Raw genomic sequence first — 55,843 nt, forward strand, 5'->3', positions numbered from 1 at the left:
TACGCGACGACCGAGCCGTCCTTGTTCGTGCGCCGTGTCTGCCGCAAGTACATACCTACACCACAGCACGAACTGCCCACGCATGTCGAGCGACACGCCCATAGTCGTGTGCCTACACGATTTCGAGATCCAGACCGACTCCCACGCCGCTGAGCAGCATAAACGCGACCCACGACTCCCGAGAATGCCTACGAACTGCGGAAGTCCGGCAGGACTGCAAGCTGGCCGAAGCCCGATGGCTCTCCCGGTTACGCAGGGTCATTCGGGTTCCACCGTCCGCTGTATCGGACCAGGTGCAGGTCGTCTCCATCGGGAACGCGCCTTCAGCGGTGCTCATCACTCGGCGCCCATGACGCCCCGGCCGACCCGGCTCATCAGCGCCACGGCGAGCTGCAGCGACCTGGTCATCCACCCCGTCAAGCAGTGAGCACCATCGCTCATGCGGCTCGTTCGAACCAGTCGAGAGCGAGGTCGGTGACCGCGGCGGGTGCGTCGTCGGTAATGAAATGCGCCGCGTCGTCGACGTAGGCGAACTCGACGCGATCGGCGTACCGCCCGGGACTGCGGCAGATGCGGGCCATGAGCTCCTCAGTCGTGGGAAAGTCGCGGCGGCCGACACCACAAGAGTCGGCACCGTGAGTCGCCGCCGACGGTAGACGCCGCGCATCATGCGCATGGCCTCGGGCAGGACCATGCGGCGGACGAGGGGACGCACCGCGGCGTCGATGTCGGGTCGTCGCAGCGGAGCGAGGTGCGCTGCGACGGTGGCCTCGGAGCTGGGGCGTGCGACAAGCCGCTCCGAGAAGGTGCCACGCAGCGAGGTGCCTCGTCCGACTTTGCCGCTCGGACGGACTTGCACGCAGTGCGGCGTGCAGTGTCGTCAAGCCGCCGCAGCCACGCCGTGAAAGCATGCCGCGATGACAAGAGCCCCTGCAGTTCTACGAGCCGACGACCCGCTTCGCCGCCATCTCGAAGCCAATGGATGGACAGTTTGCGCGCGCTCGTGGGCTGCGCAGCTCCACGCCGACCGCGTCGACCTGGAGCGCCTACGGGGCCTGGCCCCTCGAGTTCAGATGGCCGGCGCTGCCCGTGAACTGACCGGGGAGGACGCTGCCGCCATCCTCGAACTGGACGCCGCCATGGCCCAGGACTACCCCGGTGGGGTCGCCACATCGCATATGCCGCTCACCGTAGCGTCGGCCGTGCTGACCGGACGCCGACGGGCCTTTGGCGTGTTCGGCTACAGAGACGAGCTCCTGGCGATGACCTTTGCCGACCTGGATGGTGCCACGGCCGAGATCGACTTCACGGTTGTGGCCGCTCCTTGGCGCGGCCTGGGCGTGGGCACAGGACTCAAGGCTGCATCCCTGTTGGCACTCATCGAAGACGGGATCGAATCTGTTCGAACTGGCGGATCTGCGGACAACCACGCCATTATTCGCGCCAACACCACCATCGGCTTCGTCATAGACCAGGAGTGGGTCACCCTTACCGCGCCCGCGCACGGGTGACAACCCCGGCCCGCGGCCCCAAGGGTGCAGCACCGACCGCGAGATGCCGCTCTTTCGAGACTGAGTCAGGCCGGACACCGGGCCGTGCGCAGGTCGTCCTTCCGCTGCGCTGAAGGCGCCTATTGGACCTCGTGCACGCGCGGCCCGCCGGCATCCGCTGGACCCGTCGGCAAGACGGCGGCGGGACCGGCCTCTCAAGGCGTCCGAGCTCCGCGAGTCGCGCGGACCCGGGGGGAACGACGCCTTGAGGTCGCCGCAGGGAGGTCAGTTCGGCGCCAGGGGGATGGCCTGCAGGTGCACTCGCCAGACCTGGTGCACTCGCCCGAGCTGCGGCGCCCCCGCCTTTGGCCGCCGGGAGCGTCAGGCGGTCTGGCGCACGCCGAGGTTGGCGAAGACCTCGAGCGTGGCCGACGACCGGTTCATCGTGATGAAGTGGATGCCCGGCGCGCCCTCGTCGAGCAGGCGCTGGCTCGACTCCGTCGCGATGGCCAGGCCCTCGGCCCGCACCCCGGCCGCGTCATCGCCGTGCCGGGCCAGCCGATCGGTCACGGCCGACGGCATCGGCTGGCCAGCCAGCTCGGCCATCCGCAGCACCTGCCTGGCGTTCGTGATCGGCATGATCGCCGGCACGATGGGCAGCCGGGACCCGCGGCGCGCCACCTCGTCGCGCAGCCGCAAGTAGTTGTCGACGTCGAAGACCATCTGCGTGATGGCGAACTGCGCCCCGGCCCGTTCCTTGCGGATGAGCGTCGCGGCGTCCTCGCCGAGGTCGGTGGACTCCGGGTGGCCGTCCGGGAACGCGGCCACCCCGACCGTGAAGTCGCCGAGCCGCTTGATGAGCGCGACGAGGGCGTCGGCGTGGTCCAGCCCCTCCGGATGCGCGCTCCACGGCTGGTCCAGCCCGCCCTGCGGGTCGCCACGCAGGGCGAGGATGTTGCGGATGCCGACGGCCGCGTAGTGCCCGACGACGGAGCGCAGCTCGGCCACCGAGGACCCGACGCAAGTCAGGTGCGCCATCGGGGTGAGCGTCGTGCCCTCGAGGATGCGCTGGGTCATCCGCACCGTCCGGTCCCGGGTGCCGCCGCCTGCACCGTAGGTCACGGACACGAAGCTCGGAGACAGCTTCTCGAGCCGCCGGATCGCCTCCCACAGCTGGGTCTCGGCGGCGTCGTCCTTGGGCGGGAAGAACTCGAAGCTGAAGCTCGGCCGGGCAGCCTCGACCATCGCCGGGATCGAGCGGGTGAACCGCTCCACGCGGGTCATCGAGGAGGCGGTGCCGCGGGACATGGGGGCCAGCCTACGGCGACCGGCCGGGCGGCCGCCCTCGCCGTCCACCGGCAGGACACGCGCCCATTAGGCTTGGGGTCCGCCCGTGCCCACGCCCGCTGACGCCACCCCCGAGCCTGCAACCACCCCGAGCCCACCCCGATGGAGGACCCGTGTCGAACCCGACCGGCCTGGGTGACCTCCGCGGCCGGGTCCAGGACGCGGTCGACGGCCACATCTTCGCCGCCGCCAGGACCCTGGCCGAGCTCGGCGACGAGGTCGCCCCGCTGCTGGACGCGGTGACCCGTCTGCTCGCCGGCGGCAAGGGCTTTCGCGCCGGCTTCCTCTACTGGGGCTACCGCGCGACCGGCAGCCCGGACTCGGACGCCCTCGTCCGGCTCGCGGCGAGCATGGAGTTCTTCCAGGCCGGGGCGCTCCTCCACGACGACGTGATGGACCGCAGCGACACCAGACGCGGTATGCCGTCCGCCCACCGTGCGATCGCCACGCTCCACGGGGTGCGCGGCTGGGTCGGCGACGGGAACCGCTTCGGTGAGGGGGCCGCCATCCTCGCCGGAGATCTCTGCCTCACGTGGTGCGACGAGCTGTTCGCGACGTGTGGGTTGCCGGCTACCGACCTCGCCCGCGGCCGCGGCATGTTCGACCGGATGCGCACCCAGCTCATGGGCGGGCAGTTCCTCGACCTGCTCGAGTCCGCCCGCGGCTGGGCCGGTCTCGACCTCGAGGCCCGGCTCGCCTCGGCCCGCAAGGTGATCCGCTACAAGAGCGCCAAGTACACCATCGAGCACCCGTTGCTCATCGGTGCCCTCGTGGGCGGGCTCACCGGCCCGGCGCTGGGCCCGCTCTCCGACTTCGGCCTCGCGCTGGGCGAGGCCTTCCAGCTGCGCGACGACCTCCTCGGGGTCTTCGGCGACCCGGGGACGACGGGCAAGCCGGCCGGCGACGACCTGCGGGAGGGCAAGCGCACGGCGCTGATCGCCTACGCCCTCGACGGCGTCGACCCTGCGCAGCGCTGCACCTTCGAGTCGATGCTCGGGCGCGGGGACCTCGACGCCGACGACGTGACGACGCTGCGCGGCATACTGCACCGGTCTGGAGCGGTCGAGCGCGTGGAGGCGCTCATCAGCGACCGCGCGGAGGAGGCCGTCGCCGCGCTGGAGCGCGCCTCCCGGACGGGCTCCCTCGACGAGGCCGCGACGGCGGTCCTGCGCGATCTCGTGGACCGCTCGACCGCCCGTCACGCCTGACCGGGCGGGTCAGAAGGCCAGGGCCTGCGCCCGGCGCCGCACCTCGGTCTTGTGCCCGGCGCGGAGGGCGTCGATCGGGGCGCCCGGGACCGGCAGGGTCTCGTCGGGCGTGAACAGCCAGGTGAGGATCTCGGCGTCGTTCATCCCGCCGTCGGCGAGCACGGTGAAGGTGCCCTTGAGGTCACTGCGGGGGCCCTCGTCGTCGAAGAACTTCTCCGGGATGGCGACGACGTTGCGCTCCCCGATGCGGGCGCCGAGCAGCTCCCGGTCGGCCAGGAGCTGGCGGACCCGGGAGAGCGGCACTCCCAGCCGCTCGGCGGCGTCGGGCACGGTGAGCCAGGCGCCGACGAGCGCCTCCAGCTGGTTGCCCGGACGGTCCTGCGCGGGGGCCTCCCCGGTCGTCGCCGAGGCGCCGCGGACGGCTGCGGCGTCACGGGACGCGGGGCGGGGGTCGGCATTCGCGGTCACGCCACCCAGTCTGCCATTCCCGGGGCACACGTCCCGGCCCTCACATGCGCCCCAATTGTGCGCTATCCTCACAGGCGCCCCATTACCACCAGAAACCACCCCCGTCCCGCAAGACACGCCGAGTCCCGCTAGTCTCACCACACACATCCCGCCGCCCCCGCACCATGGGCTCCCCGGAAGGACCCTCATGCCACTCGTCGCCGACCTGGCCGCCGCCGCTCCCCCGCCGCACGTCCTGGCCCCACCTTCGAGTGCCGTCACCTGGCGTCCCGTCGTCGTGCGGCCGGGCGACACGGTGTGGCAGCTGGCCATCACCCACCGGACCACCCCGGGCGAGATCGTCGCCCGCAACGCGCTGCCCGCCGGCGGATCGCTCCTGCAGGTGGGCCAGCACCTCCTGGTGCCGGCTCCCGCGCCGGCCGGTGCTCCCGCGCCCGCGCCGGCGCCCGCGCCCGGGTCCGCCGCGACCGGCAGCTACACGGTCCGCGGCGGCGACACGCTGTCCGACATCGCCTCGCGGCACGGCCTCGGCGTCGCCGCCCTCGCCAGCGCCAACGCGATCAGCAACCCCCGCATGATCTTCCCCGGCCAGCGCCTGACCATCCCGGGCGCGGGCGCCCCGTCCGCCCCAGCCCCAGCCCCGGCGAGCCCGGCCGCCCCCGCCGGCCTGGTGCACGTCGTGCGCGGCGGCGACACCATGGTCGGCATCGCCGACCGCTACGGCGTCACCCTGACCAAGCTCCTCGCGGCGAACCGGCTGCCCAACCCGCGGATGATCTATGCCGGCCAGCGGATCACCATCCCGACCGCCGCCGCCAAGCCCACTGCCGCCGGCACGTCATCGGCACCGACGCCGACGAGCGCGAACACCTTCGCCGGCTACACCTTCTCGGACGCCACGGTGCGGGCCGCCAACGCCTCGCGCGCGGCGCTCGCCGCGCGGCCCGTCCCGAGCCGGGCCGAGACCGCGGCGATGATCCGGCGCACGGCGCTGCGACACGGGGTCGACCCCCGGCTCGCCCTCGCCGTGAGCTGGCAGGAGTCCGGCTGGAACCAGCGCGCCGTGTCGGTCGCCAACGCCATCGGCACGATGCAGGTCATGCCCACCTCCGGGACCTGGGCCTCGGAGCTCGCCGGCCGCCCCCTCGACCTGCTCGACACGCAGGACAACATCACGGCCGGGGTGGTCATCCTGCGCGCCCTGCAGGCCTCAGCCGCGGACCGCGACGAGGCGATCGCCGGCTACTACCAGGGCCTCGCCTCCGTGCAGAGCCGCGGCATGTTCGAGGACACGAAGGGCTACGTCAAGGCGGTCCAGGCCCACTACGACCGGATGTGACGCCCGGAGTGCCGGAGCGCCTGCACGCGGTGTCCTGCGGCATTCCGTAAACTCCTCGGGTGACGTCCAGCGTGGCGGACGCGCTCGTCGGTCGAGTCATCGACGGGCGCTACCGCGTCCTCTCCCATCTCGCGGACGGTGGCATGGCCTCCGTCTACGTGGCGATGGACGGGCGGCTCGACCGCGAGGTGGCCCTGAAGATCATGCGACCGGCCCTCGCCCGCGACGCCGTCTTCGTCGAGCGGTTCCGCCGGGAGGCGCGGGCGTCGGCCCGCCTCACCCACCCCAACGTCGTGGCCGTCTACGACCAGGGCGACGACGGGGGCGAGGTGTTCCTCGCCATGGAGCTCGTCGAGGGCAAGACCCTGCGCGAGGTCATCCACGAGGAGGCTCCGCTCACCGCCCGCGAGAGCCTGGCGATCCTCGAGCCGATCCTCGAGGCGCTGCGGGCCGCGCACACAGCCGGCCTGATCCACCGCGACGTCAAGCCCGAGAACGTCCTCATCCGCGCGGACGGCGAGGTCAAGGTCGCCGACTTCGGCCTCGCGCGGGCGGTGACCAACCAGACCGCGACGAGCCAGACCGGGATCCTCCTCGGCACCGTGTCCTACCTCTCCCCCGAGCAGGTCGAGCGCGGCGTGGCCGACCCTCGCAGCGACGTGTATGCCGCCGGGCTCCTCCTCTTCGAGATGCTCACCGGGCGCAAGGCCGTCACCGGCGAGACACCGATCCAGATCGCCTACCGGCACGTCCACGGCACGATCGACCCACCCTCGGCCGTCGTGCGGGACGTGCCGCAGGTGCTCGACGACCTCGTCGCCCGGGCCACCGCGACGGATCCCGCGGCGCGGTTCGAGACCACCGCCGCCTTCCTGGCCGCGGTGCGCGGCACGCGCGCGGGGCTCCCCGCGGCAGACCTCGACCGACGCCCGCGGCCTCCGTCAGGCTTCGGCTCCCCGGCAGGGGCGCACTCGGCCTCTGCCGCCTCGCCCATGCTCCCCGCCCCCACGGCTCCGACGCCCGTGCCCCGCACCGGCGCGCCCCCCGCCGACGGCCCCGCCCTGTCCCCCACGACGGCCCTGCCGGTGGACCGCGGCCGGCGCACCCGGCGGCGCTGGCCACTCTGGGTCGCGCTGCTCATGGCGGTCGTCCTCGCCGCCGGCGGCGGCTGGTGGTTCACCGCCGGTCCGGGTGCGCCGACGACCGTCCCCGCCGTCACGGGTGCTCCCCTGCAGGCGGCGGTCGCGGCCCTGGAGCGGGCGTCACTGCGTGCGGCGCGGAGCGAGAGCTACTCCGAGACGGCCGGCAAGGGCACCGTCATCTCCGCCGAGCCGCGGGCAGGTGCGCAGGTGGGCAAGCAGACGACGGTCAACCTCGTCGTGTCCAAGGGCCCGGAACGCTATGCCGTGCCACGCCTCGTCGGGCGGCCCGCCGACGCCGCCGCCTCGGCACTTGCGCCGCTGACGCTCACGCTCGGAGGCCGCACCGACGAGTGGAGCGAGACGGTCCCCGCCGGGGTCGTCCTCAGGCAGGACCCCGCCGAGGGTGCCTCCGTCAAGCGCGGCACGCCGGTGGGCGTCGTCGTGTCCAAGGGACGCCAGCCCATCCCGGTGCCCACGCTGCAGGGCCTGCCCCTGGCCAAGGCGACGAACGCCCTGGAGACGGCTGGCCTGCGCGTCACGCGGGCCCCTGACGTCAACAGCGACATCGTGCCGACCGGCAGCGTCATCTCGGCCTCTCCGGCCAGCGGGACGCTCTTCCGCGGCGACACGGTGACCCTCACGGTGTCCAAGGGCCCCGTCCTCGTGCAGGTGCCCAACGTCATCGGGCGTGACACCGCCACCGCCGAGCGGGTGCTCACCGCGCTCGGTTTCCGGGTGAGCAAGGAGTATCCCTTCGGCAGGCTCTTCGACCTCGTGCGGGTCCAGAGCATCGAGGGCGGCCGCTCGGTGCCCAAGGGCTCCTCCATCGTCCTGACGATCGTCTGAGCCGGTCGGTGACCCCAGCCGGTCGAGAGCGGCTCGCCACGGCGCTGCTCGTCGCCCTCACCGCCGTGTGGGGCTCGACGTTCTTCCTCATCCGTGACCTCGTGGCGCACGTGCCGCCCGTCGACTTCCTGGCGCTGCGGTTCGGCATCTCCGCGGTCGTCATGGTCCTCCTCCTCCGGCGCCCCCTGCGGGCCCTGCGGCGGCGGGAGGTCGCCACCGGCGCCGGGCTGGGCCTGCTCTACGGCCTCGCCCAGATCCTGCAGACGCAGGGCCTCGCCACCACCCCTGCCTCCGTCTCGGGGTTCATCACCGGCACCTACGTCGTCCTGACACCCCTGCTGGCCGCCGCCCTCCTGCGCGAGCGGCTCCCCGCCACGACGTGGGTGGCTGTCGGCCTCGCGACCGCCGGCCTTGCGCTGCTGTCGCTGCGCGGCGTCTCCGTCGGCGTCGGCGAGTCCCTCACCCTGGGCGCGGCGGCGCTCTACGCCGTGCACATCCTCGGGCTGGGCCGCTACAGCGGCCACGACGTCGCCGCCGGGCTCTCCGCCGTGCAGATGGTCGTCATCGCGGTGCTCTGCCTCGTCGGCGCCGCGCCCTCCGGGATCGTGCTGCCGGCGACCCCGGGCCAGTGGGCCTCGGTGCTCTACATGGTCGCCTTCGCCAGCATCGGGGCCCTGTGGGTGCAGACCTGGGCGCAGGCCCACCTGCCGGCCACGCGAGCCGCGATCGTCATGACCCTGGAGCCGGTCTTCGCCGCGGCCTTCGCCGTCAGCCTCGGCAACGAGACGGCGACGTGGCGGATGGTGGCCGGCGGCGCACTCGTCCTCACCGCGATGTATGCCGTCGAGCTCCTCGCCCGGCGGCGCCCCGGCGAGCTGCCCGCCGAGGTGCTGCACCACGAGGTCTGACCGTCCCACGCCGGTTCGAGGTATTCGGCGACCGGATGCCGTCGCCGAATACCTCGAACCAGGCGGGCGGGACGCAGCCGTCGGCGGGTCGGCGCGGTCAGGAGGCGGGGCCGCTGCGCAGCAGGTCGGTGAGCACGTCGACGGCGTGGTCGGTGGCCGCGTCGTCGACGTCGAGGTGCCACACGAGCCGCACGGACCCCGGCCCGACGGCATACGTGCGCACACCCCGGTGCAGCGCCGTGGCCACGAAGTCCGGGCCGGACCACCCGGCCACGGCAACGTCGACGACGACGATGTTGGTCTCCACGGCCGCCGGGTCGACGCTGCCCGGGGCGGCCTCGGCCATCGCGTCGGCGGCCCGCCTGGCCCGGGCGTGGTCGTCGACGAGGCGCTCGACGTGGTGGTCGAGGGCCCAGAGGCCCGCCGCGGCGAGGATCCCCGCCTGCCGCATGCCGCCCCCGAAGCGCTTGCGCCAGACCCTCGACTCCTGCATCGCGGCCCGGGAGCCGACGAGCACGCTGCCCACCGGAGCGCCCAGGCCCTTGCTCAGGCACACGGAGACGGTGTCGAACTCGCGCCCGTATGCCGTCAGCGCGGTGCCGGTCGCGGCAGCGGCGTTCCACAGCCGGGCGCCGTCGAGGTGCATCGCGACCCCGTGCTCCCGGGTCAGCGTGCGCGCGCGCCGGATCTGCTCGATCGGCTGGACCGTGCCGCCGCCGAAGTTGTGCGTGTTCTCCACGACCACCAGCGACGTGCACACCTGGTAGGGGCCCACGCCCGTCGTCATGAGCGAGGCGGCGTCGTCGGCACGGAAGCGGCCGCGGGTCGACACCCAGGTGCGCGACGTGATCCCCGACAGGATCGCCGCGGCGCCGAGCTCCGCCCGGACGATGTGGGCGAGCGAGTCGGCCACGAGCTCCTCACCGGGGCGAACGTGCAGGCGCACCCCGAGCTGGTTCGCCATCGAGCCGGACGGCGTGAAGAGGCCGGCCTCGTGGCCGAGGAGGGATGCGACGCGCTCCTCGAGGGCGTTGACCGTGGGGTCCTCGCCGAAGACGTCGTCCCCCACCGGGGCGGCGGCCATGGCGGACCGCATCCCGTCGGTGGGGCGCGTGAGGGTGTCGCTCAGCAGGTCGGCGCGGACGCCGCCCACCCTCAGACCTGTCCCAGCATCTCGGCGACGACGAAGGCCAGCTCGAGGGACTGCTGGTGGTTCAGGCGCGGGTCGCACACCGACTCGTAGCGCTTCTCGAGGTCGGAGTCGATGATCTTCTCCGCGCCACCGAGGCACTCCGTCACGTCGTTGCCGGTGAGCTCGACGTGAATGCCGCCGGGCACGGTGCCGAGGGAGTGGTGCACCTCGAAGAAGCCGCGCACCTCGTCGACGATGTCGTCGAAGTCGCGGGTCTTGAACCCGGTGGTCGACTCGAAGGTGTTGCCGTGCATGGGATCGCAGATCCACGTGACCACGGCCCCGGAACCGGTCACCTTGTCGACCAGGGCCGGCAGCGCCTCGCGGACCGTCCTGGCACCCATCCTCGTGATGAAGGTGAGCCGCCCCGGAGTGCGCTGGGGGTCGATCTTGTCGATGATCCGCAGCACCTCGTCGACATCGGCCTTCGGCCCGAGCTTGACGCCGACGGGGTTGCTCACCCGCGAGACGAAGTCGATGTGGGCGCCGTCGAGCTGGCGGGTGCGCTCCCCGACCCACACGAAGTGCCCGGAGGTGTCGTAGAGCCGGCCGGTGCGCGAGTCGATGCGGGTGAGGGGCCGTTCGTAGTCGAGCAGCAGCGCCTCGTGCGCGGCGAAGAACTCGACGGTGCGCATGCGCTCGAAGTCCGCGCCGCACGCGGCCATGAAGCGCATCGCCTTGTCGATGTCACGGGCGATGCGCTCGTACTTGGCGTTGGCCGAGTTGGAGACGAAGCCCTTGTTCCAGTCGTGGACGTGGCGCAGGTCGGCGAAGCCGCCGGTCGTGAACGCCCGCACGAGGTTGAGCGTCGCCGAGGCCGCGTGGTAGGCGCGGACGAGCCGACCAGGGTCCGGCGTCCGGGCAGCCTCGTGGAAGGCGAAGTCGTTGACCATGTCGCCGCGGAAGGCCGGCAGCGTCACGCCCTCGCGGGTCTCGACGGTGGACGAGCGCGGCTTGGCGTACTGCCCGGCCATCCGCCCGATCTTGACGACCGGCACGCTGGCGCCGTACGTGAGCACCGCGGCCATCTGCAGGATCGTCTTGATCCGGTCGCGGATGTTGTCGGCGGTGGCGGAGGCGAAGGTCTCGGCACAGTCACCGCCCTGCAGGACGAACGCCTGCCCCACGGCGGCCGCCGCCATCCGCTCCGTGAGCAGGTCGCACTCGCCCGCGAAGACGAGCGGCGGGTAGCTGCGGAGCGTCTCGATGACCTCGGCGAGCGCGGCGGTGTCGGGCCACGCCGGCTGCTGGGCGGCGTCGAGCTCGGCGCCGGCCGCGTGCAGGGCCGCCAGGGCCGCGGTCCCGTCGACGGATGCGGAGCCGGGGAGCACGGCGGAGGTCCTCGTTGTCACTCGCCCAGCCTAGACGGCGCCCCTGCGGCCGCCGGCCAGGGTCCGCATCCCGAACACGGCGCTCGGTCCTGCCGTCGGGTCGCCGGGCGGCAGTCAGGAGGCTGCCTCGACCCCCGGCCCGGCGTCGCCAAGCGGGTCGTCGTCCGCGGGCGTGGACGGGCTCGGCTCGAGCGTGCCCTCGAGCTTGCCCTCGGCGAGGTCGAGCGCCTTCTCCAGCTCCGGGGCGGCGCTGCCCGCCTTCGCCGCCTCCTGCAGCTGCAGGGCGGTCGCCCTGGCCGCCGCGAGCAGCCGGTCCTTCATCGAGGTGGCGTACATGTCGACGTACTCCTGGCCGGAGAGCTCCATGAGCTCGTACATGATCTCGTCGGTGATCGAGCGCAGCACGAAGCGGTCGTCCTGCATCCCGTCATAGCGCGAGAAGTCGAGCGGCTTGCCGACCCGGACCCCGATTCGCATGATGCGCGGGATCTTCTTGCCCCGGGGCTGCGCCTTGTCCGTGCCGATCATGGCCACGGGGACGACGGGCACCCGCGCCTCGAGGGCCATCCGTGCGACCCCGGTGCGGCCCCGGTAGAGCCGACCGTCCGGCGAGCGCGTGCCCTCCGGGTAGATGCCGAGCAGCTCCCCGCGACGCAGCACGCGCAGACCTGACGCGAGGGCCGCACTGCTCGCCTTGCCCCCGGAGCGGTCGACCGGCACCTGCCCGATGCCCTTGAAGAAGGCCGCGGTGAGCCGGCCCTTGAGGCCCCGGCCGGTGAAGTAGTCGGACTTGGCGAGGAAGGTGACGCGCCGCGGCACGACGACCGGCAGGAACACCGAGTCGGAGAAGGAGAGGTGGTTGCTCGCGAAGATCGCCGCGCCCTCCGCGGGGATGTTCTCCTCGCCCTCCACCCACGGCCGGAAGAGCAGCTTCAGGACCGGCCCTAGGACGATCGTCTTCAGCACCCAGTAGAACACCAGCGTCCGCCTTCCAGCTCTGAGGCGAGCACTCTACGGTACTCGCGTGCGCCCAGCCGGGCGTGCGAGGATCATTGGGTCCGCGCACCGTCGTGCGGACGCTGCCGCCCGCGGTCGTCGCTCGCCGCCTCGCCGCCGTCGCCAAGGAGTTCACCGTGCCGGTCCTGCCCGGAGCCGAGCCGTTCCTGCACCACGGCGGCACGACGGCGGTGCTCATGAGCCACGGCTTCACCGGCTCCCCCGTCAGCGTCCGGGCCTGGGCCGAGCACCTCGCGGAGCACGGGCACACCGTGTCGGTGCCCCTCCTGCCCGGCCACGGGACGACGTGGCGCGAGCTCAACCGCACCACGTGGCAGCAGTGGTATGCCGCCCTCGACGACGAGCTGCGCCGGCTCGCCGAGCGGGCGGACCACGTCTTCGTCGCCGGCCTGTCCATGGGCGGAGCGCTCGCCCTACGGCTCGCGGAGGAGCACGGGTCGGTGATCAAGGGGCTCGTCCTCGTCAACCCCGCCGTCAAGGTCGAGGACGTGCGGCTGCGCGCCCTTCCGCTGCTCATGCGGGTCGTCCCCGCGCTGGGCGGCATCCGCAACGACATCAAGCTGACCGGTCAGGACGAGGGTGCCTACGACCGGCTTCCGCTCCGCGCCCTGCACTCGCAGGTGCAGGGGTGGGCCCAGACGGTCGCCGACCTGGGACGCGTCGACCAGCCGCTCCTGCTCTTCCGGTCACGGGTCGACCACGTCGTGCCGGCCAGCAGCTCCGCCCTCGTCCTGTCGCGGGTCAGCAGCACCGACGTCACCGAGGTCGTGCTCGAGGAGAGCTACCACGTGGCCACCATGGACAACGACGCGCCGCTGATCTTCGAGCGCACGGTGGGCTTCCTGGACCGGATCGCGGTGACCGCGTCATGAACGACCCTGACCTCGACGCCGAGTTCGAGCGGATCATCGCCGGCTGGGACACCGACACCGCGCCGGAGCCGCCGCAGCGTCGCTCCGCCTCGGACGGCGCGGGCTCGGGCCCCGCCGCCACCGAGCCGGGCGAGCCGACCACCATCCCGCCGCCCACCATCCCGCCGACCACCACCCCGCCGACCACCACCCCACCGACCACCACCGAGCCGAGTGAGCCGGCCGAGACCACCACCCCGCCCACCACCCCGCCGACCGAGAACGAGGCGCCGGTCCCGAGCGCGGATGCGGCCTGGCGAGGGGCGAGCGGGCCCGACACGGGTGACGAGGTGGGCGACGAGCACTTCGACCCACCGACCGTCACCGACCTTCCCACGGCCGAGGACGACCCGATGTTCTGGGCCATCGTCGGCGGCCTCACGGGTGGCCCGCTCCTGCTCCTCTACGTGCTGCTCTTCGACCGCGGTGGCAGTGCCTGGTGGGTGGTGACGGCCCTGACCTTGATCATCGTGGGCTTCGTGCTGCTCGTCCTGCGCGGCGGCACGGAGCGTGACCCCACCGACGACGGCACGCGGATCTGACTCAGGCCTCGGACAGGCGCAGGTCGGCCCAGACGGGCCGGTGGTCGGAGCCCGCCGCGAGGTCCGCGGCGGACAGCCGCACGGGCCGGCCCGAGGCCTCCCGCAGGCCGACCCCCGCGAGAATGACGTCGAGGGCCCGGGTCGGCCGGTCGGAGGGAAACGTCGGCCAGTCGTCGGACACCGGACGGCAGGAGGACTCGAGCACCCGCCAGGCCGGTCCGCCCGGCTCCTCGTTGAGGTCGCCGGCCACGACCGAGCGCGGACCGAGCCCCTGCGCGATCTGGGCTGCGTGGCGTTCCCGCTCCGGGCCGCGCAGCCCGAGGTGGACGCTGTGCACGGTCACGGGAGCCGCGCCGGGCAGCTCCACGTCGAGCACGGCATACCCCCGGGTGCGGTCCGGGAAGCGCACCCCCAGCCGCCGGGAGCTGGTGGCGCGCACCCGCACGCGCAGGGCGGTCAGGACCGCGGTGCCGCCGCTGCCCCGCCGGCCGCCTGCCCACCACAGGCCGCACTCGTGCGCGAAGCCGGGCAGCCGCAGCTCGGTCGTGAGCCGGCGGGGCACCTCCTGGAGGCACAGCACGTCGGGCGCGATGGCGCGCACGACGCGGACGGCGGCGGCGCGGTCGCCCAACAGGTCGCGCAGGTTGTAGCTCGCGACCCGGAGGACCGGTCTCGGGCGGGCCCCGTCCACCGCACCGGCTCGGGAGGCGGTCACCGGCCCGACCTGGCCAGTTCCGCGGCCCCGATCAGGCCGGCGTCACTGCCGAGCTCGGCCCGCACGATTCCGGCCTCCGGCCGGTAGCCGCGACCGGTCAGGTGCCGCCGGAACGACTCACGGGCCGGGCCCAGGAGCATCTCCCCGGCCGCGCTCACCCCGCCGCCGATGACAAAGAGGCCGGGGTCGAAGGCCGCGGCGAGGTTGGCCATGCCGACGCCCAGCCAGTTGCCGATGTCGGCGAGCAGCTCGCGGGCCGTAGGGTCCCCGGCCCGTGCGGACTCGGTGATGAACGGGCCTGTGAGCGCGGACCGGTCGCCACCTAGGCGGCCGAGCATCTCCGCCACCACCGGCGACCCGGCCTCGATCATGGCCCGCGCCTCGCGGACGAGCGCGTTGCCGCTGGCGTACTGCTCCCAGCAGCCGCGGTTGCCGCACTCGCACCGGATGCCGTCGGGCACGACCTGCATGTGCCCGAACTCGCCGGCGATGCCGTGCCGCCCGCGTTGGATCGACGAGTCGAGGATGAGCGCGCCACCGATGCCCGTGCCGAGAGTCACGACGACGACATGCGTCTCCCCGCGGGCCGCCCCGAAGGTTCGCTCCGCCCACGCCGCCGCGTTGGCGTCGTTGTCGACGGTGATCGGCAGCCGGATCCGCCGTTGCAGGGCGTCGCGCAACGGCTCGTTGCGCCACGACAGGTGCGGCGCGAAGACGACGGTGGCCCGGTCGGCGGCGACGAAGCCGGCGGCGCCGATGCCGACCGCGACCACCTCGCTGGGGTCCTCGACGACGGTGAGCAGCTCGTCGACGCAGTCGGTGATGGTGTCCTCCACGACGACGGGCGACGTCGACCGGTGGGGGGTGTCACGTCGGGTGCGGTGCACGATCCGGCCGGCGACGTCCACGACGCCGGCCGCGACCTTGGTCCCCCCGATGTCGACACCGATGGCGAGACTGCCGCTCATCTGCGCTCCTCCGGCTCGCTGGCGTCGCGTCGCACCCGCTGGGCCGACGCGAGGTCATGCAGGGCGGTCGCGGCGAGAGCGACGACGTCGGCGACGCGCTCGATCGTCTCGGGGCTCACCCTCCCGACGAAGTCGATGAGCTGGCACACGGGGCACAGCGTGCAGGCGTCGACGCGCTCACCGCCGGCGCCTGGGTCGGCGGCCCGTGCCGTGCCGCAACCACACCCCGGCCGCCCACCGGCGGCATCCCCCTGGCTCCCCGAGGAGGGCGGCTGGGTCTCCCGAGCGGCTCCACCATCGGCCTCGCCATCCGTCTCGCCGTCCGCCTCGCCGTGCTGGCTTCCCGGAGGAGCCGCGCCTCGGCCGGCGCGCGCGGCGAGCAGGTCCACCAGCCAGGCCGCCTCCTGCGCCACCGTCCCGACGCCATCGGGGCCTACCGACGGGCGACCTTCGCTGTGCGACACGCCGGCCTCAGGCCTCGACGCGCTTCTTGAGCTCCCTGAGGGCGGTGTCGACGATGACCTTCTCCGCCTTCCGCTTGAGCAGTCCGATCATGGGGATCTTCACGTCGACCGACAGCCGGTAGGTCACCCTGGTCCGGTCCCCGTCGGCCGCCAGCGTGTACGACCCGGTCATGGCCTTGAGCACCGTGGCCGACACCAGCGACCACGACACCACCCCCGTCCCGTCCTCCACGACGTCCCAGTCGTAGTCGAGGACATAGGTGTCCTTGATCGCGCCGGCATCGAGGGTGAAGCGAACCTGGTCCGCCCAGCCGTCGCCCTCCTCCGCGAGGACCGTGACCGCCTTCACCTCGGCGGCCCACTGCGGATAGGCCTCGAAGTCGGCGATGACGTCGAGCACCGCACCCGGACTGGCGTCGATGAGGATGGAGGACTCGGTGCGATCGGCCATGCGCGGAAGGTTAGCGTGTCGCCGACGCCGGTCCGCCTCGGCCGGCGGGCACGGCTCGGTAGGGTGCACCCATGATCCGCGCCGCCGCAGGAGTGTGCTCGTGAAGGAGAACGTCGTCGCGCCCCTCGCGCCGACGACCACGGAGGGCAGCCTCGCCGACCTGCCCTTCCGCAACGCGGCGCAGGCACCCGCGACCCCGGCCTTCTCGATCAAGGGTGCTGACGGCACGTGGACGTCGCTGACCTGGCCGCAGTTCGCGGCCGACGTCACGGCCGTGGCCAAGGGTCTCGTGGCGCAGGGCCTCGAGCCGGGCGCCCGGGTGGGGCTCATGTCGCGCACCCGCTACGAGTGGACGCTGCTCGACTTCGCGATCTGGGTGGCCGGTGGCGTCGTCGTGCCCATCTACGAGACGTCCTCGGCTGAGCAGGTCGAGTGGATCCTGTCGGACGCGGGGGCGCAGACCGTCTTCGTCGAGTCGGGCCAGCATCGCGATCTCGTGGACCAGGTGCGTGCGGGGCTTCCCGCGCTCGAGGAGGTCTGCACCATCGATGACGGGGTCCTCGACGCGCTGCGGCAGCGCGGCAAGGACGTCACGGACGCCGAGATCGAAGGCCGCCGGGCCAGCCTCGACCGCGACTCGGTGGCGACGATCATCTACACGTCCGGCACGACGGGACGACCCAAGGGCTGCCGGCTGACCCACGGCAACTTCCTGTCCCTCGCCGAGAACACCATCGAGAAGCTCGGGGCCGTCGTCCTCGCCGACGGGGCGGCCACGCTGCTCTTCCTGCCGCTCGCGCACGTCTTCGCCCGCTTCATCGAGGTGCTCTGCGTCGCCGGCAAGGTGCGCCTGGGCCACTCCCCCGACATCAAGACGCTGCTCGCCGACTTCGCCGGCTTGCAGCCGACCTTCATCCTCGCGGTGCCGCGCGTCTTCGAGAAGATCTTCAACTCGGCGGAGGCCCGGGCCGAGGCGGACGGCAAGGGCCGCATCTTCCTGCGGGCGGCCGCGACGTCGATCGCCTGGAGCGAGGCCCTGGACGGGTCTGGGCCGGGGCTCGCGCTGCGGGTGCAGCATGCCCTCTTCGACCGGCTCGTCTACGGGAGGCTGCGGGCCGCCATGGGCGGCAAGGTGCGGTATGCCGTGTCCGGCGGAGGACCGCTGGGCACCCGCCTCGGGCACTTCTACCGCGGCATCGGCCTCGACGTCCTCGAGGGCTACGGCCTGACGGAGACGACGGCCCCGATCACCGTCAACGTGCCGGAGAAGGTCAAGATCGGCACCGTTGGGCCGCCGCTGCCGGGTGGCGCGGTGCGGATCGCCGACGACGGCGAGATCCTCGTGCGGGGTGTCGGCGTCTTCGCGGGCTACCACGGCAACGAGGCCGCCACCCGCGAGGCGCTCGTGGACGGCTGGCTGCACACCGGCGACCTCGGCGACCTCGACGACGACGGCTACCTGCGCATCACCGGCCGCAAGAAGGAGATCATCGTCACGGCGGGGGGCAAGAACGTCGCTCCCGCGGTCCTCGAGGACCGGTTGCGGGCCCACCCGCTCGTCTCGCAGTGCATCGTCGTGGGCGACCAGAAGCCGTTCGTGGCCGCGATGCTCACCCTCGACGCGGAGATGTGGCCGCTCTGGGCGTCGGCGCACGGGCTCGAGGGGGTCTCGATCGACGAGGCCCGGGGCCATCCCAAGGTCTGCGAGGCCCTGCAGCACGCCGTGGACCGGGCCAACGAGGCGGTGAGCAAGGCGGAGTCGATCCGGAAGTTCTCCGTGCTGCCGGGCGACTTCACGGAGGAGAACGGCTACCTCACCCCGTCGATGAAGCTCAAGCGCAGCCTGGTCCTGCGTGACTTCGCCGACGCGGTGGAGGCGCTCTACTCCTGACCCCGCCTGGCCGCTCAGGGACCAGGGAGCCCGGTGATCCGCGCCCGCCACGCGCGGGTCAGCTCCGGCCGGGAGGTGTGCAGCACGTCGCGCAGCGCCCGGTCGGCGGCGGCCTCCGGGTCGGCAGGCCAGCCCGGCGGCGGGTGGTCCGCGGCGGCAACCGCCCGGTAGAAGCGCAGGACGGCCGCCTCGCCGTGCGCGTCGACCAGGGTGCGGACGGCGAGCCACGCCTGCCCGTAGGCGGCGGCGAGCCGACCGTCCGCAGCGTCGAAGGCGTGGTCGTCGGGCAGCCGCGCCGGCACGCCGCCGACCTGGGCCGCGGCGAGCACCGGCGCGGCGAGCTGCCGGTCGGGGAGGCGCACGTCCCGGTAGGCGACGTACTCGGCGAGTCCCTCCGAGAGCCATAGGGGAGCCGGCCGCGTGGCCGTCGTCCGGACCGTCACATGCGTGAGCTCGTGCGTGAGCACGACGTCACGGCCGGCGCCCGTGAGTGACGCCCACGCCGTGGGGACGACGACGACGCGATCGGACCCGGCCCTGCCGTCGGGCCGCAGCGGCCCGTCCGTGACCGCGGCGAGGCCCACCAGGCTCGATGCGTCGCGGCCGAGCAGCCGCGCCGCGTCGGCCGGCGTGCCCGGCGCCACCCACACGGCCGGCACGACCGTGCCCACGACGTCGTGCACTCGCACGGCCGCCGCGTCGGCGCGACGCGCCAGCTCGTCGACGTGCTCGTCACCTCCCTGGCCGAGCACGAGAGCCCGGGGGGAGCGACGGACCTTGAGCCCGGGCAGGTCCCATGGCTCGGGACGGTCCGCCGGCGCGGAGCCGACGATGGTGACGCCGAAGGCGGCGTCAGAGCTGAAGGCAAGGTCGAGGGTGAAGGTTCGCGGTGCCCGGTCGAAGCCCGCGAGGCGGTAGGCCAGCACCGCCCGGCCCGTCCACGAGGCGGCTGCGGCCAGGCCGGCCGCGGCGGGCTGCGTGGTGAGGGAGACGAGCTGCGGATCGGCGATGCGGACCGCCTCCAGCCGCGCGAAGAGCTCGCGCTGCTGCTCGCGCAGGCGGTCGCCCCGCACGCCCTGCAGCCATCCAGCCAGGTCGGCGGCCGCAGCGGCCTGCCAGCGTCGGGCGATGAGTCGCCCAGCGGCCGCCTCGAGCCGGCTCGCGGTGGTGGCCCCAGGCGCGGCCACGCGGTGGGCCGCCGCCACCTGCGGGCCGGCCGAGGCGACCGCCGACCCGGTGCGTGGGGCGCCCAGGGTGGTGCCCGGCGCACAGGCGCCCTGCACCAGCAGGGCGACCAGCACCAGCAGCGGCGGGCGGCGCAACGGCGGGCGGCGCAGCGACGGGCGGCGCAGCGACGGACGGCGCCACGGCGACCGCCCGCCCCGAACACCGCGCCTGTTCCGGAGCCCACGCTGCACGCCCGCCATGGTGGCACGCCTCGTGGTGGCTAACCCACCGCCCGTCGGCCCTCGCCCTGCCCGCGCGCGGTCGTGCCCGCGGACCGACGGGCGAGCCCTGCCGTCCGGGCGGCGGACGAGCGGGCCCGGTGCGGGGGGTCGCCGGCCGGCTCCCGGACCGCGCGCGCGGCGGCGGCCTCCCTCCGACTGACGAGTCCGGCCTCGACCAGGACCGAGACGGCACGCTGTTCGGCGGGGTCGAGGCGAGCGGTGTCGGCGAGGAGCTCACCGACCGACAGCGCGGTCACCATGCAGTCGGCGCAGTGCACGTCGCGCACCGGGCAGGTCTGGCAGTCGATGAGCATCATCGTCGCCACCTTCTTTCGGTCACTGGATCGGTCGCGGGACCCTCGGTGGATCACCCGTGCCAGACGCTAGGCGCGGGCGCCGACAGTGCCCCTCGGCGCCCCCCCAGCCCCCCCAGCGCGCCTGCCCGGGCACTGTCGCCGGCCCGGCATACGGTCTGGCACATGCAGGCGATCCAGACCACGCTCGACGACCTCGGCACCCCGCTCGCAGGCGTGACCTTCGTCGTCGTCGACCTGGAGTCGACCGGCGGCAGCCCGGCGACGTGCGGCATCACCGAGATCGGTGCCGTCAAGGTGCGCGGCGGCGAGGTGCTCGGCGAGTTCCAGACGCTGGTCAACCCGCGAGAGCCGATCCCGGCGTTCATCTCGGTCCTCACCGGCATCACGGACGGCATGGTCGCCGACGCACCTCGGATCGAGGGCGCCCTGCCAGCCTTCCTCGAGTTCGCACGCGGCAGTGTGCTGGTGGCGCACAACGCCGGCTTCGACATCACGTTCCTCAAGGCGGCGGCCGCACACACCGGCACCCCGTGGCCGGGCTTCCACGTCCTCGACACGCTCCAGCTCGCCCGCCACCTCGTCGGCCGCGACGAGGCACCCAACCACAAGCTGTCCAGCCTCGCGACCCTCTTCTCGGCGAGCACCACGCCCGACCACCGGGCGCTGCACGACGCTCGGGCCACCGTCGACGTGCTCCACGGGCTCGTCGAGCGCGTCGGCAGCCTCGGCGTGCACACCCTGGAGGAGCTGGCGAGCTACTCGTCGCGGGTCACGCCCGCGCAGCGGCGCAAGCGCTTCCTCGCCGATCCCCTGCCCTCGGCGCCCGGCGTCTACCTCTTCAAGGACGGCAACGGCCGGGTCCTCTACGTCGGCACGAGCCGGGACATCCGGGCCCGGGTCCGCACCTACTTCACCGCGTCGGAGCAGCGCAGCCGCATGGCCGACATGGTCCGGCTGGCCGAGCTCGTGCACCCGGTCGTGTGCCTGACGCCGCTCGAGGCCCAGGTCCGCGAGCTGCGGCTCATCCACGAGCACCAGCCGCGGTTCAACCGTCGCTCCAAGCACGCCCGGCACGCCACCTGGGTCAAGCTCACCCGCGAGCGCTTTCCGCGGCTCAGCATCGTGCGCGCCGTCCGCGACGACGGCGCCTGCTACATCGGCCCGTTCCGCTCGCGCACCAGCGCCCAGGCGGCGGTCGACGCCGTGCATGAGGTGCTGCCGCTGCGCCAGTGCACCGAGCGGCTCACCGGCCGCGGTGGGTCCGCCTGCGCCCTGGCCGACATGGGTCGCTGCGGCGCGCCGTGCACCGGTGCCCAGTCCGCCGAGTCGTATGCCGCGGTCGCCGAGGAGTGCGCCGCGCTCCTTTGCGGCGACGCGCGCAGTGGCGCAGCCCGGCTCTGGTCCCGCCTCGACGAGCTGGCCCGGCAGGAGCGCTTCGAGGACGCGGCCCGGGTCCGCGACCGCTTTCTGCACCTCGTGCGGGCCGCCTCCCGGGCCCAACGCATCGCCCCGCTCGCCGCGGCCGCCGAGCTCGTGGCCGCCCGACCGCACGAGGACGGCGGCTGGGAGCTCGTGGTCATTCGCCACGGCAAGCTCGCGGGCACCGCGGTGAGCCCGCGAGGGGCCGACCCGATGGTGCACGTCCGCACCCTGCAGGCCACCGCCGAGGTCGTCGAGCACCCCGTCCCGGGAGCCCCTGCCGGGCTCGTCGAGGAGGCCGAGATCCTGCTCCGCTGGCTCGAGGCGCCCGGCGTGCGTGTCGTCGAGCTCGACGGCACGTGGAGCTGCCCGGTGGGCGGGGCCGGCTGGGTGCGGCAGCAGCTCGAGCCAGCGGTGGCCGCCGCCGCAGAGGCAGCGGGGTTCGACCATGACGTGCTCGCCGGAGCGCGTCCGACCCGCTCGGGCCTGCGCTGCGCCGGGTAGCCGCCCGATAGGCTGCCAAGGTGATCACCGCCATCGTCATGATCGACTGCGAGGTCCACCGGATCCCCGAGGTCGCCGAGGCCATCGCCGACATTCCGCAGGTGTCCGAGGTCTACTCCGTCACCGGCGACGCCGACCTGATCGCCCTCGTGCGGGTGCGCACCCACGACGAGTTCGCCGACGTGATCGCCGACCGGCTCAACAAGGTGGACGGCGTCGTGCGGACCTCGACCCACATCGCCTTCCGCACCTACTCCGCGCACGACCTCGAGGCGGCCTTCAGCCTCGGGCTCGAGGGCGGCTGACCGCGCAAGGCCTGAGCCCACCGTCGGCGCCCACGGGCCTTGCTCGACGGCGGGCATCGCGGGACGATACCGACAGGGGTCGACCGCCCAAGGAGGGGCCGATGGGTTCGGACAACGAGAGGCTCGCCGAGGAGTTCGGGCTGGTGTGGGACGTCGCCGCACCGGACGAGCTGGCCGACCAGCTGTTCGCCGCGGACGTCGTCGACCACAACCCGCAACCGGGTCAGGGCGAGGGTCGTGACGGCATGAAGCAGGTCATCGCGCTCTACCACGGGGTGTTTCCAGACCTGCACGTCACCAACGAGGAGGTCATCGCCTCGGGCGATCGAGCCGTGCTGCGGTGGAGCGCCACCGGCACGCATGAGGGGGACGGCCTCGGTATGCCGGCCACACACCGGCAGGTCCGGCTGACGGGAATCGACATCCTGCGTCTCGCGGAGGGCCGGATCGCCGAACGCTGGGGCGAGTCGAACGGCATGGAGATGATGCAGCAGCTCACGTCCGCGTAGGAGCCGGCCTCCTATCAGCCCCACCCAGGCGCAGCCCCTCGGCACGCGCGCGGCCCCTCGGCACGCGCGCAGCCCCTCGGCACGCGCGCACGTTCTGGTGTGTCCGCGTGCTGACAAGGTGCGCGCGTGCGTTCCGGTCCTCAGCCGCGGGTCGCCGCGACCCACCGGTCGACGAGTCGTGCCGCCGCGCCGCTGTCGATGGTGTGCGCCGCGCGCTCCATCGCCGCCCGCAGGTCCCGCTCAAAGGACTCCTGGTCGTCCCCAGAGTCCGGCCGGGTCAGGGCCAGCGCGATGGCCGCGTTGAGCAGGACCGCGTCACGGGGGGCTCCCGCGGCGCCGGCAAAGACCTGCCGCACGACGCCCGCGTTGTGCACCGCGTCCCCGCCGCGCAGCGCCTCGATGGGGTGGCGCCCCAGCCCCAGACGGGACGGATCGATCACCCGCTCGGTGATGTGGCCCCGGCGCACCCACCACACCCGGGTCGTGGTCGAGACGGTCACCTCGTCGAGGCCGTCGTCGCCACGGAACACGGCGGCGTCCTTGCCTCGGCTGGCGAAGACGCCGGCGAGCAGCGGGGCCATCCGAGCGTCGGCGCAGCCCACGGCGGCATACGTGGGCTGGGCGGGATTGGTCAGCGGGCCGAGGAAGTTGAAGGCGGTTCCGACGCCGAGCTCGCGGCGGGCCACGGCTGCGTGCCGCATCGACGGGTGGAAGGTCTGGGCGAAGCAGAAGGTGATGCCCACCTCGTGCGCCACCTCGACGACCCGCTCGGGGCTGAGGCTGAGGTCGACGCCGAGCGCCTCGAGCACGTCGGCCGACCCCGACGACGACGAGGCGGCGCGGTTGCCGTGCTTGACGAGCAGCACGCCGGCTGCCGCGACGACCATGGCGGCCATCGTCGAGATGTTGACCGTGTGCGCGCGGTCGCCACCGGTGCCGACGATGTCGAGGCTCGGCTCGGGCAGCTCGAGGCGGTGGGCATGGGCGAGCATCTGCTCGGCCAGGCCGTGCATCTCCTCGACGCTCTCGCCCTTGGCACGCAGGCCGACGAGGAAGCCGGCGACCTGCACCGGGCTGGCCTCCCCCGCCATGATCTGGTCCATCGCCCACTCGGCGGAGGGTCGGTCGAGGTCACGCCCGGCGACGAGCTCGCTGATGACGCCCGGCCAGGAGGGAGCCGTGTCGTGCCCCATCGTGTCAGGCGCGCGGCGTGGCGCCGCGCGCCAACGTCGCCACGGCAGACGCGACGGTGGCCGGGTCCAGCGGGTGTGGCACGGCGAGGTCGGCCTGCGACCACGCGGCGAGCCAGCTGTCCTGCGGCCGGCCGGTCAGCACGATGATCGGAGGGCAGTCGTAGACCTCGTTCTTCAGCTGCCGCGCGAGGCCGAGACCGCCCACCTTGGCCGCCTCCCCGTCGAGGATGAGGATGTCGAAACGCTCCGCCTCCACGGCACCGACGACGGCGTCCGCCGTCGCACACTCGTGCCAGCGCTGCACCTCCACGTCCTTGGCGGGGCGGCGCCCGACCGCTGCGCGCACCGCGTCGCGGGTGGTGCGGTCGTCGCTGTAGAGCAGGACCGTGACCCGGTGCAGCGGTGCCCCGGCGCCGGAGGCCGGCGGGGTCGCGGACGAGGTCGTGGCATTGGGGGCGGTCATGCGCGAGATGCTACCGGTGTGCGCGCACCGCCCCGCGACGACAGCCACCTCGGCACGCACATCACGAAATGACGCTTTCCGGCGGAAAGCCGGGGGGCGCCTCGCACACCCCGCGCCGAATGTGGGAATAATGACCGTCGTGGCGACAGCATCGGCAGTTCCCCCCAGCGCAATGGCGACGACCTCCGCCTCCGGACCCGCGACTCGGCCCAACATGGTCGCCGTCGGCACCATCGTCTGGCTGTCGAGCGAGCTGATGTTCTTCGCGGGGCTGTTCGCCGTCTACTTCCAGCTGCGTTCGGTGCGCACCGAGCTGTGGGCGGACCGCACCCAGGCGCTCAACGTCCCGTTCGCCCTGGCCAACACCCTGGTGCTCGTCATCTCCTCGGTCTGGTGCCAGCTCGGCGTGTTCAAGGCCGAGCGGGGGCAGCGGGGCCGCACCGGGACGCTGCTCCAGATCAAGCAGTGGGGCATGCGCGAGTGGTACGTCGTCACCTACCTCTTCGGCGCGTTCTTCGTCTCCGGCCAGATCCTCGAGTACTCCGAGCTGGCCTCCGAGGGAGTCACCCTCTCGTCCGACGCCTACGGCTCGGTCTTCTACATGGCGACGGGCTTCCACGCGCTGCACGTCACGGGCGGCCTCGTCGCCTTCCTGCTGATCATCGCCCGGACCTTCACGACCCGGCGCTACACGCACGCCAACCAGATGGGCGCCGTCGTCACGTCGTACTACTGGCACTTCGTCGACGTCGTGTGGATCGCCCTGTTCGCCACCATCTACCTGCTGAAGTGACAGCCGACGTCATGCCGACCATGCCCGCCCCCGCATCTTGCGCAACGGACGACAGGACCGCACCGTGAACGCCTTGGCCGCTCGCCGCCGACACCCCGCCGCGATCGCGGTCCTCCTGCTGCTCGGCCTGCTCGTCATGGGCGGCGCCTACTCCCTCCTCGCCCCCAGAGAGGCCAAGGCCTCGGCGGTCACGGCCGACACCGTCGCCCAGGGCAAGGACCTCTTCCTGGCCAACTGCGCCACCTGCCACGGCACGAACGCCCAGGGCACCGCCTCGGGGCCCTCGCTCGTCGGCGTGGGCGCCGCCGCGGTGGACTTCCAGGTCGGGACGGGCCGTATGCCGCTGGCCCAGCCCGCGGTGCAGGCACCGGCCCTGCCCAAGATCAAGTTCGACCAGGAGCAGATCTCCGCCCTCGCGGCATACGTCGCCTCCCTCGGCCCCGGCCCCGCCATCCCGAACGAGGAGTACACCAAGGCCCTCGAGCCGGGCAGCGCCGAGAACAACGAGCGGATCGCGCGCGGAGGCGAGATCTTCCGCGTCAACTGCGCCATGTGCCACAACTTCGCCGGCTCGGGTGGGGCGCTGACCCGAGGCAAGTACGCACCGCCGCTTCGGGGCGTCGAGGGCAAGCACATCTACGAGGCGATGGCGACGGGGCCCCAGTCGATGCCGGTGTTCAACGACGCCAACATCGACCCCCAGGCCAAGCAGGACGTCATCTCCTACCTCAAGGCGATCGAGAACGAGACCGCGGTCGGCGGCATGACGCTCGGCAACCTCGGCCCCGTTCCCGAGGGCATGTTCGCGTGGATCTTCGGGCTGGGCATCCTCGTCGGATGCGCCGTCTGGCTCGGCAAGAAGGCCGCATGAGCAACCGCACCGGCAGCGTCCCGCTTTGGAACGACGACAGGACAACCAGCTGATGAACGCCAACCCGAACGGGGACCCGCAGGGCTCGGTCGTGCCCGCTGCCGGTCACGGTCTGCCTGCCCACCACGACGTGGAGGTGGCGGACCGCTTCGTCGACCCGGGGCTTCCGCCGCACGTGCACCGGGCCGCCGACGACGACCCGCATGCGGCCAAGCGGGCCGAGCGCCAGGTCGCCACCATGTTCGGCCTGTCGATGCTGGCCACGCTGGTCTTCCTCGTGTCCTACTTCGCCGTGCCGGACGAGGCGCGGTTCTTCTTCCCCGGCATCGGCGAGGTCAAGACGCAGAACGTCGTCCTCGGCGTCTCCCTCGGGCTCGCCCTCTTCCTCATCGGTGCCGGTGCGATCCACTGGGCCAAGACCCTGATGTCCGACGAGGAGCTCGTCGAGGAGCGGCACCCGCAGCGCTCGACCGACGAGCAGCGGGCCGCCGCCGTGGGCGTCGTCACCTCGGGCGCGCGCAACGCGCAGCTCGACCGGCGCCCCCTGCTGAAGTACTCCCTCGGCGGCGCGCTCGGCCTCTTCGCGCTCCCCCTCGGGCTGCAGGTCGCCGGGTCCCTCGGTCCGCTGCCGCACGACGAGCTGTCCCGCACGATCTGGGACCCCAAGGAGAACGGCGGCAAGCCGATCCGGCTCTTCCGCGACCCGGAGCGGACCCCGATCAAGCTCGAGGACGTCACCCTCGGCTCCGTCTTCCACGTGATGCCGGAGACGCTGGAGAAGTACTACAAGGAGGGCAAGCACGTCCTCGAGCAGAAGGCGAAGGCGGCCGTCATCCTCATCCGCCTCCAGCCGAGCGACATCAAGGTCAAGAAGGCCAGGGACTGGGGCGTCGACGGGGTCGTCGCCTACTCCAAGATCTGCACGCACGTCGGGTGCGCGGTGGGTCTCTACGAGCAGCAGACCCACCACCTCCTGTGCCCCTGCCACCAGTCGACCTTCGACGTGACCGACGACTGCAACGTCATCTTCGGTCCGGCCAAGCGGCCCCTGCCGCAGCTCAAGATCACCGTCGACGACGAGGGCTACCTCGTCGCCCCCGAGGGCTTCCACGAGGCCGTCGGACCGAGCTTCTGGGAGCGCGGATGAGCACCACGTATTCACCCCGCCACGCCGACGGCCTGCGCGCCGGTGACCGCGAGGCGGCAGACAAGGCCGCGGTCAAGCCGCTCGGCGGGATCGCCGGCTGGCTCGACGACCGGACCGGCGGCGCCAAGGCCGTCAGCTTCCTCATGAAGAAGGTCTTCCCGGACCACTGGTCCTTCATGCTCGGCGAGATCGCGATGTACTCGATGATCATCTGCCTGCTGACGGGGGCCTTCCTCACCTTCTGGTTCGTGCCGAGCGCCGGCCAGGTCGTCTACGACGGGTCGTACATCCCGCTGCAGGGCGTGACGATGTCCGACGCCTACCGCTCGACGCTCGACATCTCGTTCGACATCCGCGGCGGCCTGCTCCTCCGGCAGATCCACCACTGGGCGGCGCTGATCTTCATCGTCGCGATCCTCGTGCACATGAGCCGCGTCTTCTTCACCGGCGCGTTCCGCAAGCCGCGCGAGATCAACTGGGTCATCGGCACGATCCTGTCGATGCTCTCGCTCGTCGAGGGCTTCGCCGGCTACTCGCTGCCCGACGACCTCCTCTCCGGCACCGGCCTGCGCGCGGCCGAGGGCTTCATGCGCTCGATCCCGGTCATCGGCTCGTACGTGTCGTACTTCGTCTTCGACGGCGCGTTCCCCGGTGAGGCGATCATCCCCCGCCTGTATGCCGTGCACGTCCTGCTCCTGCCGGCCATCCTCGTGGGGCTCTTCACGGCGCACATCCTGCTCGTGTTCGTCCACAAGCACACGCAGTATCCCGGGCCGGGGCGGACCAACGAGAACGTCGTCGGCTTCCCGATGATGCCCGTCTACATCGCCAAGGCCGGCGGCTTCTTCTTCATCGTCTTCGGCGTCATCACCCTCATCGCCGCACTCGTGTCGATCAACCCGATCTGGGGCTACGGGCCCTACGACCCGTCCCCCGTCACCGCCGGCTCGCAGCCGGACTGGTACATGGGCTTCGCCGACGGAGCCCTGCGACTGCTGCCGGGCTTCCTCGAGTTCCAGGCCTTCGGCTTCACCTTCAGCTTCAACGTCTTCATCGGCGCCATGCTGCTCATCCCGTTCATCTACACCATCCTCGGCGCCTACCCCTTCGTCGAGGCCTGGGTGACCGGTGACAAGCGGGAGCACCACTTGCTCGACCGCCCGCGCAACGCCCCGACCCGCACCGCGCTCGGCGTCGGCGCCATCACCTTCTACGTCGTGCTGTTCCTCGCTGCCGGCAACGACATCATGGCCATCAAGCTCGGCATGTCGATCAACGACATCACGCGGAGCCTTCAGATCGCCATCTTCGTGGGGCCGCCGATCGCCTACTGGATCACCAAGCGGATCTGCCTCAGCCTGCAGCGTGCCGACCGGGAGCGGGTGCTGCACGGCCGGGAGACGGGCACGATCTGGCGTCACGCCGACGGCAAGTTCGAGGAGATCCACGCTCCGCTCACCGAGCAGGAGCGGTGGCCGCTCGTCCAGCACGAGAGCCCGGAGCCGCTCGTGCTCACGAGCGGCACCGACGCCAACGGCGTGCTCAGCCCGACCGCCCGCTCCCAGCGGCTGCGCGCCAAGCTGTCCCACTTCTACTTCAAGGACCGCGTCGCACCGCCGACCCCGGCTGAGCTCGAGGCCGCTCACCACCACGACGAGGCGCCCGAGACGGTCGAGCGCCAGGAGGTCCTCGAGCCCATCGAGCGCTGAACGACTGGGCGCTCAGCCCGCTCGCAGGAGCCCGGCCCACCCCACCGTGGTGGGCCGGGCTCTCGCGCGGCGGCAGCGTGCGAGACTGCGGTGGTGCATCCCGCCAGTGACGAGGAGTTCGAGCAGGCGGTGGCTGAGGCGCTGGACTCCATCCCACCGGAGCTGGCGGCGGCCATGAGCAACGTGGTCGTGCTCGTCGAGCACGAGCCGCCGCCCGAGGACCCCCAGTTGCTCGGGGTCTACGACGGCACCCCGCTGACCGAGCGCGACTCGTGGTGGGCCGCCGGTGCGCTGCCCGACCGGATCACGATCTTCCAGGGACCCCTGGAGCGCATGTGCCAGTCGGCCGAGCAGCTTCGGCGGGAGATCGCCATCACCGTCGTCCACGAGGTGGCACACCACTTCGGCATCGACGACGACGAGCTGCACGACCTCGGCTGGGCGTGAGTCTCGGGGGCCAGACGCTCGGACAATTGGGGGTGCATCAGCTCTTTACGGACCCCGCCGGTCACGGCTAACGTCGGATACACCAGCAAGTCCCGATCGGTAGGAGGTGGGCCCTTGAAGTTCGCTCCCAGACGATCGCATCACGTGCCTGAGGGCCCGTGAAGGTTGCCAGAGCACCACGAAGGGGAAGGCCAGCGGCCTTCCCCTTCGCCTTGTGTGCCGCGGCCGACGCCGGGCCCCGCGGGCGCCCAGGTCAGATCGAGTCCTCCCTCAGATCGAGTACTCCCTCAGATCGAGTACTCCCCCGAGAAGGACTCGAAGACCCACAGGACGAGCGCCACGACGCCGAAGAAGGCGCCGATGATGAACAGCCACCAGCCGATGGCCAGCCCGGCGAACAGGCAGGCCCCGGAAGCGGCCAGCCACAGCGGCGTCCACGAGCTCGCCACGAAGTAGCCGTAGTTTCCCTCCGCCTCGGCGATCTCGGCCTGGGGGTTGTCCTCGGGACGGGCCGGCAGCTCCTTGCCGGTACGCCAGAGGTAGAACCCCGTGAGCAGGAAGAGCAGCGTGGTCAGCAGCAGGGCCGTGACGCCGATGGGCTCGCTCCACCGGCTCCAGAAGCCGTAGAGCAACGTCACCGGCACGAAGAACCCGAGCAGGTAGAGGAACAGCTTGGTCTCGACGCGCATGCTCAGTGCCCCCGCTTCTGCCGCTCGGTACGGCCAGCCGTCTCGTCACCGACGTCTGCCGGACCCATGACCCCGACGAGCGTGCCCCGATCAGGCACGGGTCGAGAGCCTGGCGCCGCCTCCGGGTGGTGCAGGTCGAAGGCGGGCCGCTCGGAGCGGATCCTCGGCAGCGACGTGAAGTTGTGCCGCGGAGGAGGGCAGGACGTGGCCCACTCGAGCGAGGCGCCGTAGCCCCACGGGTCGTCCGTGGTGACCAGCGGGCCGTGCCGCCACGTCTTCCACACGTTGTAGAGGAACGGGAGCATCGAGGCGCCGAGGAGGAAGGCGCCGACGCTGGAGATGACGTTCATCGTCTGGAACCCCTCCTCGGGCAGGTAGTCGGCGTAGCGCCGGGCCATGCCCTCCATCCCCAGCAGGTGCTGGATCAGGAAGGTCGTGTGGAAGCCGATGAACAGCATCCAGAAGTGCACCTTGCCGAGCGTCTCGTCGAGCATCCGGCCGGTGAACTTCGGCCACCAGAAGTAGAAGCCGCTGAACATCGCGAAGACCACCGTCCCGAAGACGGTGTAGTGGAAGTGGGCGACGATGAAGTAGCTGTCCGAGAGGTGGAAGTCCAGGGCGGGGCTGGCGAGGATGATTCCGGTCAGGCCGCCGAAGAGGAACGTCACGAGGAAGCCCATGGCCCAGATCATCGGCGTGTGCATGGTGACCTTGCCGCCCCACATGGTGCCGATCCAGTTGAAGAACTTCACCCCGGTGGGAACCGCGATGAGCATCGTCATGATCGCGAAGAACGGCAGCAGGACCTGCCCGGTGGCGTACATGTGGTGCGCCCACACGCTCGCCGACAGCGCCGCGATGGCGATGGTGGCGAAGATGAGGGTCTTGTAGCCGAAGATCGGCTTGCGCGAGAAGACCGGCAGGACCTCGCTGATGATGCCGAAGAACGGCAGCGCGATGATGTACACCTCGGGGTGGCCGAAGAACCAGAACAGGTGCTGCCAGAGCATGGCACCGCCGTTCTCGGCGTCGAAGATGTGCATGCCGAACCGCCGGTCGCCGCCCAGCGCGAAGAGGGCGGCCGCGAGGACCGGGAAGGCGATGAGCACGAGCAGCGACGTGACGAGGATCGTCCACGTGAAGATCGGCATCCGGAACATCGTCATGCCCGGTGCGCGCAGGCAGATGATCGTCGTGATGAAGTTGACCGCCCCGAGGATCGTGCCGAAACCGGTCATCGCGAGACCGAAGACCCACAGGTCACCGCCCAGGCCGGGCGTGTAGTTGACGTCCGACAGCGGGGCGTAGGCGAACCAGCCGAACGACGCGGCTCCCTGCGGCGTGAGGAAGCCGCTGACGGCGATGATGCCGCCGAAGAGGTAGAGCCAGTAGGCGAGCATGTTGAGCCGCGGGAAGGCCACGTCGGGTGCGCCGATCTGCAGCGGCATGACCGCGTTGGCGAAGCCGGCGAAGAGCGGCGTGGCGAAGAGCAGCAGCATGATCGTGCCGTGCATGGTGAACAGCTGGTTGAACTGCTCCGGGTTGTCCACGACCTGCAGCCCTGGCGCGAGCAGCTCGGCGCGGATGAGCAGGGCCATGACGCCGCCGAGCAGGAAGAAGACGAACGACGTGATGAAGTAGAGGTTGCCGATGACCTTGTGGTCGGTCGTCGTGACCCACTTGACGACGGTCTGGCCGGGCAGCCGTCTCGGCGTCGCGACGACGGGGCTGCTCACTGACCGCTGGGCCGTGGTGGTGCTCATGGGTTGCTCCCGGTGAGGGCAGGGGCGGGGACCTTCTTGGCGTCGGCCGGCACGAGCTTCTCGCGGCTCGCGTCGACGGGGATCAGACCGGTCTGGCCGCGCTGGGCCAGCGCCGCCATCTGCGAGTCGAACTCCTGCTGGGGCACGATCTTGACGAGGAAGAGCATCTGGGAGTGGTAGGCGCCGCAGAGCTCGGCACACTTGCCCTGGAAGGTGCCCTCGTGGGTCGTGACGATCTGGAACTTGTTGGTCTTGCCGGGCAGCATGTCGAGCTTCGTCATGAACGCCGGCACCCAGAAGCTGTGGATGACGTCGCGGGCGTTGAGGACGAACTCCACGCGTTTGCCGGCCGGCAGGTAGAGGACCGGCATCTGTGCGCGGGCGCCTTCCTTGCCGGTCAGCTCGGTGTGCGTGCCGGTCTCGTGGACGTTGGCGTCGACGTAGTTGAAGTCCCAGCTCCACTGCTTCGCGACGACGCTGATGGTGACGTCAGGCTTCTTGCTGGTGTCCATCAGGGCTGACTCGTCACGGGCGGTGTAGGCGAAGAAGACGGCCACCATGAAGACGGGCAGGATCGTGTAGAGCATCTCGACGGGCACGTTGTAGCGCAGCTGCACCGGCAGCGCGTCGTCGCCCCTGCGCCGGCGGAAGCGCACGGCGGCATACAGCATCAGGCCCCAGGTGATGACGCCGACCCCGAGGACGGCGATCCAGCTGCCCACCCACAGGTCGGTCACCCGACGACCGCTGTCCGAGATGGCCCCGGGCAGGTACCCGTTGGCGAGCTCGCCCTGGCAGCCGCCCAGCGCGAGGGCGCTAGCCGCGACCAGCGCCGCCGTGCGGGTCCGCCGACGCCGCGGTGGCACTCCTCGGGTGTCGTCGTGCTCTGGCACCAGGTGCACCTTTCGTTACCGACGCGTGCGCCTCGCACGCACCGCCGAGCGTGTTTCTGACTTCCTTGGTCGGGGCGCAGGGCACCCCACGTCGGAACCCTACCCCTCGGTCGGGCGAGATGTCCGCATGGGTCCCGCCAACCTCCCCGCGTGGCTCACCCGGCTGCGGCGCTCACGCGAAAGCCGCTGGCAGCGGGGCGCGCAGCGCATCCTGCAGCAGGTCCCGGTAGACCGAGCGGCGCACGTTCGTCACGCCGAAGGTCGCGAGGTGCTCGGTGCGCCACTGCACGTCGAGCAGGCGCCGCGGGTCCGCGTCGGCGGCGAGCAGCCGGTGCAGCCCGACGAGCGCGGCCTTCGATGCGTCGCGGGCCCGGTGGAACATCGACTCGCCCGCGAAGAGGCCTCCGATGGCCACGCCGTAGAGCCCGCCGACTAGCCGGTCCTGCTGCCACGCCTCCACCGAGTGGGCCCAGCCCGCCCGGTGCAGCCGGACGTAGGCCTGCGCCACCTCGCTCGTGATCCACCGCCCGCGCCGGCCGGGGTCCGCGCACGCGGTGACGACCTCCTCGAAGGCCGTGTCCACCCGGATGTCGAAGCGGGGCAGGACCTTGCGCAGGGAACGGCTCACCGCGAGGTCGCCGACGCGCAGGATGCCGCGCGGGTCCGGCGACCACCAGCCGATCGGCGGCGCACCGTGCTCCCCCACGCCCATGGGGAACACGCCGGCGCGGTAGGCGGCGTACAGGGTCGGCACCTCGAGGTCCGCGCCGATGCCGACCAGGTCCTCACCCTCCGGCACCCGGGACAGGTCGAAGACCCAGGCGGTCGGTGGCGGCGGGGTCGGCACAGCGGATCGGCGGGCGCGTCGGCGGGGCTTACGGGCAGCCGATGTGCGGCGCGATCTCCGCCGCAGACTCGAGGCCGTAGGCCTCGGCGAGCCGGCCCAGGAAGCCGTCCCGGGTCAGGGTGTACTCCTGGGTGCCCACGGTCTCTATGACGTAGGTCGCGAGCATGGACCCCAGCTCGGCGGCGTGCCGGTGCCCGAGCTGCGCCGCGAGCCCGGTGAGGAACCCGGCGCGGAAGGCGTCACCGACGCCGGTCGGGTCGAGCCGGCGCACCTCGCGGGCCGCCGCCACCTCGATGGGCGCCTCGCCGCGGGTCTCGATGACCGCGCCGTCCCTGCCCTTGGTGATGACCCGGGTCGTGACGCGCTCGGCGATCTCGTCCGCGGACCAGCCGGTCTTCTGCGACGTCAGGGCCGCCTCGTACTCGTTGGTGAGCAGGTAGTCGGCGCCGTCGATGAGCTCCCGGATGGTCTGCCCGTCGGCGAAGGCGAGCTGCTGGGAGGGGTCGGCCGCGAAGGGGATGCCGCGGGTGCGGCACTCGCGCGTGTGGCGCAGCATCGCCTCCGGGTCGTTGGCGCCGATGACGACGAGGTCGAGGCCGCCGACCCGGTCCGCCACCGGCCCGAGCTCGATCTGGCGCGCCTCCGACATGGCCCCGGCGTAGAAGGTCGCGATCTGGGCCATGTCGTCGTCCGTGGTGCACACGAAGCGGGCCGTGTGCTGCGACTCCGACACGTGCACCGACTGGCAGTCCACCCCGTGCCGCTCCAGCCAGCTGCGGTAGTCGGCGAAGTCCTCCCCCACCGCCCCGACGAGGATCGGGCGCTGGCCCAGGCGCGCCATGCCGAACGCGATGTTGGCCGCCACCCCGCCCCGCCGCACCTGCAGGTCGTCGGCGAGGAAGGACAGCGAGACCTTGTCGAGCTGCTCCACCACCAGGGAGTCGGCGAAGCGGCCGCGGAAGGTCATGAGGTGGTCGGTCGCGATGGACCCCGTGATGGCGATGCGCACCCGGAAAACCTAGCGCGGGCCGGGCCCGGCACGGCGAAGGGCCCGACCGCATGGGTCGGGCCCCTTTCCGGTATGCCGGGTGCTGTCCCCGTGCGGGGGTGTCAGCTGAAAGAGTCGCCGCAGGCGCAGCTGCTGCCGGCGTTGGGGTTGTCGATGGTGAAGCCCTGCTTCTCGATCGTGTCGGCGAAGTCGATCGTGGCGCCCTCGAGGTAGGGAGCGCTCATCCGGTCGACGACGACCTCCACGCCCTCGAAGTCACGCACGAGGTCCCCGTCCAGGGTCCGCTCGTCGAAGTAGAGCTGGTAGATCAGGCCCGAGCACCCGCCCGGCTGCACGCCGACGCGCAGGCGCAGGTCGTCGCGGCCCTCCTGCTCGAGGAGGCTCTTGACCTTGCCGGCCGCGACGTCCGTGAGGACGACGCCGTGCGCAGGAGCCTCCGTCTGGGCCGGGACGCCGGCGGCGGAAACGTTGGTCTCAACACTCATGTGGGGATGTCCTTCGCGTCATCGTGCGTGGGTCAACGGCTACAACCGGCGGTGCGCCGGATGTGTTCCCGACCCCGACAGGATACGTCGGATCGGGGGCCGCTTCGGGCCGCCCCGGTGCGCAGGCTCAGCCCGCGGCCGGGGACCACGTCCGGGCCACCCGCTCGGCCCGGGCGACGAGCGTGCCCGCGGGGTCGGCGAAGGAGGCGGCCACCTGCTCCGGGCGCTCGGCGACGGCATACACCCCGGACAGGCCGATCGACATCGCCTCACGTCGTCCCACGAGGGCCCGGCCGGCCACGACGATGGCCGGGACCCCGACCCGGGCCGCCGCCTCGGCGACTCCCACCACGACCGTGCCGCGCAGCGACCGCCAGTCGAAGCTGCCCTCACCCGTGACGACGAGGTCGGCCGACGCCACGAGGTCGTCGAAGCCCACGGCGTCGAGGACGGCCTCGACGCCCGAGGCGGGGCGTCCGCCGACGAGGAGGAGGGCGTAGCCCAGTCCGCCGGCGGCGCCGGCCCCCGGCTGGCGCTCCGGACGGATCGGTGCACCCGTCAGCAGGTCGGTGGCGGGGGGCCGGACGCGACCGACCACGGCGGCGAAGTGGCCGAGGGCGTTCTCGAGGCGCTGCGCGTCCTCCTCGCTCGCCCCCTTCTCCGCGGCGAAGACGGCGCTCGTGCCGTGCAGGCCGAGCAGCGGTGAGTCCACGTCGGCGGCGACCACGAGGTCGACGTCGCGCAGGCGGTCCGCCACCGCGCCGAGGCCGGCGAGGTCGGCCGGCTCGGCCACCTCCAGCGGGAGACCACCTCGGCCCAGCCGGGCCCGGGGCCCGGCGCCGAGGGCCGCGAGCAGGCCCGCGCCCGCGTCGTTGGTGCCGGACCCGCCGAGCCCGACGACGATGCGGTGCGGTGCGACGTCGAGGGCGGCTGCGAGGAGCTGGCCGACCCCGAACGTGCTCGTGCGGGTCGGGTCCCGCTCATCCTGGGCGAGCAGGTGCAGCCCGCACGCCTGGGCCGACTCGACGTATGCCGTGCGCCGGCCGGCGCGCTCGACGACGAGCACGGTCGCGGGGACCGGCCGGCCCAGCGGGTCCTCGACGACGGTCGCGACGACCTCGCCGCCGAGGTTGTCGGCGAGCGCGTCGACGAAGCCCGGGCCGCCGTCCGAGAGCGGCACCTGCGTGATCCGGTCGTGCGGTGCGCCGCGGCGCCACCCCTCGGCCAGCGCCGCGGCCGCCTGCTTGGCGGTGAGGGTGCCGGTGAAGCCGTCCGGGGCGAGGAGCACGTGCACGCCGCCATGATGCCGGATGCGCGACGCGACGCAGTCCACCTCGACGGGAGTCAGCCCGGCGGCATACTGACCGCATGCCGACGCACCCGACCCAGCTCGCGATCGTCTCGGACGTGCACGGCAACGTCACTGCGTTCGAGGCCGTGCTGGCCGACATCGACGCCCGCGGCATCGAGCGGATCGTCAACCTCGGCGACGTCGTCGGCAAGGGTCCGCGCGGCTCGGAGGCGGTCAAGCTGAGCCGCCAGCGGTGCGCGGTCACGGTGCGCGGCAACTGGGACAGCTTCATCTCCGACGAGGCGATCGAGCTCGGCCCCGACACCCAGTGGACCCGGGAGGAGCTCACGAGCGACGACCTGGAGTGGCTGGCCGGGCTGCCGGGCTCCCTCGACCTGCGCGTGAGCGGCCGGCACGTCCGCCTCTTCCACGCCTCGCAGGTGAGCGAGTTCCACCGGGTGCGCCGGCAGCACACCTCGGAGGAGTTCCGGGCCATGTTCACCAACACCGACTTCACCGGGCACGGCCCCTGCCCGACCGTCGTCGGTTACGGCGACATCCATCGCACCTACCTGGAGACGAACGAGGGGCTCACCCTCTTCAACGCCGGCAGCGTGGGCAACCACCTCGACGCCCCCACGGCGTCGTATGCCGTCCTCACCGGAGAGCTCGACGGCTCCGCCCCGGGCCCCTTCGGGATCGAGTTCGTGCGCGTGCCCTACGACATCGAGGCCGAGGTCGCGGCCGCCCGCGACCTCGGGCTGCCCGACGTGGAGCTGTATGCCGTCGAGCTGCGCGAGGGCGTCTACCGGGGGGACCAGCGCCGCCGCGGCGGCTGACGCGGGCGCCCCCCTTTGTCGAGTGGCCACTTGCGTACGCGCGGAGGTGTACCGAACTGGCCAGTCGACGGAGGAAGCCGGTCAGCGACCGACACTCGGCAGTCGTCCGTGGCCGGCCGACCCCCCTTTCGTCGAGTGGCCACTTGTGCACGCCCACGCCGGCCTGGCGCCGACCCAACCGATCCCCCCTTTCGTCGAGTGGCCACTTGCGCACGCGCGGAGGTGTACCGAACTGGCCAGTCGACGGAGGAAGCCGGCCGAGTCAGCGAGCCGAACTGGCCAGTCGACGGGGGGACAGCGGCTGAGTCAGCGCGCCGCCGCGCCGAGCCGGGCGAGGAAGATCGCCTCCGCCGTGCACACGCGGGCGAACTCGCCGAGGTGGAGCGACTCGTTCGCGCCGTGCGCCCGCGTGTCGGGGTCCTCGACGCCCGTGACGAGGATGGCCGCGTCGGGGAAGCGCTCGGCGAAGGAGGCGACGAAGGGGATGGATCCCCCGACGCCGATCTCGACCGGCTCCCTGTCCCACGCGTCGGCGAAGGCCGCCCTGGCCTGGTCGTAGACGGGCCCGTGGGCGCCGGCGGCGAAGCCGGACCCGTGCTCCTCGAGCTCCACCTCCACACGCGCGCCCCACGGCGCGGCGGCCTGGAGGTGGGCCTTGAGCAGCTCGAACGCCTCCGCCGAGTCCTGCGTCGGTGCCACCCGCAGCGACACCTTGGCGGCGGCCGACGCGACGAGCGTGTTGGACGCGGTCTCGAGCGAGGGGGCCTTGATGCCGATCGTCGTCACCGAGGGCCTCGTCCACAGCCGGGACAGGATCGAGCCGGAGCCGATGAGCTCCACGCCGTCGAGCAGTCCGGACTCGGCCCGGAAGCGGTCCTCGTCGTAGTCGAGGTCGGCCGCCTCGCCGGAGTCGAGGCCGGCGACCGCCACGTTGCCCGCGTCGTCGTGGAGCGAGGCGAGCACGCGGATGAGCGCGCTCAGCGCATCCGGCGCCGCGCCGCCGAACATCCCCGAGTGGACCGAGTGGTCGAGGGTGCGGACCGTCACGACGACCCGGACGCCCCCGCGCAGGGTCGTCGTGAGGGCGGGGGTGCCGATGTCCCAGTTCATCGAGTCGGCGAGGACGATGGCGTCCGCGCGGAGCCGGTGCCCGTGCCGCTCGAGGATGGTCTGCAGCGACGGCGAGCCGATCTCCTCCTCGCCCTCGACGAAGACGGTGACGCCGACCGGCAACCGGCGGTGGTGCGCGCGGAGCGCGGCCACGTGCGCCAGGACGCCGGCCTTGTCGTCGGCCACGCCCCGTCCGTGGAGCCGGCCACCGCGTTCGGTAGGCGAGAAGGGCGGGCTCACCCAGTCCTCGTCCGGGCCGGGCGGCTGCACGTCGTGGTGCGCGTAGAGCAGCACCGTGGGGCTGCCCGGAGGGCCGTCGACGTGCCCGATCACGGCCGGTCGGCCGCCTTCCCGGACGATCGCGACGTCGAGCCCCTCGTCTCGCAGCAGCCGAGCCACCGCCTCGGCACTCGCCTCGACGTGCGCCTGGTCGAAGGAGCCCAGGGACACGCTCGGGACGCGGGCCAGCGCCTCGAGGTCGGCCCGCACCTGAGGCAGGAGGCGTGTCACCCGGTCGCGGATGTCCTGGATCTCCTCGGGGCGGAGCACGTCGTCGGTCACCCCCGCGACCCTACCGAGGGGTGGGAGCGCGTCGAGCGGGACCTGGCCACCACCTAGAGTGGGCCTGTGTTCGGACGCAAGAAGACCTTGAACGACGAGCTGTCGCCGCAGGCCCCCCCGGCCGAGGAGCGGCCTGGCGCGAAGAACCGGCCCACGCCCAAGCGGCGCGACCAGGAGGCGGCCAACCGGCGTCCGCTCATCGTCGCCGACCGCAAGGCCGCCCGCACGCAGGACAAGGAGGCGCGCCGTCGCTCGATGGCCCAGCAGCGCCAGGCCATGCTCGTCGGCGACGAGAGGTACCTCCCTGCGCGGGACAAGGGCCCGCGCCGTCGTTTCATCCGCGACGCGGTGGATGCCCGGTGGAACCTCGGCGAGTTCATGTTGCCGGTCATGCTGCTCGTGCTGCTGCTCAGCTTCGTCAAGGCGACGTGGGCGCTGCTCGTCGTCTTCCTGCTCGTCTACGGACTCATCCTCGTGGCGGTGATCGACGCCGCGCTCATGTGGCGGCGGACCAAGAAGGCGCTCGTGCGCAAGTTCGGCGAGACCGGGCGGGGGGATGCCTGGTATGCCGTCATGCGGGCCTTCCAGATGCGCCGCACCCGGATGCCCAAGCCGCAGGTCGCCCGCGGCGAGCACCCGGCCTGACCGGGGGCCGTGCCGCGGCGCCGCTCACTCGGTGGGGCGCAGGCTCATCGGCCCGTAGACGGCCGTGTCGCCCTCGCGCAGCGTGACGGCCTCGACCCCGGCCTCGAGCAGCTCGCGCCAGGACTCCCCCAGGTAGCTCTCGGCGTCGCTCTGGGTCGGGAACCCCTTCGTGGGCAGCGACTCCCCGTGCACGGGGTTGCCGTCAGAGTCGAAGTACAGCCACGTCCAGTCAGCGCTCATGCCGTCACGATAGAGGGGCCGGCTTTCATTGACGCGCCCCGGTGGCACGTGCCACGGTTCGCATACCGATGGTCGATCGGGGCAAGCCGGTGGAACTCCGGCGCTGACCCGCAACCGTGACGTCGCCCGAGCGCCTGCTCGCCCGACCAGCCGGAAAACCCGCGCCCCTCGGCTCCTTGTCAGTCTGTCGTGGAATACGGACCGGACGCCCTGGCGGCCCTGCGCCCTCCCTTGGTCTCCGACCGTGAGGAGGATGACCCCGTGCACCAGCTCGACCCCCGCGCCCGGCCCCGCCGGGCCACCCTCGCCGCCGCCCTGTCGGCCCTGCTCGCCGCCGTGCTCGGCGCCGCTGTGCTCGGCGCCGCCCCGGCCTCGGCCGCACCCGCCTACCGTTTCTGGGGCTTCTACCAGCTCGCGGGCGGCGCGTGGACGTTCGCGCAGAAGGGTCCGGACCAGGTCGTCCCCAAGGACGGCGCCGTCGACGGCTGGCGCTTCGCCGTCGGCGAGGCGAGCTCCAGCCGCTTCCCCCGCGCCGTGCCGACCTTCGAGCAGCTGTGCGCCGCGACCCCCACCCAGGAGGGCAAGAAGCGGGTGGGCCTCGTCGTCGACTTCGGCCGGCCGGCGGACAGCGAGACCGGCGTCACGCCGCCCGAGCCGAGGGGGCTGTGCGCCTCCGTCGACCAGGCCGCGACGAGCACGGACGTGCTGGCCACGGCCGGTCCCCTGCGCTCCGACAAGGGCCTCGTGTGCGCGGTGGCGGGCTACCCCGCCACCGGCTGCGGCGGCGAGGTCAAGCAGGTGAGCCCGGAGGCGAAGGCGGCCGACACACCGGTCCAGCTGGCGCTGCCCGGTGCCGCCCCGTCCGCGACGCCCGCTGCGGGCGCCTCCGCCGCCGCCACGGAGTCGGCGGCCGCCCCGGCGACGGCGGGCACGTCCAGCGGCGGCAGCACCGCGGCATACGTCCTGGCCGGGCTGGCCCTGCTCGCGCTCGTCGTCTTCCTCGTCCTGCGGGCCCGTGGCGGCGCCCGGCGGCAGGCCTGACCTCGCGTGGGACGCGAGCGGCTCCAGCACCCCGCGGCCTGGTGGCTGTGGGGGCTGGGCCTCGCCGCCGCCGCGTCCCGCACGACGAACCCTGTCCTGCTCCTGCTCGTCGTCGGCGTGTGCGTGCTCGTCGTGACCGAGCGCCGTGACCCCGCCGCCCCGAACCCGCTGCCCGCCTTCCTCGTCGTCGGTGGCGCCATCCTCGCCCTGCGCCTGGCCGCCACCGTGGTGCTGGGCAACGGCGTGCACGGCAGCACCGTCGTCGTGACGCTGCCGCGGGTCCCGTTGCCCGAGTGGGCAGCCAGCGTGCGTCTCGGCGGCCCGGTCACGGTCGAGTCACTGCTGTATGCCGTGGGCGACGGGCTGCGCCTCGGCGCGATCCTCGCCTGCGTCGGGGCGGCCAACGCCCTCGCCAGCCCGCGCCGCCTGCTGCGCTACCTCCCGGCCACGCTCTACGACGTGGGCACCGCCGTCGTGGTGGGGCTGACCTTCGCGCCCCAGCTGCTCGCCGACGCGCAGGCCGTCCGTGCGGCTCGGGCGCTGCGCGGTCACGGCGGGCGGGGCCTGCGCGAGACGGCCCGGCTCGCCGTGCCGGTGCTCGAGACGGCGTTCGAGCGCTCGCTTGGGCTCGCCGCCTCGATGGAGTCCCGCGGCTACGGCCGTGCGGTCCGGTCGACACCCGGCAGCCGCCGACTCGCCTCCACCCTGGCGCTCCTCGGGCTGCTCGGGGTGCTCGCCGGGCTCTATGGCCTCCTCGACGCCTCGGTCGGCGGCGTGCTCGGGCTGCCGCTGCTCCTCGTCGGCGTGCTGCTCGCCGGCGCGAGCCTCGCCGTGGGTGCCGCGAGGGAGGAACGCACCGGGCATCGACGCGACGCCTGGGCCTGGACCGAGACGCTCACCGTGCTCGCCGGCGCCGCCGCGGCCGCGGTCCTCGTCGTGGCGACCCTCTCCGGCTGGCCGGGGGTCGTCCCTGAGCAGCGGGCGGCGCTGCCCCCGCTCCCCCTCCTCGCCGTCGCCGGCATCCTCGTCGCCGCCGCGCCGGCGCGGTTCACCCCCCGCCCACGACCACCGGGCGCCGCGTGATCAGCTTCGAGTCGGTCTCCGTGCACTTCACCGGCGCCCCGCGGCCCAGCCTGCGCGACGTCGACCTCAGCATTCCCGAGGGCGAGCTCGTCCTCGTCGTCGGTCCCACGGGCAGCGGCAAGTCGACGCTGCTGCGCTGCGTCAACGGGCTCGTGCCGCACTTCACCGGCGGCACCCTGCGCGGCACCGTCACGGTCGACGGGCTCGACACGGCGCGGCACCGCCCGCGGGACCTCGCCACGGTGGTCGGCCTCGTCGAGCAGAACCCGTCGGCGACGTTCGTCACCGACGTGGTGGAGGACGAGATCGCCTACGGCATGGAGACCCTCGGCCTCGACACGGCGGTGATCCGGCGCCGCGTCGAGGAGACCCTCGACCTCTTCGGCCTCACGCCGCAGCGGACGCGGCCGCTCCGCGAGCTCTCGGGGGGGCAGGCACAGCGGGTCGCGATCGCGGCCGTCTTCGCCGCCGGCCCCCGGGTCATCGTGCTCGACGAGCCGACGTCGGCGCTCGACCCGGTGGCGGCGGAGGACGTGCTCGCCTCGCTCGACCGCATCGTGCACGACCTCGGCGTCACGGTCGTCATCGCCGAGCACCGCCTCGAGCGCGTCGTGCACCACGCCGACCGGGTCCTGCTGCTGGCCGAGGGGCGGGCGTCGGGGCTCCTCGACCCCGCTGCGGCGATGGCCGTGTCGGCCATCCACCCCCCGGTCGTCGGACTGTCCCGGCTGGCCCGGTGGCTGCCGACGCCCCTGTCGGTCCGCGACGCGCGACGGCAGGCGGGGACGCTGCGCCAGAGCCTCGTCGGCCGCTCCCCGCGGGCGCCGCGACCGACCGGGCCCGGGGCGGCCGTCCGGCTGCGCGGCGCCACCGTGGCCCGGGGGGCCCGCGTCGTGCTCGACCGGGTCGGGCTCACCATCGACGAGGGGTCGGTGACGGCGCTCATGGGACGCAACGGCGCGGGCAAGTCGACGCTGCTCGGGGCGCTTGGAGGCCAGCTGCCGCTCCGCGGCGGCTCCGTCGCGCTGGGCCGGTCGGGCATCGACCCCGCCCGCACGGCCCCGCGCGAACGGGTCCGGGTGGTCGGGCTCGTCCCGCAGCAGCCGGAGCTGTTGCTCTACGCCGAGTCGGTGTCGTCCGAGTGCGCCAGCGCCGACCGCGACTTCGACGCGGCGCCGGGGACCACCGCGGGCCTGCTCGCCGAGGTCGCCGGCCACGTCGACGGCGACACCCATCCGCGCGACCTGTCCGAGGGCCAGCGGCTGGCGCTCGCCCTCGCGGTGATCCTCGCCGGCGATCCCGACGTGCTGCTCCTCGACGAGCCGACGCGCGGCCTGGACTACGGCGCGAAGCACCGGCTCGGCCGGGTCCTCGGCCGCCTCGCCGCCGGCGGCACCGCGGTCGTGCTCGCCAGCCACGACGTGGAGATGGTCGCCGAGGTCGCCGACCGCGTCGTCATCCTCGCCGACGGGGAGGTCGTCGCGGACGGGCCGGTCCGGGACGTCCTCGCGGCGTCCCCCGCGTTCGCCCCCCAGGTGACCAAGGTGCTCGCCCCGCAGACGTGGCTGACCGTCGACGAGGTGGCGACGGCCATGGGGCAGACCGCATGACGGCGCCTGCCGCGTCAGCCGGCACCCGGCGGGTCATCCCGCTGACGTGGCCCTCCACGGTGGCCCTCGCCGCCGTCGCACTCGTGGGGCTGCTCGCCTTCACCTGGCCCTTCTTCGTCCCGGCCGGCTTCGCGACCGAGCACGGCACCGACGCGCCGTGGCTCTTCGCCGCGCTGCTCGCCCTGCTCAGCCTGGTCCTCCTGGCGGAGGTCACGTCGGGCCGCCTCGACCCGAAGACCATCGCCGTGCTCGGGGTCGCGTCTGCCGCCGGGGGCGCGATGCGGGTGCTCAGCGCCGGGACGGCGGGGCTCGAGCCGCTCTTCTTCGTGATTCTCGTCGCGGGCCGGGTGCTCGGGCCCGGCGTGGGTTTCGTCTCGGGGTCGCTGGCCTTGCTGACCGGGGCGCTGCTGACCGGCGGCGTGGGGCCGTGGCTGCCCTTCCAGATGCTGTGCGCCGGAGGGGTGGGCCTCGGGGCGGCGCTGCTGCCCGGGCGCCCGGGTGGCCGCGGCGAGCGGTGGGCGCTCGCGGCATACGCCCTCGTCAGCGGGCTGCTCTACGGCCTGGTGATGAACCTGTGGTTCTGGCCCTTCCTCGGCACCGGGGCGCCCGAGGGCATGGGGTTCGTGCCCGGCGCGTCGCTGCGGGCCAACCTCGGCCACTACGCCGCGTTCTACCTCGCGACGTCCCTCGGCTGGGACCTGCCCCGCGGCGCGCTCAACGCGGTGCTCGTCCTGGTTGCCGGACCGGCGCTGTTGCGCGTGTTCCGCCGCGCCGCCCGCCGCGCCGCCTTCGACGTCCCGGTCCGCTTCGAGCCGGCGGCCTCGGCACCCCGCGCGCGGCCGTAGCACGCTCGCCGAGCACACCAGCACGCTCGCCGAGCACACCGACGACCATTGGTGGCCCATGACTGCGGGTCATGAGCACGCACCGGCCCATGCGGGCGAGGCAATGGTCGTCCGGGTGCACGCTCACCCGGGCACGCCCGGACGCCGGGTGACCGCCAGGCGCCGGCCGAGACCCGTCACGCCGGTGGGCTTGTACACCGCGAGCACTGTGGCGGCGAGCAGGAGCAGGAGCGCCGCGACCGAGTGGACCAGCGCGGTCGGGTTCCGTAGCAGGCCCACGGCGCTCGCCTCGTCGGCCGCGACCGCCGCGAGCCCACCCAGCGTCTGCATGTAGAGCAGCAGCACGCCCGTCGCGACGATGTTGAGCACGAACTTGAACAGCACCCAGTAGTGCCGTAGGAGACCCCACGGGGAGATGAAGGCGCTCACGAGCCCCGTGAGAAGGGAGGCGACGCTCATGGGCACGAGGGCGTACCACCCCACCATCTCCATCGTCAGGTATGCCGCCCTCACGACCTGCGGGTCGGCACTGGCCATGCCGGCGACCGCGAGAACCAGGACGGTGGCCACCGCACCCAGCCAGCCCACCGACGTCGCGACGTGGCCGACACGCGCGAGCTTGCGCAGCCACGGCCGGCTGGCCCTCACCGGCTCACCTCGCGGCTGTTCGAGGCATCCGGGACGGGGGCCTGGAGCTGGTGACGTGCCGGCCCGTGCGCTCCACCGAGGCCGGTGACGAGGGCGATGAGCACGAGCACCGCCAGCGCCAGCAGCACGACCCAGGTCAGTCGCACCCAGCGTGGAGCAGGAGGGCCGGGGGTTGCGCGACGTCGGCCGCTGGCGGGGTCCTCGTCGGTGGTGTCGGGCATGGCGGTCCCTCTCGCGGTGTGACGACTTTTCAATACAGTCTGTCACTGCACCACACATGATGTCGAGGGATGGCACCATGTATACTTCCCGGGTGCCCAAGCTGTGGACCGAGACGGTCGAGACGCACCGCCGCGACGTCACGGACGCCATCCTCGACGCCGCCGGCGAGCTGCTCGCAGCACATGGCGCCCTGGGGGTCACCATGTCCGAGGTCGCGCAGCGGGCACGCATCGGCCGGGCCACCCTCTACAAGTACTTCCCCGACCTCGAGTCGATCCTCCTCGCGTGGCACGACCGCCAGGTCGACCACCAGCTCCGACGTCTCGCCGCCGCCCGCGACGGCGAAGGGGCGCCCCTGGCGCGCCTTCGGGCGGTGCTCGAGGCGTATGCCGCCTCCCTGAGCGCCCGGCCCCGACACCCGGAGCTCGAGCCCCTCGTGCACTCCGGCCCAGGTGTCGACGGCGCCCGCAGCAGGCTCCAGGACTTCCTCCGTGGCCTCGTCGACGACGCCGCCGCCTCGGGGCAGGTGCGACGCGACGTGCCCGTCGACGAGCTCGCGGGCTACTGCGCGCACGCCCTCTCGGGGGCCCAAAAGCTCTCCTCCACGGTGGCCGTCGGCCGGCTCGTCGACCTCATCCTCGCGGGCATGGCGCCGACGCCCGGCTAGCGGGCGTGCACGTCGACGAAGGGCGGCTTGACGACGGTCGCCTCGATGGCTCGGCCCCGCACGTCGATCTCCACCGCGTCGCCGTCGACGACGTCCGGGCGCAGGAGGGCGAGGGCGATGCCCTGCCGCAACGTCGGCGAGAAGGTGCCGGAGGTGACCTCCCCCACCACGTCACCGCCGCGGGACACGGCGCAGTGGGGCCGCGGTATGCCGCGACCCGTGACGACCAGCCCCCGGGCGAGCCGCTCGGGGGCAGCCTTCTCCGCGACGAGGGCATCCCTGCCCCAGAACTCGTCCTTCTTCCACCCGACGGCCCAGCCGGCGCGGGCCTGCACCGGGGAGATGTGAAGCGACAGGTCCTGGCCGTGGAGCGGGTAGCCCATCTCGGTGCGCAGCGTGTCCCGGGCGCCGAGGCCGCACGGCATACCTCCTCGTGACCGGACGGCGTCGAGCAGGGCGTCCCACAGCAGGGGTGCGTCCTCCCATCGGGGCACCAGCTCGTAGCCCCGTTCGCCCGTGTAGCCGGTCCGGCACACGATGAGCGGCCGGTCCCGCCACTGGGTCTCGACGAACGACATGTAGTCGTGCCCGGTGGGCAGGTCCAGCGCGGCGAGGACGTCGTCGCTGCGCCGGCCCTGGACGGCGAGGACACCGTAGCGGTCGTGCAGGTTCGTCACCTCGACGCCCTCCGGCGCCGCGGCGGCGAGCCGCCGGCACACTTCCGCGGTGTTGGCGGCGTTGGGGATGAGGAACACGTTGTCGTCGGCGCGAAGATAGGCGATGAGGTCGTCGACGACGCCACCGGACTCGTCGCAGCAGAGGGTGTACTGCGCCGAGCCGGGCGAGATGCGGCGCAGGTCGTTGGTCAGGCAGCGGTTGACGAAATCGGCGGCCCCCCGCCCGCGCACCGAGGCCTTGCCGAGGTGGCTCACGTCGAACAGGCCCACCCGCTCCCGGACGGCCGTGTGCTCGGCCACGACACCCCCGCCCGGGTACTCGATGGGCATGTCCCAGCCACCGAAGTCGGCCAGCTTCGCCCCGAGGGCGACGTGGCGGTCGTGCAGCGGGGAGGTCCGGGCCGAGGCGGCGGTGGTCATGCGCGCCAAGGTAGCGCCTGGACCGCCGGTTATGCTGGGGCCCCGTGACCGAGCTGACCATCTCCGCCCGACCGGCCGCCGAGGCGAAGTCCGACGCCCTCATCCTCGCGGTCGTCGCCACCGACGACACCGGCAAGGACGCCGGCAAGGAGGCCGGCAGGGACGGCCGACCGGACGGGGCCGCGCTCGCACCCGGTCACGGGCTCCCACGCAAGACGGCGCGCCACCTCGAGGAGGTCGTCGCCGACCTCGGGCTCACCGGCAAGGCCGGGGAGGTCACGACGGTGGCCGCGGTGCCCGGCGTCGCCGCCAAGGTCGTGGTGCTCGCCGGGATCGGCGAGCTGGGCTCGGCGACGAGGTCGCTCGAGGACGTCCGCCGCGGCTTCGGCGCGGCTGCCCGGGGCCTGGCCAAGAAGCGCAGTGCCGTCGCCGTCGTCCCGGGGACGACCACCGAGCTCGTCGCTGCCGTGGCCGAGGGCCTGGCCCTCGGCGCCTACGCCCCGGCAAAGGTCACCTCCGCCCCGGGCGGCGCCTCGGTCGCTCGGCGTACCGACGGTGGCGATGCCCTCGCCTCCGTCCACCTCGTCGCTCCGGCCGACCGCGCGGCTCGCGACGCCGTGGAGCGGGCGGCGACGCTGGGTGGCGCCGTCGCCTACGCGCGGGACCTCGTCAACCTGCCGCCCAACCTGCTCTACCCCGCCAGCTTCGTCGACTCCGTGGGTGCCGCGGTCACGGACCTCAGGCGTGGACGGGGCGGCGGCACGGTGAGCCTCGAGACTCTCGACCTGGGGCAGCTGCGAGAGGGTGGCTTCGGCGGCATCGTCGGAGTCGGGCAGGGTTCCGTCAACGAGCCGCGGCTCGCCGTGCTCTCCTACGCCCCCTCGCGGCCCAAGGCGACCCTCGCCTTCGTCGGCAAGGGCATCACCTTCGACTCCGGCGGCCTCAACCTCAAGCCGGCCGCGAGCATGGGAACGATGAAGTCTGACATGGCCGGCGCGGCCGCCGTGGCCGCCGCCGTGCTCGCCGTCGCCGAGCTGGGGCTGCCCGTCGCCGTCACGGGCTACCTCGGCCTCGCGGAGAACCTGCCCAGCGGGTCTGCGCAGCGGCCGAGCGACGTCGTCACGATGCGGGGTGGCAAGACGGTCGAGATCCTCGACACCGACGCGGAGGGGCGGATGGTCCTCGCCGACTGCATCGCCCTCGCGAGCGAGTCGCGACCCGACGCCATCGTCGACGTCGCCACCCTCACCGGCGCCCAGGTCGTCGCGCTGGCGGACACCGCCGCCGTCATGGGCAACGACGACGCCTTCCGGGGCCGGGTCGTCGCGACCGCGGACGCCGTCGGCGAGGCGATGTGGCCGATGCCGCTGCCGCGGGAGCTGCGTCCCGTCCTGGACTCCCCCAGCGCCGACCTCGCGCACAAGGGCGGCCGGGAGGGCGGCATGCTGACGGCCGGCATCTTCCTCGGGGAGTTCGTCGGCGACGGCATCCCGTGGAGCCACATCGACATCGCCGGGCCCTCGTTCAACGGCAGCGGCCCGAGCGGCTACCAGCCCAAGGGTGGCACCGGCTTCGGGGTGCGCACCCTCGTGGCGCTGGCCGAGTCCTACGCCTGAGCGGGCGCCGCGGCCGGCGCGTCAGCCGCCCGGGGTCACCCGCCCGACTTGCGGCGGAACATCTGCTGGGCCTTGGCCGGCCCGTGGGCGCCGTGCACCTTGCTCCGGTCGGTGTCGTCGGAGACGTCCTTGCCGCCGTGGGCGTGCTTCTTGTCCAGGGCCGCTCGGAACTTGGCCTTCATCTCCTCGCTGGGGCCGGTGGACGACCCTTCCTGCTGGGACATGTGAGCTACCTCCTGGGACGACGGGCCGGACCCGTCCACCTTGTCAGCCGAGCGGCCTACGCGCCAGTGAGTTAGGCCCCGCCGCGGCGCTGCCGGGAGTTCCACTCCCGCATCCGGCTCGGGTAGCCGGTCTGGTTGACGTCGTAGACGGGTATGCCGAGCCGCTGGCAGGACTCGAAGGCGTCCCGGTGCGACCCGAGCGCCCGGCGGGTCCACTCCCCGTCGCCGGCGATGAGGACGACGGTTGTCGTCGTGACGGTCGTCGCGGGCTCGACGTAGGCCTCGACGCCGCGCCGGGACTCGGCGAAGGCCCGCAGGTGCGCGACCGCGGCCTTGCGGTCGATCTCCATCGCCGGCCCGTCCGAGCGGCCGCGCCGCTGCGTGCCGCGCGAGCGGCGGGAGAACCAACCCATGACCGCACTGTACGACGCGGAGGACGCGCGGACCGGGCACGACCTGCTTATGACGGGGCAGTCGATCAATGACAAGATGCTCCTGCGGCGAGCCTCCCCGACCGGGACGGGCAAGCCGGCGCTGGAGTGCACCGCCCGGACCACGAGCCCAGAGAAGCAAGGAGCACCGCCATGTCGGCGAGCGACGCTGGCGACCACGACGTCGTCATCCTCGGTGGCGGCTCCGGCGGGTACGCCTGCGCGCTCCGGGCCGCGCAGCTGGGCCTGCGGGTGGCACTCGTCGAGAAGGCCAGGCTCGGTGGCACGTGCCTGCACTCGGGCTGCATCCCCACCAAGGCGCTGCTGCACGTGGCGGAGACCGCCGACGTCGCGCGCGAGGGGGCCGCCATCGGGGTGCGCAGCACGGTCGAGTCGATCGACATGCCCGCCGTCCACGCGTACAAGGACGCGATCGTGGCCCGCCTGCACAAGGGGCTGCAGGGGCTGGTCTCCGGCGCCTCCATCGACTACGTCGAGGGCGCCGGAGTGCTCGACGGTCCCAAGACGGTGGTCGTCGGGCAGCGGCGGCTGACCGGGGCACACGTCGTGCTCGCGACCGGCAGCCACGCCAAGAGCCTGCCCGGTCTGCAGCTCGTCGGCCGGGTCATGACGAGCGACGAGGCCCTCCGGCTCGACGTCGTGCCCGAGCGGGTGGTGGTGCTCGGCGGCGGGGTCATCGGAGTCGAGTTCGCGTCGGTGTTCCGAAGCTTCGGCTCGGAGGTGACGATCGTCGAGGCGCTGCCACGGTTGGTCCCCGCCGAGGACCCGGCCATCTCCAAGCAGCTCGAGCGGTCGTTCCGCCGGCGTCGGATCACCGTCCGCACGGGCGCGCGGTTCGCCGGCGCGACACAGTCCGGCGACGTCGTGACCGTCTCGCTCGAGTCCGGCGACCGGATCGAGGCCGACCTGCTCCTCGTCGCGGTGGGCCGCGGCCCGGTGACGGCCGGGATGGGCTACGAGGAGGCCGGCATCACGCTCGACCGCGGCCATGTCAGGACCGACGAGCGCCTGCGCACCGGCGTCGACGGCGTGTATGCCGTCGGCGACATCGTCGCGGGCCCGCAGCTGGCGCACCGTGGCTTCGCCCAGGGCATCTTCGTCGCCGAGGAGATCGCCGGGCTCTCCCCGGCCGTCGTCGAGGACGCCAGCATCCCTAGGGTCACCTACTGCGACCCGGAGATCGCGAGCGTGGGGCTGACCGAGGCGCAGGCCCGGGAGCGTTTCGGGCAGGTCGAGACCTACGAGTACAACCTCGGCGGCAACGGCCGGTCGCAGATCCTCGGCACCCAGGGGTTCGTCAAGCTCGTGCGGCGCACCGACGGCCCCATCGTCGGCGTCTCGATGATCGGGGCCCGGATGGGTGAGCAGGTCGGCGAGGCGCAGCTCATCGTCGGCTGGGAGGCCCACCCGGAGGACGTCGCGGGCCTCGTCCACGCGCACCCGACCCAGAACGAGGCCCTCGGCGAGGCACACTTGGCCCTGGCCGGGAAGCCCCTGCACGCACATGCGTGACCTTTAGCCAGAACTGGAACGACAGGAGAACAAACGTCATGTCCGAACGCGTGACCATGCCGGCCCTGGGTGAATCCGTCACCGAGGGCACAGTCACCCGCTGGCTGAAGAACGTCGGCGACCGGGTCGAGGTCGACGAGCCCCTGCTCGAGGTCTCCACCGACAAGGTGGACACCGAGATCCCGTCGCCCGCGGCCGGGACGCTCCAGGAGATCCTCGTCCAGGAGGACGACACCGTCCCCGTCGGCGCCGATCTGGCGGTGATCGGCGAGGGCGCCGCGGCGCCGGCAGAGCCGGCCCCGGCAGCGGGCCAGCAGTCCGACCAGCTGCCCGAGCAGGCCGCCCCCGCCGACGAGCCCGTGCAGCCGTCGGACCAGGCGCTGGAGGCCGCCCACGGCACGGAGCGCGAGCCGCAGCCGGGCACGAGCGAGCCCGAGACGAGCTCGTCCCCGGCCGCGTCGCCCGCCCCCCCCTCCAGCGGGTCGTCCGGTGCCGGGTCCTCCGGCGGCGAGACGGTCACGATGCCCGCGCTCGGTGAGTCGGTGACCGAGGGCACCGTGACGCGCTGGCTCAAGGCCGAGGGCGACGACGTCGCCGTCGACGAGCCCCTCCTCGAGGTCTCCACCGACAAGGTGGACACGGAGATCCCGTCGCCGTATGCCGGCACGCTGACCAAGATCCTCGTCGGCGAGGACGAGACGGTGCCCGTCGGCGGCGAGCTCGCCGTCATCGGCGGCAGCCAGGCCGCGGCCGCCGCTCCTGCGCCGGCGCCCTCGGCCCCGGCGCCTGCTGCCGCGCCCACCCCGGCGCCCTCCGCCCCGGCCGCCCCGCCCCCGTCCACGGCCCCAGCGGCCCCGGCCGCGCCGGAGCAGCGGGAGGCCCCCACCGCGGAGTCGGACGCCGCGGCCTACGTCACTCCGCTCGTGCGCAAGCTCGCGGCCCAGCACGGGGTCGACCTCGGCTCGCTCAAGGGCACGGGCGTCGGGGGGCGCATCCGCAAGCAGGACGTCCTCGAGGCCGCGGAGGCCGCGAAGGCGCCCGCCCCGGAGCCGGCCGAGCAGCCGGCCGCCACCCCGGCCGCCCCCGCCGCGCCCGCGGCGGCCGCCACCGCCGCGGTCTCGCCGAAGCGCGGCACGCGCGAGAAGATGAGCCGGCTGCGCAAGGTCATCGCCGCCCGCATGGTGGAGTCGCTGCAGGTCTCGGCCCAGCTGACCACCGTCGTCGAGGTCGACCTCACCCGGGTCGCGAGGCTGCGCGACCGCGCCAAGCGCGAGTTCGAGGCACGCGAGGGCACCAAGCTGAGCTACCTGCCTTTCCTCGCCCTCGCGGCTGTCGAGGCGCTCAAGGCCCACCCCAACGTCAACGCCAGCGTCGAGGGCGACGAGATCATCTACCACGCGTCCGAGAACCTCTCCATCGCCGTGGACACCGAGAAGGGCCTGATCGTCCCGGTCGTCAAGAACGCCGGAGACCTCAACATCGCCGGACTCGCCCGGGCCATCGCCGACGTCGCCGACCGGACCCGCCGCAACAAGATCACGCCCGACGACCTGGCCGGTGGCACCTTCACGATCACCAACACCGGCAGCCGCGGAGCGCTCTTCGACACACCGATCATCAACCAGCCGCAGGTGGCGATCCTCGGCACCGGCAGCATCGTCAAGCGGCCGGTCGTGGTCACCGACCGCGACGGCGGCGAGACCATCGCCGTGCGCTCGATGATGTACCTCGCGTTGTCCTACGACCACCGGATCGTCGACGGCGCCGACGCCGCCCGGTTCCTCTCGACGATGAAGACGCGGCTCGAGGAGGGCAACTTCGAGTCCTCGCTCGGGCTCTGAGCCATGACGAAGCGCGTCGCCGTGGCCGGGTCCTCCGGACTCATCGGCGGCGCGCTTCGTCGTCTGCTCGCCGACCGGGGTGACGAGGTGCTGCGCCTCGTGCGCCGCCCGGCCCAGGCGCCGGACGAGGTGGCGTGGGACCCGGAGGCGGGGCGGCTCGACCCGGCCAGCCTCGAGAGGGTGGACGCCGTCGTCAACCTCGCCGGCGTCGGCATCGGTGACCATCGCTGGAGCGCGGAGCACAAGCGGGCCGTCGAGCGGTCACGGGTCGCCGCGACCGGGACGATCTCGCAGGCGCTCGTCTCCGTCCTCGAGACGACCGGGCGCCGCGTGCGGCTCGTCAACGGCTCCGCGGTGGGCTTCTACGGCGACCGCGGCGACGAGGTGCTCACCGAGGCGAGCCCCGCGGGGACGGACTTCCTCGCCGGACTGGTGACGCGCTGGGAGGCCGCCACGGCTCCGGCCGCGGAGGCCGGGCTGTCGGTGGCCACCGCGCGCACCGGCCTCGTCATGGCCGCCGACGGTGGAGCGTTCGCACCGCTCCTGCGCGTCACCCGGCTCGGTCTGGGCGGCCCACTGGGCTCGGGCCGTCAGTACTGGCCGTGGATCACCCTCGCCGACGAGGCGCGGGCCCTCGCCCATCTCATCGACCGCACCGACCTGACCGGTCCGGTCAACCTCGTGTCACCGAGCCCCGCTCCGCAGAAGGACATCGCCCGGGCGCTCGGGCGCGCCCTCTCCCGCCCGGCGGTGCTGCCCGCGCCCCGGTTCGCGATGCGGGCCATCGTCGGCGAGCTCGCCGACTCCATCGTCGCCAGCCAACGCGTCACTCCCTTCCGGCTGGCCGGCAGCGGCTTCGCGTTCGAGCATGCCGACCTGGACGGCGCGGTCAGGTGGCTGGTGGGGCGGTGACCGAGGCGAGCCGCCAGCCCGCAGCCCCTCGGACGACGGTGAAGTCGAGCTCCCGGCCGCGTTGCCCGGGCCGCCCGGTGCGCCGGCCTGCGGAGACGACTCCGTAGGCCGCCACGTCGACCCGGGCGCGGAGCACCGCCCGAGTGGGGGTGGCCGACACCGCGCGGGCCTGCGCCACGGACAGGCGCAGGCCGGCGTACGACTGGGCGTGGGCCGTCAGGGTGCGCAGCACCTGCTCGTCCTCGCGGAGCACGGCCGACCCCGCCTCGTGGACGGTGGTCAGCGCGGCCGCGTCCCGGGTGGTCAGCACCCGGGCCCGTCGGTCGGCGAGGGCCTGCAGCAGGCCCCTCGGGTCGAGGCGGGGGGCCGCCGGGTCGGTCATGACGTCGGCCACGCCGGCCGGCGTGGCGGCCGGCGTGGCGGCCGGCGTGGCGGCCGGCGTGGCGGCCGGCGGCGCCGACCGCGCGGTCCCCGAGGGCGTCGCTGCCGTCGGAGCCGCCGGCCCGGAGCGCCACCTCGGCGCGAGGGACCAGCCGAGGAGCAGGAGCGCGGTGAGCCCGACGACGGCTCCTGCCGCGAGGAACGCAGTGCGGCGAGGCAGCCAGCCGGACCGGCGCGGCGGCCTCGCCGGCTGTTCGGCTGCCTCACGGCGCAGCCGCTGCGTGAGTGCCGAGGCCTCGTCCGGGGCCACGACGACCTCGACCGGCTCGGCCGGCGCGGCGGCGAAGAACCGGCGCCCGACGTCGGACGACACGGGGCGCCGCGCCGGGTCAGGATCGATGCACGCAGCGACCACGTCGGCCAGCTCCGGGCCGACATGGCTGCGCACGGTCTCCAGGTCGAGCCGGATGGGTGTCTGGGGCGCGCCGTACCCCGCCAGGCAGTGCCAGGCCAACGCGCCGAGCGCGTAGACGTCGCTCGCCTCGGTGGGCGGGTCACCGGCCAGCACCTCGGGAGCCACGAACCCCTCCGTGCCGAGCACCTCGTCGGGCCCGCTCCCGGCGAGGCGCGCGGCCCCGAGGTCGGCGAGGAGCGGGCGCCCGTCCTCGGTGACGAGGACGTTGCCGGGCGTGATGTCGCAGTGGGTGCCGCCGGCCGCGTGCAGCGCGGCGACGGCCTCGCAGACCGGCGTGAGCAGCGTGACGGTCTCACCGGGCCGCAGGTGGCCACGAGCCCGCACGAGCGCGCGCACCGAGGCGCCGCGGACGAGGTCGAAGACGAGCGCGACCCGGCCGTCGTCGAGGTGCACGACGTCACGAAGGGGCACGAGGTGGTCGTGGCGCACCGCCGTGAGGACGTGCCGCTCGAGCTCGGCCTGGCGGTGCTGGGACTCATCGGACCGCGCGCGCGGCACCTTGACGGCGACCGGGCGGCCGACCGGGTCGGTGGCCGCCCACACCACGCTGGAGGCGCCCTCGCCGAGGACGTGTGCCAGCTGGTGGCCGGGGACGTGGGGCCGGACGTTCGCTGCCTCGCTCACCGGCCCATCGTCGCAAGGCCGGCCGCTGGGCCCCCGACGTTGTCCACAGGCCACCACCGCCCGGAAGGGGCCGACCCGTCGGTGCTCGTGCTGCAGCCCGCCGGCCCGGAAGGCCGAGCCGGGGCCGGGCGCGGGCCGGGCGCGGGCCGGGCGCGGTCCGTCAGTCGGGCTGCCCGGGGGTCAGCACGTCGACGACGCGGCCGCCCGCCGCACTCGTGCGGGCGGCGTCGATGACGGCGAGCACATGCACGCTGTCACGTGGGTCGACGGGCATCAGCGGCTGCGGGTCGTCGCTCGCCAGGGCCGCCGCGACGCCCCGGTAGAAGTCGGCGGGATCGGCCGGGGGGACGACCGGCCCGGGCGTGCGCTCGGTGCCCCGGACCAGCCAGCCGACCGCGTCGCCCTCGTCGGCGAAGTCCCGGAAGGCCGTCTCCTCCCCCGCCTGCCCCGCGACGACGAACGCGCCCGCCGACCCCGACACCCGCGCGCGTGGTCCCGGCGCGCCCGCGACCCAGCTGGCCGAGACGTGGGTCACGACACCGGAGGCGTGCCGGCACGCGAGGAACGTGTCGTCCTCGGACACCGTCGTGTGCGACGCGAGCTCGGCGTAGACGGTGACCACCTCCCCGTGCAGGAGCACGGCCTGGTCGAGCAGGTGCGAGTGCAGGTCGAGCAGTATGCCGCCGCCCTCCTCGGGTGCCACCTGCTGCCGCCACCGTGGCGCGGGCACCGGACGCCACCGGTCCCAGCGGTACTCCGCGCGGTACACCTCCCCCACCAGGGCCTCGTCCCGCACGGCGGTCAGCGCGAGGAACTCCCGGTCGTAGCGTCGGTTCTGGAAGACGGTGAGCGGCACGCCGTGGTGG

57 protein-coding genes (1 of these 57 cut by a window edge) are annotated in these 55,843 nt (G+C 73.1%); 27 read left to right on the top strand and 30 right to left on the bottom strand.

The genetic code is table 11. The features are described 5' to 3' along the window. Nucleotides 1-437: 437 nt before the first annotated feature. Nucleotides 438-581, bottom strand: coding sequence for a hypothetical protein (locus VFJ94_RS02795; RefSeq protein WP_325002657.1), 144 nt, complete (start codon nt 579-581; stop codon nt 438-440). Nucleotides 582-1,073: 492 nt separating this feature from the next. Between VFJ94_RS02795 and VFJ94_RS02800 the strand changes: the two genes are divergently transcribed. Continuing rightward, a complete protein-coding gene (locus VFJ94_RS02800; protein ID WP_325002658.1) occupies nt 1,074-1,511 on the top strand; it encodes an acetyltransferase in 438 nt (145 codons plus the stop codon). A gap of 360 nt (nt 1,512-1,871) precedes the next feature. On the opposite strand, the gene metF is transcribed toward VFJ94_RS02800, so the two are convergent. After that, nucleotides 1,872-2,798, bottom strand: coding sequence for a methylenetetrahydrofolate reductase [NAD(P)H] (metF, locus tag VFJ94_RS02805; protein WP_325002659.1), 927 nt, complete (start codon nt 2,796-2,798; stop codon nt 1,872-1,874). A 152-nt stretch (nt 2,799-2,950) separates the two neighbouring features. On the opposite strand from metF, the gene VFJ94_RS02810 reads away from it, so the two are divergent. Beyond that, nucleotides 2,951-4,045 carry a polyprenyl synthetase family protein gene (locus VFJ94_RS02810; RefSeq protein WP_325002660.1) on the top strand — a complete coding sequence of 365 codons (1,095 nt, stop codon included), beginning with the start codon at nt 2,951-2,953 and terminating at the stop codon, nt 4,043-4,045. A 9-nt stretch (nt 4,046-4,054) separates the two neighbouring features. Here VFJ94_RS02810 and VFJ94_RS02815 read toward each other — a convergent pair whose 3' ends face one another. Then, nucleotides 4,055-4,513 carry an Rv2175c family DNA-binding protein gene (locus VFJ94_RS02815; protein WP_414654542.1) on the bottom strand — a complete coding sequence of 153 codons (459 nt, stop codon included), beginning with the start codon at nt 4,511-4,513 and terminating at the stop codon, nt 4,055-4,057. A gap of 187 nt (nt 4,514-4,700) precedes the next feature. On the opposite strand from VFJ94_RS02815, the gene VFJ94_RS02820 reads away from it, so the two are divergent. The 3 genes from VFJ94_RS02820 to VFJ94_RS02830 are packed head-to-tail and all read left to right on the top strand — an operon-like array spanning nt 4,701 to nt 8,748. Next, complete coding sequence (locus tag VFJ94_RS02820) at nt 4,701-5,852, top strand: LysM peptidoglycan-binding domain-containing protein (protein WP_325002661.1); 1,152 nt, start codon at nt 4,701-4,703, stop codon at nt 5,850-5,852. Between the two features lie 59 nt (nt 5,853-5,911). Then, nucleotides 5,912-7,840 carry a Stk1 family PASTA domain-containing Ser/Thr kinase gene (gene pknB, locus VFJ94_RS02825; protein WP_325002662.1) on the top strand — a complete coding sequence of 643 codons (1,929 nt, stop codon included), beginning with the start codon at nt 5,912-5,914 and terminating at the stop codon, nt 7,838-7,840. Nucleotides 7,841-7,848: 8 nt separating this feature from the next. After that, complete coding sequence (locus tag VFJ94_RS02830) at nt 7,849-8,748, top strand: DMT family transporter (protein WP_325002663.1); 900 nt, start codon at nt 7,849-7,851, stop codon at nt 8,746-8,748. Between the two features lie 97 nt (nt 8,749-8,845). On the opposite strand, the gene VFJ94_RS02835 is transcribed toward VFJ94_RS02830, so the two are convergent. From VFJ94_RS02835 to VFJ94_RS02845, 3 genes are all read right to left on the bottom strand, one after another. Continuing rightward, a complete protein-coding gene (locus tag VFJ94_RS02835) occupies nt 8,846-9,901 on the bottom strand; it encodes a GntG family PLP-dependent aldolase (protein ID WP_325002664.1) in 1,056 nt (351 codons plus the stop codon). 2 nt (nt 9,902-9,903) lie between these two features. Next, the gene (locus VFJ94_RS02840; RefSeq protein ID WP_325002723.1) at nt 9,904-11,232 is read right to left on the bottom strand and encodes a class II 3-deoxy-7-phosphoheptulonate synthase; all 1,329 of its coding nucleotides are present in this window, start codon (nt 11,230-11,232) and stop codon (nt 9,904-9,906) included. A 153-nt stretch (nt 11,233-11,385) separates the two neighbouring features. Further along, nucleotides 11,386-12,249: a lysophospholipid acyltransferase family protein gene (locus VFJ94_RS02845; protein ID WP_325002665.1), complete on the bottom strand. Its 864-nt coding sequence runs from the start codon at nt 12,247-12,249 to the stop codon at nt 11,386-11,388. A 74-nt stretch (nt 12,250-12,323) separates the two neighbouring features. On the opposite strand from VFJ94_RS02845, the gene VFJ94_RS02850 reads away from it, so the two are divergent. Together VFJ94_RS02850 and VFJ94_RS02855 are read left to right on the top strand one after the other, a co-directional pair. Next, complete coding sequence (locus VFJ94_RS02850) at nt 12,324-13,160, top strand: alpha/beta hydrolase (RefSeq protein WP_325002666.1); 837 nt, start codon at nt 12,324-12,326, stop codon at nt 13,158-13,160. Next, nucleotides 13,157-13,741, top strand: coding sequence for a hypothetical protein (locus VFJ94_RS02855; protein WP_325002667.1), 585 nt, complete (start codon nt 13,157-13,159; stop codon nt 13,739-13,741). The genes VFJ94_RS02850 and VFJ94_RS02855 overlap by 4 nt, the downstream gene beginning before the upstream one ends. A 1-nt stretch (nt 13,742) precedes the next feature. Here VFJ94_RS02855 and VFJ94_RS02860 read toward each other — a convergent pair whose 3' ends face one another. The 4 genes from VFJ94_RS02860 to VFJ94_RS02875 are packed head-to-tail and all read right to left on the bottom strand — an operon-like array spanning nt 13,743 to nt 16,339. Next, nucleotides 13,743-14,456 (bottom strand): endonuclease/exonuclease/phosphatase family protein, encoded by a 714-nt coding sequence (locus VFJ94_RS02860; RefSeq protein WP_325002668.1) that lies wholly within the window; start codon nt 14,454-14,456, stop codon nt 13,743-13,745. Further along, nucleotides 14,453-15,424: an ROK family glucokinase gene (locus tag VFJ94_RS02865; RefSeq protein WP_325002669.1), complete on the bottom strand. Its 972-nt coding sequence runs from the start codon at nt 15,422-15,424 to the stop codon at nt 14,453-14,455. The genes VFJ94_RS02860 and VFJ94_RS02865 overlap by 4 nt, the downstream gene beginning before the upstream one ends. Further along, nucleotides 15,421-15,837 carry a hypothetical protein gene (locus tag VFJ94_RS02870; RefSeq protein WP_325002670.1) on the bottom strand — a complete coding sequence of 139 codons (417 nt, stop codon included), beginning with the start codon at nt 15,835-15,837 and terminating at the stop codon, nt 15,421-15,423. Before VFJ94_RS02870 ends, VFJ94_RS02865 begins: the two co-directional genes overlap by 4 nt. A 58-nt stretch (nt 15,838-15,895) precedes the next feature. Next, nucleotides 15,896-16,339 (bottom strand): SRPBCC family protein, encoded by a 444-nt coding sequence (locus tag VFJ94_RS02875; protein ID WP_325002671.1) that lies wholly within the window; start codon nt 16,337-16,339, stop codon nt 15,896-15,898. Between the two features lie 100 nt (nt 16,340-16,439). On the opposite strand from VFJ94_RS02875, the gene VFJ94_RS02880 reads away from it, so the two are divergent. Further along, nucleotides 16,440-18,230, top strand: a complete 1,791-nt coding sequence (locus tag VFJ94_RS02880; RefSeq protein ID WP_325002672.1) for a long-chain fatty acid--CoA ligase — start codon at nt 16,440-16,442, stop codon at nt 18,228-18,230. 14 nt (nt 18,231-18,244) lie between these two features. Here VFJ94_RS02880 and VFJ94_RS02885 read toward each other — a convergent pair whose 3' ends face one another. After that, on the bottom strand, nt 18,245-19,648 hold the full coding sequence (locus VFJ94_RS02885; protein WP_325002673.1) for a hypothetical protein: 1,404 nt from the start codon (nt 19,646-19,648) through the stop codon (nt 18,245-18,247). 29 nt (nt 19,649-19,677) lie between these two features. Beyond that, a complete protein-coding gene (locus VFJ94_RS02890; RefSeq protein ID WP_325002674.1) occupies nt 19,678-19,995 on the bottom strand; it encodes a hypothetical protein in 318 nt (105 codons plus the stop codon). Nucleotides 19,996-20,157: 162 nt separating this feature from the next. Between VFJ94_RS02890 and VFJ94_RS02895 the strand changes: the two genes are divergently transcribed. The 3 genes from VFJ94_RS02895 to VFJ94_RS02905 all read left to right on the top strand — a co-directional run bounded on the left by VFJ94_RS02895 (nt 20,158) and on the right by VFJ94_RS02905 (nt 22,732). Continuing rightward, nucleotides 20,158-21,918, top strand: coding sequence for a DEDD exonuclease domain-containing protein (locus tag VFJ94_RS02895; RefSeq protein ID WP_325002675.1), 1,761 nt, complete (start codon nt 20,158-20,160; stop codon nt 21,916-21,918). A gap of 20 nt (nt 21,919-21,938) precedes the next feature. After that, complete coding sequence (locus VFJ94_RS02900) at nt 21,939-22,223, top strand: Lrp/AsnC ligand binding domain-containing protein (protein ID WP_325002676.1); 285 nt, start codon at nt 21,939-21,941, stop codon at nt 22,221-22,223. A gap of 101 nt (nt 22,224-22,324) precedes the next feature. Then, nucleotides 22,325-22,732 (top strand): ester cyclase, encoded by a 408-nt coding sequence (locus tag VFJ94_RS02905; protein ID WP_325002677.1) that lies wholly within the window; start codon nt 22,325-22,327, stop codon nt 22,730-22,732. A 140-nt stretch (nt 22,733-22,872) separates the two neighbouring features. On the opposite strand, the gene trpD is transcribed toward VFJ94_RS02905, so the two are convergent. Beyond that, nucleotides 22,873-23,925 (bottom strand): anthranilate phosphoribosyltransferase, encoded by a 1,053-nt coding sequence (gene trpD, locus VFJ94_RS02910; RefSeq protein ID WP_325002678.1) that lies wholly within the window; start codon nt 23,923-23,925, stop codon nt 22,873-22,875. 4 nt (nt 23,926-23,929) lie between these two features. Then, nucleotides 23,930-24,388, bottom strand: coding sequence for a response regulator (locus VFJ94_RS02915; RefSeq protein WP_325002679.1), 459 nt, complete (start codon nt 24,386-24,388; stop codon nt 23,930-23,932). Nucleotides 24,389-24,560: 172 nt separating this feature from the next. On the opposite strand from VFJ94_RS02915, the gene VFJ94_RS02920 reads away from it, so the two are divergent. From VFJ94_RS02920 to VFJ94_RS02940, 5 genes are all read left to right on the top strand, one after another. Next, nucleotides 24,561-25,181, top strand: coding sequence for a heme-copper oxidase subunit III (locus tag VFJ94_RS02920; RefSeq protein ID WP_325002680.1), 621 nt, complete (start codon nt 24,561-24,563; stop codon nt 25,179-25,181). A gap of 64 nt (nt 25,182-25,245) precedes the next feature. Beyond that, a complete protein-coding gene (locus VFJ94_RS02925) occupies nt 25,246-26,052 on the top strand; it encodes a c-type cytochrome (RefSeq protein ID WP_325002681.1) in 807 nt (268 codons plus the stop codon). A 52-nt stretch (nt 26,053-26,104) separates the two neighbouring features. After that, the gene (locus VFJ94_RS02930) at nt 26,105-27,199 is read left to right on the top strand and encodes a ubiquinol-cytochrome c reductase iron-sulfur subunit (RefSeq protein ID WP_414654549.1); all 1,095 of its coding nucleotides are present in this window, start codon (nt 26,105-26,107) and stop codon (nt 27,197-27,199) included. After that, a complete protein-coding gene (locus tag VFJ94_RS02935) occupies nt 27,196-28,908 on the top strand; it encodes a ubiquinol-cytochrome c reductase cytochrome b subunit (protein WP_325002683.1) in 1,713 nt (570 codons plus the stop codon). Before VFJ94_RS02930 ends, VFJ94_RS02935 begins: the two co-directional genes overlap by 4 nt. Before the next feature lie 93 nt (nt 28,909-29,001). Next, entirely contained in the window at nt 29,002-29,355 is a 354-nt protein-coding gene (locus tag VFJ94_RS02940; protein WP_325002684.1) for a metallopeptidase family protein, read from the top strand. Between the two features lie 287 nt (nt 29,356-29,642). Here VFJ94_RS02940 and VFJ94_RS02945 read toward each other — a convergent pair whose 3' ends face one another. The 7 genes from VFJ94_RS02945 to VFJ94_RS02975 form a co-directional block, all read right to left on the bottom strand. Next, nucleotides 29,643-30,044, bottom strand: coding sequence for a cytochrome c oxidase subunit 4 (locus tag VFJ94_RS02945; RefSeq protein ID WP_325002685.1), 402 nt, complete (start codon nt 30,042-30,044; stop codon nt 29,643-29,645). Between the two features lie 2 nt (nt 30,045-30,046). Continuing rightward, entirely contained in the window at nt 30,047-31,807 is a 1,761-nt protein-coding gene (gene ctaD / locus VFJ94_RS02950) for a cytochrome c oxidase subunit I (RefSeq protein WP_325002686.1), read from the bottom strand. After that, nucleotides 31,804-32,709, bottom strand: coding sequence for a cytochrome c oxidase subunit II (gene coxB, locus VFJ94_RS02955; RefSeq protein ID WP_414654546.1), 906 nt, complete (start codon nt 32,707-32,709; stop codon nt 31,804-31,806). Before coxB ends, ctaD begins: the two co-directional genes overlap by 4 nt. A gap of 163 nt (nt 32,710-32,872) precedes the next feature. Beyond that, nucleotides 32,873-33,547 carry a leucyl/phenylalanyl-tRNA--protein transferase gene (aat, locus tag VFJ94_RS02960; RefSeq protein ID WP_325002688.1) on the bottom strand — a complete coding sequence of 225 codons (675 nt, stop codon included), beginning with the start codon at nt 33,545-33,547 and terminating at the stop codon, nt 32,873-32,875. A gap of 28 nt (nt 33,548-33,575) precedes the next feature. Next, a complete protein-coding gene (locus VFJ94_RS02965) occupies nt 33,576-34,556 on the bottom strand; it encodes a carbohydrate kinase family protein (RefSeq protein WP_325002689.1) in 981 nt (326 codons plus the stop codon). 101 nt (nt 34,557-34,657) lie between these two features. Beyond that, nucleotides 34,658-35,041 carry an iron-sulfur cluster assembly accessory protein gene (locus VFJ94_RS02970; RefSeq protein WP_325002690.1) on the bottom strand — a complete coding sequence of 128 codons (384 nt, stop codon included), beginning with the start codon at nt 35,039-35,041 and terminating at the stop codon, nt 34,658-34,660. Nucleotides 35,042-35,168: 127 nt separating this feature from the next. Then, a complete protein-coding gene (locus VFJ94_RS02975; RefSeq protein ID WP_325002691.1) occupies nt 35,169-36,335 on the bottom strand; it encodes a glycerate kinase in 1,167 nt (388 codons plus the stop codon). Between the two features lie 74 nt (nt 36,336-36,409). Between VFJ94_RS02975 and VFJ94_RS02980 the strand changes: the two genes are divergently transcribed. Beyond that, entirely contained in the window at nt 36,410-37,171 is a 762-nt protein-coding gene (locus VFJ94_RS02980; protein WP_325002692.1) for a metallophosphoesterase family protein, read from the top strand. 306 nt (nt 37,172-37,477) lie between these two features. Here VFJ94_RS02980 and VFJ94_RS02985 read toward each other — a convergent pair whose 3' ends face one another. Further along, nucleotides 37,478-38,842 (bottom strand): dipeptidase, encoded by a 1,365-nt coding sequence (locus tag VFJ94_RS02985; RefSeq protein WP_325002693.1) that lies wholly within the window; start codon nt 38,840-38,842, stop codon nt 37,478-37,480. Between the two features lie 66 nt (nt 38,843-38,908). Between VFJ94_RS02985 and VFJ94_RS02990 the strand changes: the two genes are divergently transcribed. Further along, nucleotides 38,909-39,487 (top strand): DUF3043 domain-containing protein, encoded by a 579-nt coding sequence (locus VFJ94_RS02990; RefSeq protein ID WP_325002694.1) that lies wholly within the window; start codon nt 38,909-38,911, stop codon nt 39,485-39,487. Nucleotides 39,488-39,511: 24 nt separating this feature from the next. Here VFJ94_RS02990 and VFJ94_RS02995 read toward each other — a convergent pair whose 3' ends face one another. Continuing rightward, nucleotides 39,512-39,727, bottom strand: a complete 216-nt coding sequence (locus VFJ94_RS02995; RefSeq protein ID WP_325002695.1) for a hypothetical protein — start codon at nt 39,725-39,727, stop codon at nt 39,512-39,514. 261 nt (nt 39,728-39,988) lie between these two features. Here VFJ94_RS02995 and VFJ94_RS03000 point away from each other — a divergent pair, with 261 nt between their 5' ends. Genes VFJ94_RS03000 through VFJ94_RS03015 form a run of 4 tightly spaced genes read left to right on the top strand, consistent with a single transcriptional unit; the run spans nt 39,989 to nt 44,306 of the window. After that, nucleotides 39,989-40,768, top strand: a complete 780-nt coding sequence (locus VFJ94_RS03000; protein ID WP_325002696.1) for an SCO2322 family protein — start codon at nt 39,989-39,991, stop codon at nt 40,766-40,768. Nucleotides 40,769-40,774: 6 nt separating this feature from the next. After that, nucleotides 40,775-41,851, top strand: coding sequence for an energy-coupling factor transporter transmembrane component T (locus VFJ94_RS03005; protein WP_325002697.1), 1,077 nt, complete (start codon nt 40,775-40,777; stop codon nt 41,849-41,851). Continuing rightward, entirely contained in the window at nt 41,848-43,461 is a 1,614-nt protein-coding gene (locus VFJ94_RS03010) for an ABC transporter ATP-binding protein (RefSeq protein WP_325002698.1), read from the top strand. Before VFJ94_RS03005 ends, VFJ94_RS03010 begins: the two co-directional genes overlap by 4 nt. Continuing rightward, entirely contained in the window at nt 43,458-44,306 is an 849-nt protein-coding gene (locus tag VFJ94_RS03015) for an ECF transporter S component (protein ID WP_325002699.1), read from the top strand. The genes VFJ94_RS03010 and VFJ94_RS03015 overlap by 4 nt, the downstream gene beginning before the upstream one ends. Before the next feature lie 123 nt (nt 44,307-44,429). Here the strand turns inward: VFJ94_RS03015 and VFJ94_RS03020 are convergent, their stop codons facing one another. Both VFJ94_RS03020 and VFJ94_RS03025 read right to left on the bottom strand, forming a co-directional pair. Further along, nucleotides 44,430-44,954 (bottom strand): DUF2269 domain-containing protein, encoded by a 525-nt coding sequence (locus VFJ94_RS03020; RefSeq protein WP_325002700.1) that lies wholly within the window; start codon nt 44,952-44,954, stop codon nt 44,430-44,432. Continuing rightward, the gene (locus VFJ94_RS03025) at nt 44,951-45,175 is read right to left on the bottom strand and encodes a hypothetical protein (RefSeq protein ID WP_325002701.1); all 225 of its coding nucleotides are present in this window, start codon (nt 45,173-45,175) and stop codon (nt 44,951-44,953) included. The genes VFJ94_RS03020 and VFJ94_RS03025 overlap by 4 nt, the downstream gene beginning before the upstream one ends. Nucleotides 45,176-45,252: 77 nt before the next feature. On the opposite strand from VFJ94_RS03025, the gene VFJ94_RS03030 reads away from it, so the two are divergent. Then, on the top strand, nt 45,253-45,843 hold the full coding sequence (locus VFJ94_RS03030) for a TetR/AcrR family transcriptional regulator (RefSeq protein ID WP_325002702.1): 591 nt from the start codon (nt 45,253-45,255) through the stop codon (nt 45,841-45,843). Here the strand turns inward: VFJ94_RS03030 and gcvT are convergent. Then, nucleotides 45,840-46,940, bottom strand: a complete 1,101-nt coding sequence (gene gcvT, locus VFJ94_RS03035; protein WP_325002703.1) for a glycine cleavage system aminomethyltransferase GcvT — start codon at nt 46,938-46,940, stop codon at nt 45,840-45,842. The two genes, VFJ94_RS03030 and gcvT, sit on opposite strands and share 4 nt — an antisense overlap. 44 nt (nt 46,941-46,984) lie before the next feature. Here gcvT and VFJ94_RS03040 point away from each other — a divergent pair, with 44 nt between their 5' ends. Then, a complete protein-coding gene (locus VFJ94_RS03040; RefSeq protein ID WP_325002704.1) occupies nt 46,985-48,556 on the top strand; it encodes a leucyl aminopeptidase in 1,572 nt (523 codons plus the stop codon). A gap of 35 nt (nt 48,557-48,591) precedes the next feature. Here the strand turns inward: VFJ94_RS03040 and VFJ94_RS03045 are convergent, their stop codons facing one another. Beyond that, a complete protein-coding gene (locus tag VFJ94_RS03045) occupies nt 48,592-48,780 on the bottom strand; it encodes a DUF5302 domain-containing protein (RefSeq protein WP_325002705.1) in 189 nt (62 codons plus the stop codon). Between the two features lie 71 nt (nt 48,781-48,851). Then, nucleotides 48,852-49,193, bottom strand: a complete 342-nt coding sequence (locus tag VFJ94_RS03050; RefSeq protein WP_325002706.1) for a hypothetical protein — start codon at nt 49,191-49,193, stop codon at nt 48,852-48,854. 171 nt (nt 49,194-49,364) lie between these two features. Between VFJ94_RS03050 and lpdA the strand changes: the two genes are divergently transcribed. Genes lpdA through VFJ94_RS03065 form a run of 3 tightly spaced genes read left to right on the top strand, consistent with a single transcriptional unit; the run spans nt 49,365 to nt 53,497 of the window. Beyond that, nucleotides 49,365-50,744, top strand: a complete 1,380-nt coding sequence (gene lpdA / locus VFJ94_RS03055) for a dihydrolipoyl dehydrogenase (protein ID WP_325002707.1) — start codon at nt 49,365-49,367, stop codon at nt 50,742-50,744. A gap of 38 nt (nt 50,745-50,782) precedes the next feature. Continuing rightward, nucleotides 50,783-52,585, top strand: coding sequence for a 2-oxoglutarate dehydrogenase, E2 component, dihydrolipoamide succinyltransferase (gene sucB / locus VFJ94_RS03060; protein ID WP_325002708.1), 1,803 nt, complete (start codon nt 50,783-50,785; stop codon nt 52,583-52,585). A 3-nt stretch (nt 52,586-52,588) separates the two neighbouring features. Then, on the top strand, nt 52,589-53,497 hold the full coding sequence (locus VFJ94_RS03065; protein ID WP_325002709.1) for a TIGR01777 family oxidoreductase: 909 nt from the start codon (nt 52,589-52,591) through the stop codon (nt 53,495-53,497). Here VFJ94_RS03065 and VFJ94_RS03070 read toward each other — a convergent pair. Together VFJ94_RS03070 and VFJ94_RS03075 are read right to left on the bottom strand one after the other, a co-directional pair. Continuing rightward, complete coding sequence (locus VFJ94_RS03070) at nt 53,475-54,977, bottom strand: serine/threonine-protein kinase (RefSeq protein WP_325002710.1); 1,503 nt, start codon at nt 54,975-54,977, stop codon at nt 53,475-53,477. The genes VFJ94_RS03065 and VFJ94_RS03070 overlap by 23 nt on opposite strands. A 160-nt stretch (nt 54,978-55,137) precedes the next feature. Further along, on the bottom strand, nt 55,138-55,843 hold the 3' portion of the coding sequence (locus tag VFJ94_RS03075; RefSeq protein WP_325002711.1) for a Gfo/Idh/MocA family protein. It continues 362 nt past the right edge of the window; the window shows 706 of its 1,068 coding nt (coding positions 363-1,068); its start codon lies beyond the right edge, outside the window; its stop codon occupies nt 55,138-55,140.

The sequence above is a fragment of the Intrasporangium sp. genome, assembly GCF_035688975.1.
Lineage (GTDB): Bacteria > Actinomycetota > Actinomycetes > Actinomycetales > Dermatophilaceae > CALMNV01.

Coding starts and splice junctions, on each gene's coding strand:
- VFJ94_RS02795 (WP_325002657.1), bottom strand. CDS start 581: ATGGCCCGCATCTGCCGCAGTCCCGGGCGGTACGCCGATCGCGTCGAG.
- VFJ94_RS02800 (WP_325002658.1), top strand. CDS start 1,074: ATGGCCGGCGCTGCCCGTGAACTGACCGGGGAGGACGCTGCCGCCATC.
- metF (WP_325002659.1), bottom strand. CDS start 2,798: ATGTCCCGCGGCACCGCCTCCTCGATGACCCGCGTGGAGCGGTTCACC.
- VFJ94_RS02820 (WP_325002661.1), top strand. CDS start 4,701: ATGCCACTCGTCGCCGACCTGGCCGCCGCCGCTCCCCCGCCGCACGTC.
- VFJ94_RS02855 (WP_325002667.1), top strand. CDS start 13,157: ATGAACGACCCTGACCTCGACGCCGAGTTCGAGCGGATCATCGCCGGC.
- VFJ94_RS02865 (WP_325002669.1), bottom strand. CDS start 15,424: ATGAGCGGCAGTCTCGCCATCGGTGTCGACATCGGGGGGACCAAGGTC.
- VFJ94_RS02875 (WP_325002671.1), bottom strand. CDS start 16,339: ATGGCCGATCGCACCGAGTCCTCCATCCTCATCGACGCCAGTCCGGGT.
- VFJ94_RS02890 (WP_325002674.1), bottom strand. CDS start 19,995: ATGATGCTCATCGACTGCCAGACCTGCCCGGTGCGCGACGTGCACTGC.
- VFJ94_RS02895 (WP_325002675.1), top strand. CDS start 20,158: ATGCAGGCGATCCAGACCACGCTCGACGACCTCGGCACCCCGCTCGCA.
- VFJ94_RS02905 (WP_325002677.1), top strand. CDS start 22,325: ATGGGTTCGGACAACGAGAGGCTCGCCGAGGAGTTCGGGCTGGTGTGG.
- trpD (WP_325002678.1), bottom strand. CDS start 23,925: ATGGGGCACGACACGGCTCCCTCCTGGCCGGGCGTCATCAGCGAGCTC.
- VFJ94_RS02915 (WP_325002679.1), bottom strand. CDS start 24,388: ATGACCGCCCCCAATGCCACGACCTCGTCCGCGACCCCGCCGGCCTCC.
- VFJ94_RS02920 (WP_325002680.1), top strand. CDS start 24,561: ATGGCGACGACCTCCGCCTCCGGACCCGCGACTCGGCCCAACATGGTC.
- VFJ94_RS02930 (WP_414654549.1), top strand. CDS start 26,105: ATGAACGCCAACCCGAACGGGGACCCGCAGGGCTCGGTCGTGCCCGCT.
- VFJ94_RS02935 (WP_325002683.1), top strand. CDS start 27,196: ATGAGCACCACGTATTCACCCCGCCACGCCGACGGCCTGCGCGCCGGT.
- VFJ94_RS02945 (WP_325002685.1), bottom strand. CDS start 30,044: ATGCGCGTCGAGACCAAGCTGTTCCTCTACCTGCTCGGGTTCTTCGTG.
- ctaD (WP_325002686.1), bottom strand. CDS start 31,807: ATGAGCACCACCACGGCCCAGCGGTCAGTGAGCAGCCCCGTCGTCGCG.
- VFJ94_RS02970 (WP_325002690.1), bottom strand. CDS start 35,041: ATGAGTGTTGAGACCAACGTTTCCGCCGCCGGCGTCCCGGCCCAGACG.
- VFJ94_RS02980 (WP_325002692.1), top strand. CDS start 36,410: ATGCCGACGCACCCGACCCAGCTCGCGATCGTCTCGGACGTGCACGGC.
- VFJ94_RS02995 (WP_325002695.1), bottom strand. CDS start 39,727: ATGAGCGCTGACTGGACGTGGCTGTACTTCGACTCTGACGGCAACCCC.
- VFJ94_RS03015 (WP_325002699.1), top strand. CDS start 43,458: ATGACGGCGCCTGCCGCGTCAGCCGGCACCCGGCGGGTCATCCCGCTG.
- VFJ94_RS03025 (WP_325002701.1), bottom strand. CDS start 45,175: ATGCCCGACACCACCGACGAGGACCCCGCCAGCGGCCGACGTCGCGCA.
- VFJ94_RS03030 (WP_325002702.1), top strand. CDS start 45,253: ATGTATACTTCCCGGGTGCCCAAGCTGTGGACCGAGACGGTCGAGACG.
- gcvT (WP_325002703.1), bottom strand. CDS start 46,940: ATGACCACCGCCGCCTCGGCCCGGACCTCCCCGCTGCACGACCGCCAC.
- VFJ94_RS03045 (WP_325002705.1), bottom strand. CDS start 48,780: ATGTCCCAGCAGGAAGGGTCGTCCACCGGCCCCAGCGAGGAGATGAAG.
- VFJ94_RS03050 (WP_325002706.1), bottom strand. CDS start 49,193: ATGGGTTGGTTCTCCCGCCGCTCGCGCGGCACGCAGCGGCGCGGCCGC.
- lpdA (WP_325002707.1), top strand. CDS start 49,365: ATGTCGGCGAGCGACGCTGGCGACCACGACGTCGTCATCCTCGGTGGC.
- sucB (WP_325002708.1), top strand. CDS start 50,783: ATGTCCGAACGCGTGACCATGCCGGCCCTGGGTGAATCCGTCACCGAG.
- VFJ94_RS03065 (WP_325002709.1), top strand. CDS start 52,589: ATGACGAAGCGCGTCGCCGTGGCCGGGTCCTCCGGACTCATCGGCGGC.